Origin of the sequence: Massilia sp. 9I, from assembly GCF_902506415.1 — a bacterium.
Classification (GTDB): Bacteria; Pseudomonadota; Gammaproteobacteria; order Burkholderiales; family Burkholderiaceae_D; genus Telluria.
Genome location: NZ_LR733275.1, coordinates 5241090 through 5292378, shown reverse-complemented (window position 1 = coordinate 5292378; position 51289 = coordinate 5241090). Strand labels below are relative to the sequence as shown.

Below are 51289 nucleotides of genomic sequence, written 5' to 3'. Positions count from 1 at the left end.
CCCGCCACCACCGCCACCTCCGCCGCCGCCGCCGGCGCGTGCACCCGCGGCGCCCGGAGGCCCGCCGGCGCCCGGGCCGCCTGCGGGCCGGTGCGTCAGGTACCAGGCCAGCGCGGCCAGGCCGATCATCGCCAGCACGGCGACGACGGTGCCGATCAGGCGCTTGCGGCGCCGTGCCTGCTGTGCCGGAGGCGGGCTGGTAAGGGCGGACTTCGGGGACGGGTTCGAATCCATGTTCAACCTTATTCTTTTGGCCAGGATGTTATTCAGATAACTCTGCCGAAAAGCTTAGCATGGCCCCCTTCACCCATATGTTTCGTAACGTACATTGCGCGCAGCATGCTGTTACATGAGCGGGACAGCTTTAACGCCGATTTACACCGTTGGCCGCGAAATACGGCCCGTAAACGTAAAACGGGTGCGGAATCGCTTCCGCACCCGTCTTCCGGCTGTATCAGCCAGTTACAAAGTGGCTACAAATCTACGGTGTTCCGCACATGCAGTGGGTGACCGCGGCGAAGGGTTTGCGGCCGTCGGCCACGTCCTTGAGCCAGGCCATGTCCTGCGCTACCTGGGCCATCGGGCCGCTCGGAAGGGCTTCTTCCAGCAGGCCCAGCTTGACCTGGATGTTGACGGCCTGCGCGGTCGAGGCGCCCATCATGTTCAGGAAGCGCTCGATGCGGCTGACCGGACGCTCGACGTAGGCCACGCGGTAGTCATCGCCCAGCTTGGCGCGCTTGGCGGCCGAGGCCAGCGCGTCGCGGTAGCTGCCCAGGCGGTCGACCAGCCCGCGTTCCTTGGCCTGGGCCCCGGTCCAGACCCGGCCCTGCCCCACTTCGTCGATCTTGGCCACCGTGGTCTTGCGCGCCTGCGCCGCCTTGGCGGTGAACTCGCTGTAGACGTGGTTGATGCTGCTCTGGACCAGCTGCGAGAAGCGCGGGTCGATCGGACGCAGCGGGTTGTAGGCGTCGGCCAGCCAGGTGGTGGTGACGCCGGCCGTGTGGATGCCCAGCTTGTCGCTCACCTTCTCGGCGGTCGGCAGGATCGTGAATACGCCGATCGAGCCGGTGATGGTGGCCGGGTCGGCGATCACCTCGTCGGCCGCCATCGAGATCCAGTAGCCGCCGGAAGCCGCGACGCTGCCCATCGAGACCACCACCGGCTTGCCGGCGGCGCGGGTCAGTTCCAGCTCGCGCCGGATCAGTTCCGAGCCATAGGCGCTGCCGCCGGGCGAATCGACGCGCAGCACGACCGCCTTGATCTGGTCGTCCTCGCGCGCCTGGCGGATCAGGTTGGCGGTGGTGATGCCGCCGACCGTGTTCGGGCCGCTGGTGCCTTCGGTGATGTTGCCGGCCGCGGTGATCACGCCGATGGCGTCGCCGAAGGGCTTCTGCGGATGGCGGCCCAGGTAGTCGTGGTAGCCGACCTGGCGGAAGGACTTGATCCGGTCCTCATAGACGCCGCGCTTGACCAGCATGGCGCGGATCTCGTCCTGGGTTTTCAGCCCGTCCACCAGCTTGGCCTGGAGGGCCACCTTGGCCGCGCTGCCGCCTGCCGCTTCCATTTCCTGCGGCAGGTTCTCGATCCACTTGGCGATGGTACCGGCCGGGAGCTTGCGGTTCTTCTCGACCTGGCCCGTGTAGTCCTGCCACAGGGCGTTGTACAGGAAGCTGTCGGCTTCCTGGGCCGCTTCGGACGGGCCGTTGGCGATATACGGTTCGGCGAAGCTCTTGTAGGTGCCGACCTTGATCAGGTTGACCGTCACGCCCAGCTTGTCGAGGGCGTCGCGGTAGTAGTTGCGGCGCCCGCCGAAGCCTTCGATCATGACCATGCCCATCGGGTGCACATAGATTTCATCGGCGTGCGAGGCCAGCAGGTAGCGTTTCTGGTCATAGGCGCCGCCCCAGGCGACCACTTTCTTGCCGGAGGCCTTGACGCGCTCGATGCCGGCGCCGATCTCGCGCAGCATGGCCATGCCGCCGCCATCCATCTGGTCCAGCAGCAGCACCACCGTGCCGAGGTTCTTGTCCTTGGCCGCCGCATCGAGCACGGTCATGAGGTCGCGCAGGCGCACGCTGCGCTTGCTGTCGCCGCCGACGCTGTCGAGCACGGTGTCCTGGAAGCTCGACTGGTACTGCTCGACCAGGTCGCCCTTCAGTTCCAGCACCAGCGCCGTCTTCTCGCCGATCGGCTTGACGCCGCCCGAGGACAGGATCATCAGGACGATGATCACGAACAGCAGGAACAGCAGGTTCATGAAGGTGCGGCGCGAGACGTCGACCGCGCGCCACACCATGCCGAGACCGCGACGCAGCGCGCTGAAGGGTTTGAAAGCCATCGAAACTCCGTTGATTGATAAGTGCCGGCTCAGGCCGTAACCGTAGCCGCTCCCGCTTTCTCCTTGTGGGAGATCGCGAACAGCCCGGCGTACACGAGTATGCCATTTACCATGAGCAATTCCAGCCCAAGGCGGTAGGAACCGAGCAAGTGTTCCTGATTGTACTCAAGGAGTGCGCAAAGAATCGGTGCGCCGATCGTAATGTACGGCACCAGGCGGTCGGTCAGGGTCCGGCGCGTCAGCATGCCGAAGGCGAACAGGCCCAGCAGCGGACCATAGGTATAGGCCGCCAGCTTCAGGATCACCCCGATCATGCTCGGGTTGTCGGCCGCCTTGAAGCCCAGCACCAGGATCAGGAACAGCACGGCGAAGCCGAGGTGCACGCTGCGGCGCAAGCTTTCCTTGCGCGCTTCGGTCAGGTCGGTACGGCGCTTGATGCCCAGCAGGTCGATGCAGGTCGACGAGGTCAGCGCCGTGATGGCGCCGTCGGCGCTGGGGAACAGGGCCGAGATCAGTGCGATCAGGAACACGATCTGCAGCGCCGCCGGCAGGTGGCCCATCACCACGGCCGGGAAGATCTTGTCGCCGCTTGCCGTGACGCCGGCGATCGGCGCATACAGGTACAGCAGGCCGCCCAGGAACAAGAAGGAAAGCAGCACCACGACCAGCACCGCCGTCAGGGTCAGCATGTTCTTTTGCGAGTCCTTCAGGGTCTTCACCGAGATGGTCTTCTGCATCATTTCCTGATCCATGCCGGTCATCGTGATCGTGATCAGGGCGCCGGCGATGATCTGCTTGAGCCAGAAATTGGGGCTGTCCGGATCGTGCGTGAAGATCCTGGCCAGGCCTTGCGACTGCATCTGGTTCAGGCTTTCCGGCACCGACATGTTCAGTTCGCCCAGCAGGATCCAGACGCAGGCGAACAGGCCGAACAGCATGGCGCTGGTCTGCAGGGTGTCGGTCCAGACGATGGTCTTCACGCCGCCCTTGTAGGTATACAGCAGGATCATGCCCAGCACGACGAGGGTGCTGAGCCAGAACGGAATGCCGAGGCTGTCGAGGATGATCGCCTGCAGGATGTTCACCACCAGGTACAGGCGCGCGGTGGCGCCGAGCAGGCGCGAGATGATGAAGAAGCCCGCTCCGCTCTGGTAAGCGCGGCGGCCGAGGCGCACATCGAGGTAGTGGTAGATCGAGGTCAGCTGCAGGCGGTAGTACAGCGGCAGCAGCAGGTAGGCCACGGCGATGTAGCCGATCACGTAGCCGATCAGGATCTGGGCATAGCCGAAGCCGTCGACGCCTACCGCGCCCGGCACGCTCACGAAGGTCACGCCGGACAGCGTGGTGCCGACCATGCCGAAGGCGACCAGCATCCAGTTGCTGCTCTTGTTACCGATGAAGAAGCTGTCGTTGTTGGCGTTGCGGGAGGTGACCCAGGCAACGCCGAGCAGGAGCGCGAAGTAGCCGATGAGGATAGCGAAGAGGAGTGCCGGGGACATGAGATTCCAGTGCGGTTGTCGTTTCGCCCAGCAATATACACCGAAGTATTGTCACCGGGAACGCCGCAAACCACAGGCCTTCATCACTCCGGGTTATGCCTTCCGCCTCACGCCTCCTCGCCCTGCACCCGCTCGAAGGGTCCGATGCAGGTTTCCATGCTCTCGTCCGCGCACATCAGGAAGATCGCGTTGGAGGGGTGGAAGCGGATGAAATTGGTGGCGGTGGTGCCCGGCTTCATGATGGCGCCGGCGCAATCCTTCTTGCCGTTGTCCTTGGTGATGCGGTCTTCCAGGCGGTAGTAGCCCCTGGCGCTGGGCTTGGCGGGAATGCGGTATTCGCTCTCGGATATCTCCTGGGCGCTGGTGACCAGGGTGGTGCCGTCGGGGCGGAAGCGGTAGGTTTCGGAACAGCCGAGGTCGGGCAGGCTCAGCTTCCAGATGCCGACGATCGGGTGGTGGTCCGGCGGCGCGACCTGTGCGCCGGTCAGCGGGGACATCAGCAAGGCCCCAGTCAACACTGCGGCAGGCACACGCATGGCAGGCTCCTTCGCACGTCGCGACAGCCGGGCGGACGCCACGGCAGGCCCGCGCACGCGGACGGTGCCATTATTGCATCGGCGGCGCGCGCATGGCGCACACGCCGATGCTGTTTCACCTCAGCCGTTTTCCGGGGTGGTCTTCGGCTTGGCCGGACGGCGGCTGCGCGGTGCGGCCTTGCGCGCCGGCGCCTTGTGGGCCGGGCGGGCGGACTTCTTGCGCGCCGGCTTGCCGTCGGCGTCCGCTTCCTCGCCTGCCGCTTCGCTGTCCGCCGTGGCGGCGGCACTGTCGAGGGCAACGGCCGGTGACGGCGCTTCGGCTGCCGCCTCGGGCGTCGCTTCGATAGAAGTCGAAGCGTCGGCCGCGGCCGCTTTCTTGGCCGCCGGCTTGCGCGGTGCGCGGCGGCGTTCCTTGGCCGGGGCCGGCGCCGGTTCGGCGGCGACTTCCTCGGCTACCGGTGCTTCGGCCACAGGCTCCAGTTCCGCCGGCGCTGGCGCCGCCGCTTCCTCGGCAATGGCCAGGTCGGCGTCCGCGGCGCTCAGCTCGGACACGGCGGGCGCCGCATCGCGGCCCCTGCCGCCACGACCGCCACGGCCACGGCGGCGCGATTCCGGCTTGGCTTCCTGGGCTGCGGCTTCCTCGCCCGGCTGCTCGGCGCTACCGGTTTCCTCGTTCGCGGCTTCCGGCGCCACGACCAGCTCCGGCGCCGGCATCGCCACCGGGGCGCCGGCGCTGCGGTAGACATAGGTACCGGATTTTTCGTCGCGGCCGAATTCGAACAGGCCGCGGGTCTGCGCTTCTTCCAGCAGGTTGCCGAAGGTGCGGAAGCCGTAATAGGTCTCGGAGAAGTCCGGACGGCGGCGTTTCAGGGTGTCCTTCAGCAGCGAAGCCCAGATCTTGCCGGTGTCGCCGCGCTCGGAGACCAGGGCATCGAAGGTCTCGACCACCATTTCCAGCGCCTGCACCTTGCGCGCTTCCAGTTCTTCCTTGCGCTTGTCGTCGCTCGGGCGGCGCGAGGACGGCTGGCCACGGCGCGCATCGAGTTCTTCCTTGCGCTTGGCGGCGGCGCGGTTCTTCTCGCGCACCAGGTCGTCGTAGAAGATGAATTCGTCGCAGTTCGCCACCAGGAGGTCCGAGGTGGACTGCTTGACGCCCACGCCGATCACCTTCTTGGCGTTCTCGCGCAGCTTCGAGACCAGCGGCGAGAAGTCGGAGTCGCCCGAGATGATCACGAAGGTGTCGACGTGGGCCTTGGTGTAGCAGAGGTCGAGCGCGTCGACGACCATGCGGATGTCGGCCGAGTTCTTGCCGGACTGGCGCACGTGCGGGATTTCGATCAGCTCGAAGTTAGCCTCGTGCATCGGCGCCTTGAAGGCCTTGTAGCGGTCCCAGTCGCAATAGGCTTTCTTGACCACGATGCTGCCCTTGAGCAGCAGGCGCTCCAGCACCGGCTTGATGTCGAATTTTTCGTAATTGGCGTCGCGCACGCCGAGCGCGACGTTTTCGAAGTCGCAGAACACCGCCATGCTGATGTTGTCGGAGGAAGCCATGAATTATTGCTTTCAATTAATAGAAGGACAAACTGACGGGGATTATACGCAACCCGCTCCGCGACTGCGTCGCGCATGGCGCACGATTCGCCCGGAAATGTGCCATTCGCGAGATTTAGATTTTATAATTGCCCTTTTCCCAATGCTGACCCGGAACTGACCCATGCTCTCCCCTGCCGTCTTTGAGTCAGCATTCAACAGTTCGCCGATCGGCAAGTACCTGCTGTCTCCGACGCCGGAGGCCACCATCCTCGCCGTTAATGAAGCCTTCCTGAAAGCCTCGTCGCGCAGGCGCGGAGACCTGGTCGGGGTCAGCCTGTTCGTCGCCTTCCCCGCCGACCCGAACGACCCCGCCGGCACCAACGAAGAGGAATTGCGCGCCTCGCTGGCCCGGGTGCGCGCCAGCGGGCAGCCGGACACCCTGCCGGTGCAGCGCTATCCGATCCCGGTCGTCGGCGCGAACGGCGCCATCACCTTCGAGGAACGCTTCTGGAGCGCCCACAGCGCGCCGGTGTTCGGCCCCGACGGCGCGCTGCTCTGCATCTCGCACACCACCAAGGACGTGACCGAGCAGATCCGTTACGAGCGCGCCCTGCGCGAGAGCGAGAACCGGTTCCGGGCCCTGACCACGGCCGGCCAGGTGGTGTACCGGATGAATGCCGACTGGACCGAGATGCAGGAGCTGGACGGACGCGGCTTCCTGAAGGACAGCACGGCGCCGGAGCGTTCCTGGCTGGCCGGCTACATCCCGACGGACGAACAGGCGCGCGTAACCGCCGCGGTCGACCAGGCGATTCGCAGCGGGACCGTGTTCGAGTTGGAGCACCGGGTGCAGCGCATCGACGGCAGCGACGGCTGGGCCCTGTCGCGCGCGGTGCCGATCCGCGATGCGGGAGGACGGGTGATCGAGTGGATCGGCGCGGCCAGCGACATCACCGAACGCAAGGCGGCCGAGGAAAAGCTGCGCGAGTCGGACCGCCGCAAGGACGAGTTCCTGGCCATGCTGGCGCACGAACTGCGCAACCCGATCGCCCCGATCAGCGCAGCGGCCGCCCTGCTGCAGCGCGTGAAGCCCGACGAAGCCCTGGTGCGCCGCACCAGCGAGATCATCGCGCGCCAGGTCGGCCACATGACCGGGCTGATCGACGACCTGCTCGACGTCTCGCGCGTCACCCGCGGGCTCGTGGAACTCGAGCGCGCGCCGCTCGACCTGCGCGAGGTGCTGCAGGACGCCGTGGAACAGGTGATGCCGCAGGTGCAGGCGCGCGGGCATGTCCTGTCGCAGGCCGCACCGGCGGGTCCTGTCCTGGTCCTGGGCGACAAGAAGCGGCTGGTGCAGGTGGTGGCCAACCTGCTGGGCAACGCCGCCAAGTACACTCCGGAAGGCGGCCGGCTGGAAGTACGCGGCCATGCCGTGGACGGACATGTCTGCATCGAGGTCGAGGACAACGGCATCGGCATGGCGGCGCAACTGACGGGCCGCGTGTTCGACCTGTTCGCCCAGGCCGAGCGCAGCGCCGACCGGGCCTTGGGCGGCCTGGGTCTGGGACTGGCGCTGGTCAAGAGCCTGGTCGAGCTGCATGGCGGCTCGGTCGCCTGCACCAGCCCCGGCCTGGGCCAGGGCAGTACCTTCTCGGTCTGCCTGCCCTGCCTGGCGGCGGAAGCCGCGTCCGCCATGCAGGCCGGAAGCGATGCCGTTGCAGGCACGGACGCCGGCGCACCGCTCTGCGTGCTGGTGGTGGACGACAACGTCGACGCCGCCGTGATGCTGTCGATGGTGCTGGAAGCGGCCGGCCACCAGACCCTGGTCGAACACGACGCTCGCGCCGCCCTCGCGCGTGCACGCCAGTCGCCGCCCCAGGTCTGTCTGCTCGACATCGGCCTGCCCGAGATGGACGGCAAGGAACTGGCGCGGCGCCTGCGCGCCGACCCGGCCACGGCCGGCGCCGTGCTGGTGGCGGTGACGGGCTACGGCCAGGACAGCGACCGCCAGCAGATCATGGCGGCCGGCTTCGACCATCACCTGGTCAAACCGGTCGACATGGATCGGCTGGGCGCCATCCTGTCGACCGCCTGACTTACTTTTCGCCGCTGGCGGGCAGCGCAATCCGCCCATGGCCCAGGCGCGCCGCCAGCGCGCCGGCCTGGGCCTGCCTGGCGCCCAGCGCACTCACCGTCGGCGTGCCGAGTTCACGGATGGTGATCTGCTCGAACACCTGCGTGGCACGTCCAGCCGAATCGCGCACCCGCACGATCACCACGAAGTCGCCTTCGCGGGTGTAGGTGTGGGTGCCGCGCACCTCGCCCTTACCCCGGTATTCGCGCAGGCTGACCGGCTGCGGGCCGCCACCGTCGCCCCAGTCGACCGTCGCGCTGTGGCTGTCGCCCGGATTGCGGTCGCGGAAGGACAGCGTGATCGGGAAGGGCTGGTTCAGCCGCGCGCTGTCGTGCACGATCGGCCCCAGCACCGGCGCGTCCGTCCCGCCGCCGTTGGCGCGCAAGACCACGACCCCGACGTTGGCGTCCGCCAGGATGTCGCCGTTGTTCGAGATCGCAATCGCCGAACGCACCACCAGGCCCTCGGGCGGGTTAAGCAGGCGCGTGTTCAGGTCGACGGGACCGCCGGCGCGGGTCCAGCGGTAGGCGGTGTTCAATCCCAGCACGCGCTGGCCCAGGCCGACCACCACGCCATAGTCGTTGACGTCATTGGCCTCGGAGGCGACCAGACCGCGCGGATGCAGGTCGACCAGTCCGCTCGTGCGCGAATACAGGAAGGCGCGCGGGATGTCGCCAGTGGGGCCATAGTTGCGCCCGACCACCTGGCCGATTTCATTGAGCTGGTGGGTGACGGTGCGGGTGCCGATGCGCACCGGCCCTCTTCCCGGCGTCCACAGGAAGGCGCTGATGGTGCTCGGGCTCAGGGTATCGAGCATGCCGGCGATCTCGCCGCGGTTGTTGTTGTATGACGCGAACGCGACACTGGTGCCGAAGCCCCCCAGGTTGGTGGGGCGGGCAGCCGCATCCCAGCGCAGCACGCTCGACGAGCCGCTGGTCTGGTCGCCGGAACCGACCGTGACGTTGTTGTCGTTGATGTCGCTGGCGAAGGTCTGGACAATGCCCGTGGGAGCAGGCAGCGATATCAGGCGGTTGGTCGCCGTCCAGCGCACGGCCCGGTAGGCGCCGTTCTCGTTGGTGAGGGCGGAGCGTCCCACGATTTCCGAGCGGTTGTTGATGGCCGTGACGAAGGTCGGGCCCTCGGCGCCCAGATAGGCCAGCGGCGTCAGGCCGCGCGCCGCCGACCAGCGGTAGGGACGGAAGGGCGTGCCCCCGCCCGCCGGCAAGGCAATGCTCGACGCGAAGCCGACCTCGCCCTTGTCGTTCAGGTCGCCGAGCAGCGAGGTCTGGTTGCCCGGCGGCGAGATGTCGACCGTGCGTTCGCCATTGAAGTAGCCGACGTGCACCTCGCCATCCGTGCCGAAGTACTCGAACGCGGCCTGCCCGCGCGCATTGATGTCGCCGATGAAGGCGAAGGAGCCGCCTTCTAGGTTGACGATGCCGTAGATGTCCCTGCCGGCGTAGCTGCCCGCCGTGTGCTGTTCCAGCTCGCCGGGCGTGGCCTGGCCGGCGCCGATGGCGGTGGCCGCCGCAGTGGCTAGCACCAGCAAGCCTGTTGCCGTGGAAATCGGTTTGGTCCTGAAAGTTCGCATGTTCGCCTCCGGTAGTATGCCCATGCACCTGCATGAGGCAGGACCACTGTAGAGCGCTCGCGCGGCGCTGAGGACGAACTAACGCAAGCGCGCACGCGGCGGCGGCTGCGAAATCGGCGTTTGAAGACAAAAGGGCTTGCGCGTCGAACAGACCTTTCCGTCAAGCGATGCCTGGCATTAAAACCGGTTCAGAGCCGCGCCAGCGTGGCCTCGTCCGCTTCGCCATCGAAGTACTTGTCGATGCAGGCCTGGAACACCGCTTCGTCCGGCGCGACGTCGGCGAACAGGGTCATCGAGGATCGGAACTTGAGATCGTCCGGGTGGCCGAATACCTCGTTTGCCGAATCGGTGTCGAGGGCCGCGACGATGCTCGCGCATTCGCGCAGCCTTGCCCCGAGCAGCGGATGCGCCAGATACGCCGCGGCTTCGTCGCTGTCGGCGATCGCATAGCGCTGCGCCATCTCGCTGTGGCCCAGGCCGGCCAGTTGGGGAAAGATGAACCACATCCAGTGGCTCTGCTTGTGCCCGGCGCGCAGTTCACGCACGACGGTGGCGTACACCGGCGCCTGCGCCCGGACGAAACGTTCCAGGTCGAAATCATTGTCCATGTCTGTCCTCCCCTCGGACCGATGCTACAACTTTGAGATTGTTTGCTAAAGTGCGTTCCATAGGACGCGCCAATGAACACCGACCATCTTTCTCTATTGCTCGTACGCGACATGCCGTACGGTAAATACAAGGGCCGCAAGATCGCGGACCTGCCCGGCCACTACCTCGGCTGGTTCGCGCGCGAGGGTTTCCCGCACGGCGAGCTGGGCCAGCTATTGGCCCTGATGTACGAACTCGACCACAATAACCTGCGCGCCCTGCTCGACCCGCTCCGGACCCGCTGAACCGTGCGGGCGGTCCGGGATCGCGCCCTGCAATGGTGCTTGTCGGCTATACTGAAGACGGCGCCATTCTTTCGTATCCGATGGAAAACCAACACGCTTCCACTCCGCTGGTGCTGGTCGTCGAGGACGACGAGCACATCGCCCAGGTCCTGCGCTTCATGCTGGAGCGCCAGGGCTACCGGGTCGTCCACCTGGCCGACGGCCGCGCCGCCAGCGAACACATCGCCCGGGCCACGGACAAGCCCGATCTGGTCCTGCTCGACGTCATGCTGCCCTATGTCGACGGTTTCGAGTTGGTGGGGCTGGCGCGGGCGCGCGCCGACTGGGCCGGCGTGCCGATCCTGATGCTTACCGCGAAGAACACCGAACGCGACACCGTGCGCGCGCTCGACGCCGGCGCCAACGACTTCGTCATCAAGCCCTTCCAGCCCAACGAACTGCTGGCGCGCGTCCGCCGTTTCCTGAAAACGGGACCATGAACCCGAGCGCCCTCCACGCCGGCGCCAGCAGCAGTTTCGTTACCGTCGCGGTCTGGACCGGGACCATCGCGCTGGTCCTGACCCTGCTGTTGGCCGCGCAGATCGTCCTGCTGCGCATGGCCCTGCGCCGGCGCGAGCGGCGCGCCGCGGCCGCCCTGGCGCGCTGGCGCCCGCTGCTGAACCAGGCCATCGTCGGCGAAGAGCCGGCGCTGCCCGCCCTGGGGCCGCGCGAACGCCTGCCGTTTCTCCACCTGTGGGCCCACCTGCAAGGCTCGCTGCGCGGCGACGCCAGCGAGGCCCTCAACGCCATGGCGCGCCGTCTCGGCGTGGACGAACTGGCGCGCGCCATGCTGGCGCGCGGCGCCCGCGACGAGCGCCTGCTGGCCACCCTGGTGCTGGGGCACCTGCGCGACCGCGCCGCCTGGCCGCAGCTGCTGCCGCTGGCGCGCGCGGCCGACAGCGCGCTCTCGCTGACCGCGCTGTGGGCCTTGGTGCGGGTCGATCCGGAAGCTGCCGCCGAGTACCTGACGCCGCTCTTCGTCGAACGCGAAGACTGGGCCCTGTCGCACGTGGCGGGCATCCTGCAGCAGGCCAGCGCCCCGGTGGCGCAGGTACTGGCGCGCATCCTGCCCCAGCTGGGCGAGGAACGCCTGCCGCGCGCGCTGCGCATCGCCGAATCGCTGCGCGTGATGCTGCCGGCCGGGGTGCTGGCGCAAGCCTTGAACAGCAGGTCAAGCGCGGTGGTGATCGCCGCACTGCGCAGCGTGCTGACGCCCGAGACCCTGCTTGAAGTACGCGCCCTGCTCGGTCACGAAGACTGGCAGGTGCGGGTGCAGGCGGCGCGTGCGCTCGGCCGTGTCGGCGAACGCAGCGACGCGGCCCGTCTGACGGCGCTGCTGGGCGACCCGCAGTGGTGGGTGCGCTACCGTGCGGCGCAGGCCCTGCGCGAACTGCCGCTGCTGTCGCGCGCCGACCTGGAAGCGGTGCGCGCCTCGCTCACCGACCGCTTTGCGCTCGACATGCTGGACCAGGTGCTGGCCGAGGAGGGAGCCTGATGCTAACCGACTTCATCACCTGGTTCGTGTTTTGTTATTTCATCGCCTTGAATGGCGGCTACCTGATGCTGAACGCGATCGCCCTGCGTTCGCTGCGCATCAAGGGCCAGGAACTGTTCATGGCCGACCTGCCGCGCGCCTATTCGGGCCTGGAGCCGCCGGTCAGCATCCTGGTGCCGGCCTATAACGAGGAGGCCACCATCGCCGCCTCGGTGCGCTCGATGCTGCAGCTGTCCTACGCGGAATTCGAGATCATCGTCGTCAACGACGGCTCGAAGGACGGCACCCTGGACGTGCTGCAGCGCGAGTTCGCCCTGCTGCCCTTCCCCGAAGCCTACCGCCGCCAGATTCCCACCGCCGAGGTGCGCGGCGTTTACCGTTCCACGCGCTACCCGAACGTGCGCGTGATCGACAAAGTCAATGGCGGCAAGGCGGACTCGCTGAACGCCGCCATGAATGTCTCGCGCTACCCGCTGGTGTGCGGCGTCGACGCCGACTCGATCCTGCAGCGCGATAGCCTGGCCAAGGTCACCGAACCCTTCCTGCGCGACCCCACCGTGGTGGCGGCCGGCGGCACGGTGCGCGTGGCCAACGGCTGCACCGTGAGCGGCGGCTTCCTCACCAGCGTCGGCCTGCCGAAGAACATCTGGGCCCTGTTCCAGGTGGTCGAGTACCTGCGCGCCTTCCTGTTCGGCCGCCTCGGCTGGTCGGCCCTGAACGGCATGCTGATCATCTCCGGCGCCTTTGGCGTGTTCCGCAAGGATGCAGTGGTGGCCGTGGGCGGCTACCGCCGCGACACCATCGGCGAGGACATGGAACTGGTGGTGCGCATGCACCGCCTGCTGCGCGAACAGCGCCAGCCTTACCGCATCGAATTCGTCCCTGACCCCGTGTGCTGGACCGAAGCGCCGGAGGACTACCGGACGCTGAAGAACCAGCGCATCCGCTGGCAACGCGGCCTGGCCGAGAGCCTGAACGCCAACTGGGGCCTGCCCTTTTCGCGCAATGGCGGCGTGCCGGGCTGGATCGCTTTCCCCTTCATGCTGCTGTTCGAGTGGCTGGGTCCCCTGGTGGAACTGGGCGGCTACGCCTTCATGCTGTGGGCCTTCTTCACTGGGATGATCTCCTGGGAGGCCTTTGGCGCCTTCCTGTTCGTCGCCATCGGGCTCGGCATCCTGCTGTCCGCCTCGGGCCTGCTGCTGGAAGAGATGTCCTTCCACATCTACCCGCGCGGCAAGCAGCTCCTGATGCTGGGACTGGTGGTGGTGCTCGAGAACTTCGGCTACCGCCAGCTCAATGCGGTCTGGCGCCTAACCGGCCTGTATCGCTGGGCCATGCAGAAGGAATCCAGCTGGGGCACGATGCGGCGCAAGGGCACTTGGCAGAGCGGGACCGGCCAATGAACGCGACCGTGCTTGCCGCCTTCCTCCACCTGTGCCCCGCAACGGCCGCGCCGGCTGGCATTCCCTCGGCTCCGGCCGCGGGCCCAGATGGCACGGAACTACGTTTCCTCGTCTCGGACAAGCCGGCGTTGCCCGGCTGCCGCTCGCTTGCGCTCGGGAAGGCCCAGGTCGAAGCGCTGCAGGTACTTAGCCGCGGTGCGAAGCCGGCCACCACCATCCTGCTGCAGGGCGGCGACAAGGAGGGCCGCTTCGCGGTCAGCGAGCAGACCCTGGTGCCGGACGGCGGCGACGCCAAACCGGCGGGTCCGGAACCCATGCCGCTGCGGATCAACCTGCTGCCGAACATGCAGGTGCGCAGCTACGGCGTCGAGGAGCGGGTTCTGGCCCGACTGGAAGGCGGTCGCCTGCACATCACATGCCGCCCCGGCAGCCGCCCGGCCGGCGTCCTGCTCACCGGCCCCTGGACCATGCCGCGCCTGCGCGCCTCGCTGCGAGCCACGTTTGCCGGCAAGGGGCGGTTCGCCTGGCAGGCCGCGGACGCGGCGCATGCAGCGCGCGAAGCGGCCCTCGACATGGGGCAGCTGACGGCCAGCGGGGCTGGGGGTGGCGCCCGCCTGGCGCTGCCCGCGCAGCTGGACCGCGCCAGCTGGCGCCAGTTCGTCATCGCCTGTCCGGACGCCGGCGGCACGCTCACGCTCGACGCGCTCGCGCTGGAACCCGACACGCCCGGCGCCGCGCCGCCCCGCTCCACCTGGATCTGGGACCGCAGCGCATGGCTGGAGCGCGGCGACGATCTGCTGGCCTGGGCCGAACGCGAACGCATCGGCGCGCTGTTCATCGTGGTGACGCTCGAAGAAGGCCGCGTCCAGCAGCCGGAGGCGCTCGCCGCTTTCATTCGCCGGGCCGGGGAGCGCGGTGTTCAGGTCAGCGCCGTCGAAGGCGACCCGCACATGGTGCTGCCGTCCCAGCGCGCCGCCACCGCTGCCCGCGCGCGCGCCTATGCCGCCTACAACGCCGCCGCCGAACCGGCGGCGCGCTTGAGAAGCATCCAGTTCGACATCGAACCCTACCTGCTGCCCAAGCACGTGCTGCCGGCCGCACGCCTGGACCAGGAATACGTCGCCACCCTGGCCGCGCTGCGCGAGGCAGCGGGCGCGACACCGCTGGAATTCGTCGTGCCCTTCTGGTGGGACGAGCGCGAGACGGTGCTGACGGGCCTGGCGCGCTACGCCGACGCGCTCACGGTGATGGATTACCGCACCGATCCCGGCCAGATCGAGCGCTTCGCCCTGCCTTTCCTGGACTGGGCGGCGGCGCACGGCAAGCGTGTGCGCATCGCGCTGGAGGCGGGTCCCCTGCCCTCCGAGACACAACGCCGCTACCGCCGCGCGCCAAAGGGCGGCGCCGGCGACATGCTGCTGTTCACGGTGGACGGACAGCAGGTGCTGGTGCTGCTGCGCCAGCCGCTCGCGCATTCCGCCGCCCAGCCCTACGTGCTGACCGGCAGCCGGGTCATCGACGGCTCGGCCACCACCTTCCACGCCAACAAGGACGCGCTGCGCGCCCTGCTGCCGCAGCTCGAAGCCGATTTCGGCGCCTGGCCGGGCTTCGACGGCATTGCCCTGCACGAGCTGCGCTGATTGATCGCTGCGGGCTAGCTTTTTGCATGTATCCGGCACTATCATGGCTGATCGCAACCATCAGGCTGGATTCCATGTCGACCAAGCTTCACCTCGCCCTCCTTGCGCTTTGCCTTGCCTCTTCCTCCGTCCTCGCGCAGCAGATAGCCGCGACGCCCGCGCCGGTCGTCGCCAATGCCAGCAGCTTCACCACCAGCGACGGCGTACCGCTTGCCTACACGGTGGCCGGGACGGGCATCCCCGCCCTGTTCGTGCATGGCGGGCCCGGTTCAGGCAGCGAAGCGGTCGAGAAGCTGGCCGGCGCCACGCTGGAGAAGCACTTCCGCATGGTCTACCTGGACCAGCGCGGCAGCGGGCGTTCCGGCAGCGATCCGAAGAAGAACTATGCGCTCGAGCGCGTCATCCAGGACATGGATGAACTGCGCGCCAGCCTGAAGATCGGGAAGTGGGTCTTGATGTCGCACTCCTTCGGGGGCATCATCGCCACCGCCTACGCGCGCAAGTACCCGGAGCGCGTCAGCGGCATGGTCCTGATGAACAGCATCCTGTCCCTGCCGGCCTCGATGGAGAGCACGGCGACGCACGGCTACGCGCTGCTGCCTGCGAACGCGCGCCCACCGATGGACCCGGCCGCGCCCCTGCCCCAGCGCTTCGGCATGGTGATGGGCATGCTGGGCCAGGCCAGGCTGATGGGAAAGCTGATGTACGCCGACGATGCGACGGAAGCCCGGATTGGCGCCGCGATGAAGGGCCGCCCCGCCAACCGCGACTTTGCCTCCACCCTGTTCACCAGCGGCGCCATCGCGAACTACCTCGAAGACATGGCGCCCGCCACCGCGAGCCTGAGCATGCCGGTGCTGGTCATCAGCGGCAAGGAAGACCACGTGACCGGGGCCGAGCACTACAAGAGCTTCCGCTTCCCGCGCCAGCAGACCGTACAGGTGCCGGGCCGGCACTTCTCGATGCTGGAGCAGCCGCTGGAAGTGGGCCAGGCGCTGGAGCGCTACGCGGCGACGCTGGGCAGCGCTGCACGCTGAGCGCCATTACTTCGATGTTTATCGAAATGGGGGAATGATGTACAGGTGTCCGCATTGTGGCGACTTGTCGATCTCGGCCGCTTCGCAGTTCTCGCCGCCCTTCAATGGGCGGGTCAAGTGCCCGACCTGCGGCAGCGAGCTGAAGGTCCGGCAAAAGCTGACCAACTTCATCCTGCCGATCTACCTGCTCGGCCGCGTCGCGCTGTCCCAGCTGTTCGGCCTGCGCTTCGATGCCGGCATGTTCTGGGAGATGCTGATCCTGCTCGCGCTGGGCTTCGTGCAAATCCGCTTCATCGCGTACAAGGAAGTCAAGCGGCCGGAGGCTAGCCTGCAGCCGCGACCTTGACCACCGGCCGCGAAGGCGGCGCCGTGCCGCCGCTGCCCTTCACGACGGCCACCGGCCCGTCGAACTGGAAGCCGCCGGCTTCCTGCACCTCCCAGGCGCCCTCGCCCATCAGGCGCAGCACGTGGGTGTGGTGGCGCAGTACCGCGGCGCGGTGGGCGATGCTGATCAGGGTGGCGCCGCTGTCGCGCAGGCGCGCATAGAGCGACGCTTCGTTGCCGCTGTCGAGCGCACTGGTCGCTTCGTCCAGGATCACGATGCTGGGGCCGTGCACCAGCACGCGGGCGAAAGCCAGGCGCTGCTGTTCGCCGACCGACAGCAGCTTTTCCCAATCGTGCACGGCGTCCAGGCCGCCGACGCGTTCGGCCAGGCGCGGCAGGTGCACCTGCTCCAGGATCTCCAGCAGCTGCGGGTCGCTCAGCTCCGTGTGCCCGCTCGGGTAGATCAGCTGGCTGCGCAGCGTCCCCGCCTGCAGGTAGGGCTGCTGGGGCAGGAAGAAGAACTTGTCGAGCGATGGTCGCTGGATGGTGCCGCTGCCCCGGTTCCACAGGCCCGCGATCGCGCGCAGCAGCGAGCTCTTGCCGCAGCCGCTTTCGCCGGTGATGAGCAGCGCGTCGCCGGGCTTCAGGACCAGGTTCAGCTCCTTGATGAGCACCCGCTCGGATTGCGGCGGATGCAGGGTCAGCGATTCCAGCGCCAGGTGCTCGCCCGCACGGGTCTGGATGCGCGGCTCGGGCTTGGCGGCGGCGGTTTTCTTGCGCGCTTCCGGCAGCACCAGCCGCGACAGTGCCTGCAGGCGGTCGATGCCCGCGACGAAGCGGCTCAGGCTCTCGAAGTTGTCGACGATGACGCCGACCGCGCTCAGGACCGCCGTGAAGGCGCCGGCCGCCTGCACCGCGCGCCCCACTTCCAGCTCGCCCGACAGCACGCCGCCGGCCAGGATCATGAAGGGCAGCACCAGGGTCAGCTGGCTGAAGGTGCGTTGGAAGAGGTTGAGCGAACACTGCTTGCGGATCAGCTTGGCAAAGTTGCGGAACACCTTGTCGAAGCGGCTTTCGATGTGGGCGCGCTCCTGCGCTTCACCGCGATAGAAGGCGATCGATTCGGCGTTTTCGCGCAGGCGCATCAGGCTGAAACGGAAGTCCGCCTCGCGCCGCAGCTGCCAGAAGTTCAGGTGGATCAGCGGATTGCCGAACACGCCGAGCGCGACCACCGTGCCGGTGAGTGCGTACACGGCCAGCACGCCGACCAGCACGTGGGAAATCGACCACAACACGGCGCTGAAGGCCACCAGCTGCATGATCGAACCGAGGAAGATCAGGAGGAAGTGGATCGAGCGGCCGGTAAAGGTGTTGATGTCTTCGCTGATGCGCTGGTCCGGGTTGTCGATCTCGCTGTCGGCGCCCAGTTCGTAGTACTTGCGTCCGTTGAGGTAGCCGTCGAGGAAGCGCCCCGTGAGCCAGCGCCGCCAGTGGTTGCCGAACAGGTCGCGCATGTAATAGTAGAAGGCGTAGGTCGGCACCGCGAAAGCGAGGACCAGCAGGCAGGCCCGCACCGAGGTCCAGAAGCGGTCGCCATCCCTGGCCGCCAGCGCCGAGGTGATCTCGCCGGTCTGGTTGTTCAGCATGACCGCCAGCTTGGTCTCGACCAGCATCAGCACGATCAGGAACAGCAGCAGGCTCCAGGCTTTCGTCTTTTCGTTCCCCAGCCAATAGGGTTTGGCTACGCTGATAAATTGCTTCCAGGCAGCTAACGACAAGCCGGCGGCGCGGCGTTTCTTTTCCTTTGGCTCAGGCGCCGCGTTGGACGTGGCGCCGGTTCCGGCTGAAGTTGGCGTATTCATGATTGCTCGATTGCAGTAATCGGCGACATGGCATCGCCGGTACCTTCAGCATACGGCTGGGCACGACGTCGTTCCGTGCGAAAACGGACATAGGACGCGGGTCGATATGGTCAAGCACGGGACAGGCGCCGCCGTCCCTTACAGCGCGCAGGTACGGAAACCGGCGAAGATGTCGTCGCGCTGGGGCGTGTAGAAATTGCGGAAGTGGGGCGAGCGCAGGCGCGCCGGGGTGGCGAAGGAGGCGCCGCGCAATACCTGGCGCGTGACGAACCAGGGTGCGGAATATTCCAGGTAGCGATCCGGCTGAAAACCCGCATAAGGCAGGAAACGCGAAGCGGTCCATTCCCACAGCTGGCCCCAGTCGAAATCCGGATGGCCCGCGCTCGCCGCGCGCTCCCATTCGTCCTCGCGCGGCAGGCGCCGTCCGGCCCAGGTGCAGTAAGCCTCGGCTTCGTGCAGGCAGACGTGGCGCAGCGGCTCGGCCGGCTCCAGCGCAAGGCTCTGTCCGAAACGCCGGACGCGCCACCCGGCCCCGTCGCGTTCCCAGTAGCGCGGCGCCAAACGCCCCGTTTCCTGCAGCCACGCCCGGCCCGCCTCGCTCCAGAAGCGCGGCTGACGGTATCCGCCATCTTCCACAAAGGGGAGATAGTCGCCGTTGCTCACCAGCGCCGCATCGATCGTGAACGGGCCGGTCGGCCGCGTTGACGGTATGCGCTCGTTGTCGAAGACGAAGCCCTGCGACTGGTCGCCACCTGGCAGGAAGGCGGCCGCGCCGAAGTCGATGCCGGAACGGTCGCCGTGACGGAGCGGCGCTTCCGCCATCCCGGGTGGCGGCGCGGCGCCGAGCGTCTGCAGGGTGTAGAGCATGGCTTCGCCGTGCATGTCCTCGTGGGCCAGCGCCAGGCGATAGGGATACAGGCTGGCGTCGTCGTCCGTTTCCTGCGCCAGCCGCGCGCGCATGCGGTCCAGCACCTCGCCGCCGTAGCGTACCAGCGCCTCCGGCGCCGGCAAGTCGAGCATCCAGCGGCTGGCGTGGGCCACCAGGTTCGAGTCGAACCACGCGTCGCCCTGCGCCAGCAGCGAGTCGCCCACGGCGTCGCCGGGCCGGCTGCTGCGCGCCGCGCGCAGGACGAACCACTCGGCGAACCAGATCGTGTGTCCCAGCTCCCACAGGGGCGGATTCAAGATGGGAAGGCGCGGCACGCTTGCGGGCTGCCCATAGCCGGCGGCCGCCAGCGCCTCGAACAGGGTCAGCGTGCGCCGGCGCGCGTCCACCAGCGCGCCATCGAGCTCGCGCGCTCCCATCCGCCGGAATGATGCAGGGCCTGTCCTCATGCCGCGATTGTACGGCGGATCCTCAGCCAGGGTGCGCTGCCGGCAGCTCGACCACGAAGCGGGTGCCGCGCTCCGGCCCCGTGCTGAAGCTGATGCTGCCGCCGTGCTCCTCGATGATGGCCTTGCTGATCGCCAGGCCCAGCCCGGTGCCGCCACGCGTGCGCGAATCCGCCCCGTCGGCCTGGGCGAAGCGCTGGAACAGGCGCTTCTGGAACTCGGGCGCAATGCCTGGTCCTTCGTCGCGCACCGTCAGGCGAACCTTGCCCGGCGTCTGCGTCAGGCCCAGGGTCACGCTCCTGCCGCCTGGCGTGAACTTGATGCCGTTCGAGAGCAGGTTGGTCAGCACCTGCTCCATGCGGTCCGGATCGATGCTCGCCGCCAGCTGCGCCGCGCCCGCATCCCAGTCGCGCCGCAGCAGCACCCCGGCCTGGCGCGCATGTCCTTCCATCGCGGCCAACGCGCGCTCGGCCACCGGCAGCAAGGGCTGCGCCGTGTGCGTGAACTGCATGTGGCCCGCTTCGATCTTCTGGATGTCGAGCAGGTCGTTCACCATGCGCACCAGGCGCTCGCTGCTCTGGCTCGCGATCGTGATCAAGCGCGCGGCGTCCGGCGGCAGTTCGCCGGCCATGCCGTCGGCCAGCATCGCCAGCGAGGCCTGGATCGAGGTGAGCGGCGTGCGCAATTCGTGCGAGACGGTCGAGACGAACTCGTTCTTCATCTGCTCGACCCGCTTGCGTTCGGAGATATCGTGCAGGAACACGCTGAAGAAGGCGTCCTCGCCCTGCCCGGCCAGGTTCGCCGTCATCTCGATGGTGAATTCGCGGCCCTGGCGGTCGATGACCACGCGTTCCAGGCGCTGCTCCAGCATGGCCAGGTGGCCGGTCTGGCGGAAGGCGCGCAGCGCATGGTCCATGCTGGTGCGGTAGCGCTCCGGCAGTACCAGCTCGGACAAGGGCCAGCCCACCGCATCCTGGCGGCGCCAGCCGAACATGCGCTCGGCCGCACCGTTCCAGTCGAGGACCATGCCGCGCTGGTCGACCGCGATGTAGGCATCCTGAGCCGCTTCGACGATGGCGTTGATGCGCTGCTCGCTGGCCTGCACCGAGGCCAGGGCGCGCTCCAGTTCACGGGTGCGGTCCTCGACACGCTGTTCGAGCGTGGCGTTCAGGTCGCGCAGCTCGGTCTGCTTTCGCACCAGGTCGGTCACCAGATGGTTGAGGGTGCCGGACAGGGCCTGCACTTCAAAATAATCCTTCGGGTTCGGCACCAGCTGGACCGCTTCGCCGCGTCCCAGGCGCTCGGCCGACGCGGCCAGCGCCCCAAGCGGACGAGTGATGCGGCGCGCCACCAGCACCCCGGCCAGCGAGAACAGCACCGCCAGCGCGGCGCCGCTCCACAGCGCCTTCTCGCGCAGGCGGCGCACTGGGGCATAGGCATCCTCGACGTCCTGGCGCACCAGCACGGTCCAGCCCAGGCCCGGATACATGCCGCGGCCGACCGTGGCGCCATAGCCGACCAGGTAGGACACGCCATCCGGCCACTGCTCCACGCGGTAGCCGGTGCGCTTCTGCTGCGCCAGGCGCAGGCTCTCCATGTCGATCTTCTCGCCCTGCAGGCCGGGAGGTCCGAGCAGGACCACGCCGGCCTGGCTGACGATCAGGGCCTGCACCCGGCCGCGCGCCTGCACCGGCGCGATGATCGAGCGCTCGACGTCGCGCGCCCATTGCCAGGACAGGTGCACGCCCAGCACGCCCGCGGTCTTCCCAGGCAGGTCGGTATAGGGAAAGGCCACGTCGACGAAGCGGCGCGGTTCGCCGTTCTCCCCCGGCAGCAGCTTGGCCAGCTTGACCGCCTCGTGGACGTCGCCCACATGGACGCCCTGCAGCGCATTCTTGAACCAGGGTCGGGACGAGACGTCGGCGCCCTCCAGCAGGCCGCGCGCCTCGACTTCGACCCGGCCGTCCAGGCGTGCCAGGCCGATCCAGTCGTAATAGCCGTAGGTCTCGCGCATGTCGGCCAGGATCTGGCGCCGCTCGGCCAGCTTGACACCGGGGTCGCGCAGGTCGCGCCGGCGCGCCATCAGGCTCACCTCGCGGTAACGCTCGGCCATGCCGCGGTCGAGCTTATCGGCGGTCTGGCGCGCCAGTTCGGCCAGGCTGTGGCCGATGCTGTCCTTCACCTGCTCGGTCGAGGAGCGCTCGACCACCTGCACCAGCAGCAGGGTCAGGACCACGGTCAGCAGCGAAAAGGCCAGCGCCAGCCAGGCGCCGAGACCGCGCCGGCGCTGCCTGGGGGCGGCTGGGGGGAGTGTGTCCATGCTGTGTTTGCTCCGAAACAGTTACGCCAGCGTAACACACAGGGACGCGCCAGGGGGAGGCGCCGCACGGCCCTGTCGGATTTCCGGTAAACTACACGGTTACAGCAATACGCTTCATCGACGAGAAACGCCATGCCCAGCGCCACCCAAGCCACCACCGACCAGCTGGTCGATTACGTCACTTCCTGCGCCCTGCCGACCCCTTGGGCGCAGTTCACGCTGCACGCCTTTATCGAGCATTCGACGGGTAAGGAACATCTGGCGATGGTGCTCGGCGATATCGGCGACGGCGAGCCGGTGCTGGCGCGCGTGCACTCCGAATGCCTGACCGGCGACGTGCTGTTCTCGCAGCGCTGCGACTGCGGCGCCCAGCTGGAAGGCGCGCTGCAGCGCATCGCGGAAGAAGGCCGCGGTGTCCTGCTCTACCTGCGCCAGGAAGGGCGCGGCATTGGCCTGGTCAACAAGATCCGCGCCTACCGCCTGCAGGAAGCCGGCGCCGATACGGTCGAGGCCAACCTGCAGCTGGGCTTCCACGCGGATGCCCGCAACTACGAGCTGTGCAAGCCGATGCTGGCGCAGTTCGGCGTGCGCTCGCTGCGCCTGATGACCAACAACCCGCGCAAGATCGACGCCTTGAGCCGCCTCGGCATCGCCGTGGCCGAGCGCGTGCCGCTGCTGGTCAACCGCAATGCCTTCAACAACAGCTATCTGAACACCAAGCAGGCCAAGCTCGGGCACATGATGGGCCCAGTGGAAGCGCCTGCGGACGCTTCTTGATCTGACCTAGCGCGCGCGCGGGCCAGCGATCCGGTGGCAAGATAGTGCTTCCTCCTTGCCATGATCGGACTGCATGAAACGGACCGCCGCCGCCTTCCTGCTCTTCTGCCTTGCGGCCGGTGCTGCCTCGGCGCCGCCGCCGGAAGCGGCCAAGCGCCCTCCCAGTACGGGCGCCACCACCGTGCCGGCCCCGCCGCCGCACCTGCCGCCCACTGCGCCTCCGGGCGCCGCCACGCCCGCGCCCGCGCCGGGCGAGATCGACACCCAGGACGCCCTGCCGCCGCCCTCCTCGGCCGCGCAAGACCTGTACGCCTCGGCGCGCGGCGACCTGCTGCAAATCCGCATGCTGCTCAAGAACGGCCGCACCCAGTCCACCGTCGGTTCGGGCTTCCTGGTCGGCACCGGCAACCTGGTGGTCACCAACTACCACGTGGTGTCGCAGATGGCGCTCGACCCGGACGTGTATACCGCCGAATTCGTCGACACCGACGGCAATAGCGGCCCGGTCGAGCTGATGGCGGTCGATGTGCTGCACGACCTGGCGGTGCTGCGCGTGCACCGCGAAGGCAGCGGCTTCTTCAAGGTGCCCGAGCGTCCCGTGAAGCTGACCCAGGGCCAGCGCCTGTACTCGCTCGGCAACCCGCTCGACCTGGGCTTTGCGATCTCCGAAGGCGCCTACAACGGCGTGGTGACGCGCAGCTTCTACGACCAGCTGATGTTCGGGGGACCGATCAATTCCGGCATGAGCGGCGGCCCCAGCGTCACCAGCAACGGCACCGTGGCCGGCGTCAACGTGTCCAAGCGGCGCGACGGCGAATCGGTCAGTTTCCTGGTGCCGGTGAAGTACGTGCAGGAGCTGCTGCGGCGCGTGGCCAGCCAGCCGGCGCCGCCGAAGGACTTCAATCCGCTGATCGCGGCCCAGCTGCTCGAGCACCAGCGCGCCATGGTCGACCGCCTGCTGGAAGAGCCGCTGGCAATCAAGAGCATGGGGCCCTACCTGGTGCCGGTGCGCGAATCGGGCCAGCTGCGCTGCTGGGGACGCTCGAACGTGAAGGCGGAGACGGCCTACACGCTGGACGCCATGAGCTGCGCGATGGAGTCGGCCATCTACGTCTCGGCGACGCAGCAGACCGGCCACGTGGCGATGACCCACCAGTACATCCGCTCCGACAACCTGGCGCGCCTGCCCTTCGCGGCCCTGGCCAGCCGCCTGTTCCGCACCGACAAGCTGGGCAGCGCCTGGGACCGGCGCCTGACCAAGCCGGTGTGCACCGAAGCCTTCGTGCACACCCGCACCCTGCCCCTGCGCGCGGTGACCTGCGTGCGCGCCTACCGAAAGTTCGAAGGCCTGTACAACTTCACGCTGCTGACCGCCAGCACCAACGCGGCCGAATCGAGCCTGCAGAGCCGCCTGGACGTGTCCGGCGTCTCCTACGAGAACGGGATGCGCGTCACGCGCGCCTTCCTCGGCTCCTTCGGGCGCAACCTGCGCCGTCCTGCCGCGCCCGCACCGGCGCCGCCCGCGGCTGGAGGCAAGCGATGAGCGGCCCCTGGACCGTCGAGATCCTGGCCCGCAACGGCGAGGTGCTGCATAGGCAGCGTGCCTTGAGCCTGCCGATCCGCCTCGGCCGCGCCTACGACAACGACTTCATCCTCGACGACGAATACGCCGCCGCCCACCACGCCGTGATCGAGCAGGACGCGGACGGCAAGCTCCTGATGCGCGACCTCGGCACGCGCAATGGCCTGAACCACGGGCGCAAGCGCGTAGCGCGGCTGCTGCTCGACGGCGACACCGTGGTGCGCATGGGCCACACCTCGCTGCGGGTGCGCGCCGCGGATTTCCCAGTGCCGGCCGAACTGCTCGACCGCACCATGCACGGGTGGGAGGGCGTGCTGCCCGGCGTGCTCGGCGTGCTGCTGGCGGGCCTGGTGGCCCTGCTCGTGACCTGGCTGCTCGACGCCCAGCCCTTCGAGCTGCTGAACTACGTGCTGGCGCCGAGCGCCGGCATCGGCGCGGCCCTGCTGTGGAGCAGCATGTGGGCCTTCGTGAACCGCCTGTTCGGGCGCTACACGCGCCTGGGCCGGCACCTGTTCATCTTCGGCTGCGGCATGGCGGCGCTGGTGGGCTTCCGCCTGCTCGCCTCGATCCTGGCCTATGCGTACTCCTTCGAATGGCTCACGCGCTACGGCTCGCACGCGGTGGTGGCGACGATCGCCGGCATCATCTACTTCCACCTGGCGACCATCAAGCCGCCGCTGCGCCGGCGCCTGCGCGCGATCTGCGCCGGGGCGGCGGTGCTGGCCTCCTGCCTGGTCCTGATCGTCAACCAGCAGCGCCACGGCCGCCTCGCGGACGAACTGTACATGGCGGTGCTGCTGCCGCCGGAACTGCGCGCCAGCCCGGATGCGACGGTGGCCGACTACATGGGCCGGGTCGATGCCATGCGCAAGGAACTCGACGCCGAGCGGGCCGCGCCCTCGGCGGCAGGCGGCAACTGAGGCCATCCACGATGCTTTGACAAGGGCGGGCGGATATCGGAAGATCGGGCATCCCGCACCCCAGGCCCCCATGAACCCGACCCGCAGCAAAGCCGCCTTCGCCATCGCCTGGCTCCTGTTCTGGAGCCTGATGGTGCTGGTCGCCGTGGAAGACTACCGGCGCGACGGCGGCAGCGCCTGGTGGCAGCCGGTGCTGTGGGAGACTTCGTCGGCGCTGGTCTGCACCGCCCTGCTGCTCCTGCAGCGCCGCTTCAGCGCACGCTTCGACCACCTGATCACCGCGCCCTGGCGCTGGTTCGCGCTGCAGGCCAGCATGCTGCCCCTGTACTGGGTCGCTTTCATTCCGCTGGCTTTCGGCATTCGCCACGGCGTGTATGCGCTGCTCGGGGCCAGCTACGACCACGAGCCCTGGGGCGAGGTCTTCGTCTACGAAGCGATGAAGCTCACCGTCTTCGTCGGCCTGTTCACCGTCATCGGTTTCGGTTTGCTGTCCTACCGCGAGCTGCTCGGCGCGCGCCTGCGCGAGGAACGGGCCGGCGCCCTGCTGCGCGAGGCCCAGCTGCAGTCGCTGTCTCGCCAGATGCAACCGCATTTCCTGTTCAATGCGCTCAACACCATCTCCTCGCTGATGCACACCGACGTGGCGCGCGCCGACGCCACCCTGGTGCAGCTGGCCGACCTGCTGCGCGCGGCCCTCGCGCTGGGCGAGCGGGCCCAGGCCACGCTGGAGGAGGAACTGCGCCTGGCGCGCGCCTATGCGGGCGTGATGGAGCAGCGCTTCGACGGCCGCGCCACGGTCGACTGGCGCATCGAGGACGGTGTACAGGCCGCGCTGCTGCCGGCCATGAGCGTGCAGCCGCTGCTGGAGAACGTGTTCAAGCACACGGTCGAGCGCCAGCGGGCACCGGTCCGCATCACGGTCAGCACAGCGCGCGAGGGAATGGAGCTGGTGCTGCGCGTCGACGACGACAGCGGGACCTTGACCAAGCAGAGCGACGGCGCGGGGCCTGGCCTCGGCCTGGCCAATCTGCGCGCGCGCCTGGGAGCCCTGTATGGCGAACGCGCCAGCCTGACCCTGTCCCAGCTGGCGCCGGGCGGCGTGCGCACCGAACTGAGGCTGCCATGCGCATCCTGATCGTCGACGACGAACGCCCGGCGCGCGAGCGCCTACGCCGCATGCTGGCTTCGGCCCCAGGCATCGAGGCCATCGAGGAAGCCGCCGACGGTCACGAGGCGCTGCGCCTGCTGACGCAGTTCCAGCCGGACGCCCTGCTGCTCGACGTCGAGATGCCAGAGCTGTCCGGCATCGACCTGGCAGCCTCGCTGCCGCAGCCGGCGCCGCTGGTGGTTTTTGTTACCGCCTATGACGAATACGCACTGCGCGCGTTCGACGCGAACGCCATCGACTACCTGCTCAAGCCCTTTGACGCGGCGCGCCTGCGGCGGGCGCTGGAGCGGTTGCAGGAGCGAATCGATGCGCGCCATGCGGCGCGCACGGCGCAAGCGGCGACGGGACTGGCGCCGCGCCAGCTGCTGGTGACCGAGCGCGGGGCTACGCGCGTGGTGCAGGTGGCGGACATCGCCTGGCTCGAGACCGCCGACAACTACGTGGCGCTGCACACCGCGCAGGGCACGCCGCTGCTGCGCCAGACCTTATCAAGCCTGCTCGCACAGCTCGGCGGCGACTTCGTGCGCTGCCACCGGCGCGCGGCGGTGCGCCCCACCGAAGTCGAGCGCGTCGTCCCGCTCGACAAGGGCGACTGCGAACTGGTGCTGCGCAGCGGCGCGACCGTGCCCTGCAGCCGCCAGTACCGCGCCGCGCTCGTGGCCGCGCTCCACCTTCCGTAGGGCTCGCGGCGTCCGTTCCGCCCCGCCGCGGACCCGCTTCGCCCCATTCCGCTCGCTCTCCACGCGCCGGCCCGGCATGCTGGCGCCATTCCTACAACGAGAGCGCGCCATGAACCGTGATCATCCCGGGCTGAACGCCCGCCTGTACTTCCTCGACTGGGTACGCATCATCGCCTTCTTCATCCTGATCCTCTACCACGTCGGCATGTATTACGTGAGTTGGGACTGGCACGTGAAGAGCCCCTTCGCCGGCAGCGGCCCGGAACCCTTCATGATGCTGTCCTCGCCCTGGCGCCTGGGGCTGCTGTTCTTCATCGCGGGCGCAGCCGCCAGCCTCATGCTGCGCAAGGCCGGCACCGCGCCCTTCCTGCGCCGGCGCAGCGTGCGGCTGCTGGTGCCGCTGGTGTTCGGCATGCTGGTGGTGGTGCCGCCACAGCCCTACCTGGAGGTGGTCGAGAAGCTCGGCTACGCCGACGGCTACGGGGCCTTCATGCGCCTTTACCTGCAAGCCTACAAGGGTTTCTGCCGCGAGGATTGCCTGATCCTGCCGACCTGGAACCACCTGTGGTTCGTCGCCTATCTGTGGATCTACACGGTGCTGCTGGGCGCGCTCATCGCGGCGCTGGGTCCGCGTTTCGACCGCATCGCGGCATGGGTAGGTAGCTTGCTGCAGGGCTGGCGCATCGTCGCCCTGCCCGCCGCCGTGCTGGCGCTGGCGCGCGTGGCGCTGGTCGAGCACTTCCCGACCAACCACGCCGTCGTGGGCGACTGGTACAACCACGCGATGTCCTTCCTGCCCTTCCTGCTCGGCGCCCTGGTGGCGCGCGTGCCGGGCTTCTGGGCGCGCCTGCCGCCCCTGCGCTGGCCGGCGCTGGGCATCGCCGTGACCGGCTGGACGCTGCTGGTGATGTGGGATGCGGTGACCTACGACATCATCTCGCCGCCGGTGGTGGCGGTGCTGCGCCCCTTCATGTATTCGATGTATGCGCTGCTGGCCTGGAGCGCGATGCTTGCCGCCTGCGGTTTCGCCAAGCGCCACCTCGACCATGACGGCCCGGCACGGCGCTACCTGAACGAAGCGATCTTCCCGGTCTACATCCTGCACCAGACCCTGATCGTCACGATGGCGCACGCAATGAAGCCGCTGCGCATCGCGCCTGGCCTGGAAGCGCTGCTGCTGGTGGTGCTGACCTTGAGCCTGAGCTTCGGGATTTTTGAAGTGGTGCGGCGCGTCCGTGTCCTGCGGCCCTTGTTCGGCCTGGCGCCGCAAAGGCGGACGGGCGCACCGGCGGCAGCCGCTGCGCCCGTCGCGGGCGCCGCAGCCGCCGGCTGATCAATGCGTCGAGGCGCCTGACGGACGGTTGCCCTGGGCATTGGCCTGCTGCGCGCCCTGCCCCGGCTGGCCGCGGTGGACTTCACCGTTGCCATCCATCGAACGGCGCGCGTCGCCGTCCGGACGTGCGAACGGATCGGCGGCATTGCGCAGCGCTTCCTGCTGGGTGCGGATGTTGCGTTCGGTCTCCTCGGCGGTGGTGCGCGCCACTTCGTCGACCAGGGCGCGTGCGGTACGGGTGGTGTTCTGCACGTGCTGCTCGGTCACGCGCGCCATGTCGACCTGCGCTTCGGCCGCCAGGCGCGAGACGTGGTGCTGGTAGGCGCGCAGCTTCTCGCTGGTCGGCTGGGCGCGTGCCGAGGCTGCGCTGAGCAGCTCGGTCTGGCGGTCGGCGCTCAGCACCTGCTGGCTGGCCAGGGTGCTTTCTTCGACCAGGGTCTGGACCAGCTGGATGTTCAGGTCGCACATCTGCTGGAAGGAACGGAACATCGACTTGGACATGTCGTTCAGGAAGGCGGTCTGCGCGTCCATGTGGGAGCGCACGGCCGGGGTCTGAGAAAAGGGAAACATGCGTTGACCTCGTTCTATAGTTTCATTGAAAGGCACGCCACGGCGCACTGGCCGCGGCACGAGGCTAGAAGACTAAAGACGCTGGCCAGGCCGCGTTTGATCTGGGCCAAAGGTGCGCCCGCCGGGCGTCAGCGCCTGGCCTGCACCTTCGGCAGTTCGGCGCCGCAATCCTTGCAGAATGTTGCGCTCGCTTCGTGGCCGCCGTTGCCGCACACTTCGCAGTTGCGCGGCACGCGCGCCGGGCCGTGGCGGCGGTCGTTGCGGCGCGCCGTCATCTCTGCGGTGACGATGCCGGTCGGCACCGCCAGGATGCCCCAGCCGAGCAGCATCATGAAGGATGCGATCGCCTTGCCGAGCGTGGTGTGCGGGGTGATGTCGCCATAGCCCACCGTGGTCATGGTGACGATCGCCCAGTACATCGCGGTCGGGATGCTGGTATAGCCGTGCGCCGGCCCCTCGACCACGTACATTACGGTGCCCAGGATCAGCACCGCCATCAGCACCACCGACAGGAACACCATGATCTTGCGCCGGCTGGCGGCCAAGGCCTCGGCCAGGCGCGTGTATTCCTCGATGTAGAGGGTGAGCTTGAAGATGCGGAACAGCCGCAGCAGGCGCAGGATGCGGATGTCGAGCAGCGCTTCGCTGCCCGGCACCAGCAGCGACACGTAGGTCGGCAGCACCGACAGCAGGTCGACGATGCCGTAGAAGCTGGTGGCGTAACGCAGCGGCTGGCGCACGCACAGCAGGCGCGCCGCGTATTCGAAGGTGAACAGCAGCGTGAAGCTCCATTCCAGCACGCGCATCAGCCCGGTGTAGCGGGCGTGGATCAGCGGCACGCTGTCGAGCACCACCACCAGGATGCTGAGCAGGATCGCCCCCACCAGCGCGATGTCGAAACGTCGTCCCGCCTTGGAGTCGCTGCGGAAGATGATGTCGTACAGGCGGCCGCGCCAGCCGTCCGGGCGGCCGTAGCGGGCGGGCGTGTTGTTCCCTCGGGTGGAGGCGCCGGCCTTCATGTTGCGTAGGGCGGTCCCTTGAGCTCGACGGTGTTGCGCTCCGGGTCGAGCAGGTATATCGACGGCCCCTCGCCTTCAGCGCCATAGCGCGATTCAACCGGGCCGGCGGGCACGCCGTGGGCATCCAGGTGGCGCCGGATCGCGGCTTCGTCGAAGGGTTCGACACGCAGGCACAGGTGGTCGAGGTTGCGGCCACCTACCCCAGGGGCCGCGCCGCCCTCGCGGCCCAGCTTGCTGTCGACCGGCACAAGGTCGATCAGGGAATGGCCGGCGCGTAGCTGAATCAGTCCAAGCTCCTCCAGGCGCCGCTCGACGCGGCAGCCCAGCACCTCGCCGTAGAAGGCGATCATGGCGTCGAGGTCGGCGACGCGCAGGACGATGTGGTCGAGCCCGCGCACCGCGATCGGGTGCTCACTTGGCATGGCGCTCGATCCAGGCGGCAAAGCTGTCGATGAAGGTCTGGAAGAAGGCGCGGCTTCCATCGTCGATCAGGCGATCGCCCTCGTACTTGCCGGCCACCATGCCGACATAGGCTTCCGGCGCCGGCATGCAGGGCATGTTCAGGAAAGGCAGCATCTGGCGCAGGTGGTGGTTGGCGCCGAAGCCGCCCAGCGCGCCCGGCGAGACACTGACCACCGCGCAGGGCTTGTCGGCGTAAGCCGCCTTGCCGTAGGGGCGCGAGCCGACGTCGATCGCGTTCTTCAGAGCGCCCGGGACCGAGCGGTTGTATTCCGGCGTACAGAACAGGATGCCGTCGGCCTGCCTGATGCGCTCGCGGAATGCAGTGAACGCGGCCGGCGGATTGTCGGTCTCGTCGTCCTGGTTGTACAGCGGCAGGTCGCGGATCTCGACGATCTCCATGTGGAGGCTGGCGGGCGCCAGTTCGATCATCGATCGCGCCACCTTGCGGGTGAACGAGTCCTTGCGCAGGCTGCCGACGATGACGGCGATGTTCCGTGTGGCCATGGTGTTCCTTTCGGGTTCGGTCGCAAAACCTGATGTTAACCATTTTTGCACGCTCGCGCTGCCCGCCCCTGTTAGCGGGCGGAACAGGACGTGACAAACCACGCATTTCCGCACGGCAGGCGCGTTGTATTGTGGGCGCTCCGCATCCCATGAGTCCCCTGCCATGCGCTTCACCTCGATCTTCCTTGCCGCCCTCCTGGCAGGCGTGTCCGGCGCAGCCCTTGCCGCAGATGCTGAACCCAAACTGCCGACCAGCCCCAAGCAATGGCGCGCCGCCGCCCTGCGCGACGTCGAAGCAGGCTACCGCGTCACGCTCGCCAACCATGCCGGCGCCCATGATCCGCACAATCCCGCCTTCCTGACCAACCTGCGCGCCGCCAAGGCCCACGGCGCCGCGCTGGCGGCGCAAGTGAGCGACGGCAGCGGCTACATCGCGGCCCTGCTGGGCTTCTCGAACCGCATCCACGACGGTCATGCGGGCGTCTATCCAAGCTTCGATGCCGCCGCCGTCAGGCCGGCCCAGTGGCCCGGCTTCGTTGCCGCCTGGCGCGGCGACCTGTTCGTCTATGCCAGCGAGGACGGCGCCGCGCGCGAAGGCGAACGCATCGTGTCCTGCGACGGCAAGCCGGCGCGCACGCTGCTGGAGCAGAACGTGTTCGCCTTCCTGGGACGCATCAAGGAAGACGGCCAGTGGTGGAGCCAGACGCGCAACCTGTTCATCGACACGGGCAACCCGTTCGTGGCACGGCCAAAACGCTGCGTGTTCGAGCTTGATGGCCGCCAGGTCGAACGCAGCCTGGCCTGGCGCGAGGCGCCCAAGTCGCTCGCGCCCCTGCTGCGCGAAAGCGTCGCCGGCGATGCCCTGCCGGTCGGCCTGAGCGAACCGCGCAAGAATTTGTTCTGGGTGGCGATGCCGACCTTCCAGCCATCCGACGAGGAACGCGCGGCCTACCGCGCCATCTACGAGCAGGTGCGCAGCCAGCGCGCGCGCTTCCTCGGCGCGGACGCGGTCGTGGTCGACCTGCGCCGCAACCAGGGCGGCAGCTCGGACTGGAGCCAGCAATTCGCGAAGGCCCTGTGGGGCGACGCGGAGCTGAAGCGCCGCGACGATGCGCGCAATGCCGGCGTCGAAGTCTGGTACCGCGCCTCGCCGGGCAACATCGCCTATTACCAGCGCACCAGGGAAGACGACTTGGCCAGGGGCGAAACCGCGTCCGCGCAGTGGTGGGCCGAACGCGAAGCGGCGATGCGCAAGGCGCTGGCGGCCAAGTCACCTTATGCCATCCGCAAGGACGAGGAGGAGGCGACCGAAGCGGCGCCGCAGCCGGCGCCCGCGCCCTTCACCCGTCCGGTCTACGTGATCGTCCCGGGTAACTGCGCGAGCGCCTGCCTGGACGCCATCGATTACTTCAAACTGTTCCCGAACACGAAGCTGGTCGGGGCGCCGAGTTCCGCCGATTCGACTTATATGGAAGTGAGGATCGAGCCGCTGCCGGGAGGACTGGGAAGAGTCGTCGTGCCGACGAAACTGTACGTCAACCGGCCGCGCGGCAACGGCGAGTTCTACCGCCCGGATATCCCGGTCACCAGCCTGCGCTGGACCACGGCCACCTTCCTCGAGGTGGTGGAACGCGACCTCGCGGGCAAATGAGCAGGACCACCCGGCGCGACGCGCTGCTGTGCGGGCTCGGCATGCTGCTGATCGGGCTTGTGGCGCTCGCCTTCACCTCCGGACTCGTCGAAGGTGTGCCGAGCCGGCGGCGGTGGCGCGTGCCGGAATTCCCTCCTCCGCGCTGGCTCGCCATTTGCGCCAGCCTGGTCTTCGTCTTCGGCGGCCTGGCCGTGCTGTGGACGCACTACAAGCCGCGGCGGGCCGGCCCCGTGTTCGGCGCACTGGCGACCCTGATGCTCCTCACCGTCCTGGGATGGTTCGTCTTCATGAAACTGACGCACTACTGAGCTCAGAGCCGCAGCCGCTTGCGCTCGCCCAGGAAGCGGGTCAGCGCCGCCTTGCTCATGACGACCACCGGGTCGCCGTGCCAAGCGTACAGATAAGGGGCGCCGCCGAGGCGGTCGGTCAGCTTGGCGGACAGCAGGAAGCGCGTGCCGACCGGATAGCGCTCCGGATCGGACAACGCGCGCGAACACTGCACGCGCAGCGAGGTCGCGTAGGCCTGGCCCGACACCGGCCGGATGATGACCCGCCCGCTGCGCGGATCCAGCGCCGACTCGACGGCGAGCTCGCGATAGGCCCAGGCTTCGCGCGCCATCCGCTCAGCCCTTCGCCCCAGCCAGCGCCGCCGGGCGCGCCACCTTGGCCTCGCGGATCGGCAGGTTGATCAGGGCCGCCGCGACCGCCAGCAGGATGTCGGCGTACCACATCCACGTATAGTCGCCGAAGCGGACAAAGGACAGGCCGCCGAGCCAGGCGCCGAAGAAGCCGCCGATCTGGTGCGACAGCAGGGTCATGCCGAACAGGGTCGCCAGGTAGCGCATGCCGAACAGCTTGCCCACCAGCCCGGCCGTGGGCGGCACCGTAGCCAGCCAGGTGAAGCCGAGTGCGCCGGCGAACAGGTAGAAGGTCAGCGCGGCCTTTGGCGCCAGCAGGTAGGCCACGATGATCAGGGCGCGAGCGCCGTAGATGAAGGCCAGCAGCGACTTCATGCGGTAGCGGTTGGCCAGTGCGCCGGCGGCCAGGCTGCCGGCGATGTTGAACAGGCCGATCAGGGCCAACGCGGTGGCGGAGACGCCCGCCGACAGGCCGCACAGCGCGACTTCCTGTGGCAGGTGGGTGACCAGGAAGGCGATGTGGAAGCCGCAGGTGAAGAAGCCCAGGTGCAGGCACAGGTAGCTGCGGTCGCGCATGGCCTGGCGCAGCTGTTCGGTCAGGCTCATGCCGGCTGCGACCGGCGTCGCCGTGGCGGCCGAAGCCGGCGCTGCGATGGGCACGGCCGGCTTCTTGCGCATGCCCAGCGCCAAGGGGATGGTCAGCAAGGTCGTGGCCGCCATGGTCAGCATCGCGATGACCCAGCCGGCGGAGGCGATAATTGCCTGCATCAGCGGCGCGAACACGAACTGGCCGAAGGAGCCGCCGGCGTTGATGAAGCCGGAGGCGAAGGCGCGCCGCTCGGCGGGCAGGCGCTGGGCGGTGGCGCCGATCAGGATCGAGAAGCTCCCTGCCCCCGCGCCGGCAGCGGACAGGAGGCCCATGCTGAGCAGCAGGCCCCACTCGGAATCCATGAAGGGCGTGAGGGCGGTGCCCATGGCGAGCATGAGGCCGCCGATCACGATGACCCGCGCCGGGCCATACTTGTCGGCGATGGCGCCGAAGATCGGTTGCGAGGCGCCCCACATGAGCTGGGCCACCGCCATCGCGAAGCTGATGGTGGCGATGCCGAGGCCGGTGGAGGTATTGATCGGCGACAGGAACAGGCCCGTGGTCAGGCGGGCGCCCATCGTGATCATCAGGATCGTGCTTGCGGCCAGGATCAGCATCCAGGCCGCGCGCGGCGTCATTGTTTCTTGTTCATGTGCGTGCGTCATGTGCGCCTCCTCGAACGGGCGGAATGCCCATTCGACGAATTATAGTGCATATGCACGCACATGTCAGACAAGCATCAATCAGCCTGCTTCGGGTGCGCGGATCAGCATCGCGACCGCCTCAGCCGCCATGCCCTCTTCGCGCCCGAGGAAGCCGAGCTTTTCGTTGGTCTTGGCCTTGACGTTGACCTGCTGCGGCGACACGCCCAGGTCTTCGGCGATACGCGAGACCATTTGCGGGATGTGCGGCGCCATCTTCGGCTGCTGAGCGATGATGGTTGCGTCGATGTTGCCGATGGTGTAACCGGTCGCCACCACGCGGTGCGCCACCTCGCGCAGCAAGGTGCGCGAATCGGCGCCGGCGAACATCGGGTCGGTGTCCGGGAAATGCTTGCCGATGTCGCCCAGGGCTGCGGCGCCCAGCAGCGCATCGATGACCGCGTGCAGCAACACGTCGGCGTCCGAGTGGCCGAGCAGGCCCAGCCGGTGCGGGATGGTCACGCCGCCGACGATGAGCTTGCGCCCCTCGACCAGCGCGTGGCAGTCGTAGCCGGTTCCGATGCGGAATGGCGGAGTGGGATTGAAGGATGCTTGTGCCATGGTCATTCAGCTCGCTTGCGGTTCGATTGGTTGATCAGCAAAGGCTGCCAGGTACATCTCGGCGATCCGGATGTCGGCAGGCAGCGTGACTTTCAGGTTGCGGGGATGCCCTTCCACCAACTTGGGGGCCAGTCCCAGCGCTTCAACCGCGCTGGCGTCATCGGTAATCGCGGCCGGGTCCGTCGCGGCGTCGAGTGCGCGGCATAATAACTGGTAGCGGAACATCTGCGGCGTCTGCGCCAGCCACAGGCCGTCGCGCGCCACCGTTGCCACCTCCCCCGCCACGCTGCGTTTGACGGTATCGACCACCGGCAGCGCCAGCAAACCGCCGGCCGGGTGCTCACCCGTTTCGACGATCAGGCGGGCGATCAGTTCCGCGTCCAGCCCTGGACGGGCGGCGTCGTGCACCAAGATCCAGTCGTCCAAGGCCACGCTGTCGTGCAGCATGCGCAGGCCATTGCGGATCGATTCCATGCGCGTGGCGCCGCCGCAGCGCAGCACGGTGACGCCGCCTGGCGGCACGATGGCGTCGATGTAGGGGTCGTCCGCGCTCACCACCACATAGGTGTGCGCGATGTACGGACTGGAGCGGAAGGCGTCGATGGTGTGGCGCAGCATCGGCTTGCCGGCGATGGGCAGGTATTGCTTGGGGCTGCCGGCGGCCATGCGGGCGCCGACGCCGGCGGCGGGAATCAGCGCGAAATAGCGCTGCGAAAGCTCGTTGGTTGCGGGTACGGCTGTGTCAATCGTCATGTCTTGCGTTTTCGTACAGGTCGAATCAGCGACTGTACCTCACCTCCGCAAACCTTGCCGAGGCGGGCATATTCCTGGGGCGAGTCGATCGCCGCCTGCAAGGCCTCGACCTTCGCCATCTCGCTTTTAATATAGGGCATCCAGCCGCGGTCGATTTCGCGCTGGAGCAGGCTTTGTGCCTGGCCGATGCGCGCATACAGGGGCTTGTCCTCGAAACGGCGCTCGAGCGCCTGGCGCACCCGGCTTTCCGCCTTGGGCAGGTAGTCGAGGTAGGTGTTCAGGTGACGCATCTCGTGCGCCAGCACTTCCTCGTAGGCGCAGGAACCGGGCCGGAACTCGCGGCTGACGTAGACCACGATCGGCGGATAGTAAAGCTTGATCTCGATGTGCGGCGCGATGCATTCGTAGCCGCTGGCCGGATCGGTGAGCAGGCGCCCGCCGACGTTGATGCTGACGATCGACTCGGTGCGGGTCAGGCCCAGCACCACCTGACCGGGACGCGCCTTTCCCTTCATCACGGTCAAGGAACGGAAACCGACGGTGTTGTCGATCCGAAAACCATTCTGCGTGCCTGTCAGCACGGAGAGCGTCTCGCCGATGGTGTCCTCGCAGCGCGCCTGGAACGCGGTCCGTGGCGCGGCCGTGGCTGCCAGCGCCCAGCACCACAGGACAAGCGCCAGCCACGATTTCATCGCACTACGCCAGGTTCCAGCTGCCGGACAGGATCTTCTCGAGCCAGAAGGTGCCGATGATGGTCTTCACGTCGGTGATCTCGCCGCGCTGGACCATGCCCAGCAGCTCCGGCAGCGTGACACTGAAGATTTCCAGGAATTCGCCCTCGTCCAGCTTCTGCTCGCCGGCTTGCAGGTCTTCGGCCAGGAACAGCTCGAGGTGCTCGTCCGAATAGGCGATGGCATTGTGAATGGTGCAGACGAAGCGCCACTTGCCGGCGGTGTAGCCGGTCTCTTCTTCCAGCTCGCGCTCGGCGCAGGCCAGGTGATCCTCGCCCGGATCGATCTTCCCGGCGGGGAACTCGATGAACACCTGGGAATTCGGATAGCGGAACTGGCGTTCCAGCAGGATGCGGCCATCGGGCAGCAGCGGCAGGATGACCACGGCGCCGGGGTGGCGGAAGAATTCACGGTGGGAGGTGGAACCGTCGGGCAGCCGGATCTTGTCGCGCTCGACTTTGAGGAAATGGCCGTCATAGACCACACCGCCGTCGATGCGGGTCTCGCGTAAATCTGAAACCATGCGGTCTCCAGTCTTGTACTGCGTTACGGGAATCAGGCGCGGCGTTTGCGCAGGTAACGGAGGATGAAACCGGGGAACGCCAGCACCAGGAACAGGCAACCGGTGATCGCATAGAACTCCCAGTTCTGCCCGAACACGGCGCCGATCCGGGATTCCAGGGCGCGAGCCAGGAAGCCGACGACAAAGTATAAAACAATTAACTCTAACAGGCGCAGCGGGAACGGCTTCGTGCGCTGGGTGCCGTCACCGGCAGTGCTGGCCTTGAGAGGAACAAGGCCGAACACACGCTCGGTGAGGAAAGGCAGGTTGGCGGCCGCGAGTGCAATCGCGACCACCAGCCAGGAGGCCAGGGAGGAATCCAAGGCCGATTACTTCGCGAGGGTTGCCTGCATGGTGCTGTAGCACACCGCCAGCAGCCAGCCCGGGACGATACCCAGCAGGACCACGGCCACGCCGTTGAGCGACATCACGACGCGCATGTCGGCCGGGGTGTGGATCGCAGCGGTATCGGCAGCGTCGTCGAACCAGATGGTCTTGACGATGCGCAGGTAGTAGAAGGCGCCCATCAGCGAGAACAGCACGGCGACCACGGCCAGCCACACCATGCCGGCGTTGGCGACAGCCTGCAGCACGGCCCACTTGGCCATGAAGCCGACCATCGGCGGCACGCCCGCCAGCGAGAACATCAGGATGGTCATGACGATCGCGAACCATGGCGAACGCTTGCCCAGGCCCTTGAAGTCGGCGATGGTCTCGGCCTCGTGGCCGGCGCGCGCCAGCATCATGATCAGGCCGAAGCTGCCGACCGTGGTCAGGACGTAGGTGATGGTGTAGTACATCGCGGCGCTGTACGACGCGGCGGCATTGCTGCTGTCGCCGTTGACCACGCCGGTCATCATGCCCAGCACCACGAAGCCCATCTGCGCAATGGTCGAGTACGCCAGCATACGCTTGATGTTGGTCTGCGCGATCGCGGTGATGTTACCCACGGCCAGCGACAGCACGGCCAGCACCAGCAGCATCTGCTGCCAGTCGAAGGCCATGGCCGGCAGGCCTTCCACCAGCAGGCGGATCACCATGGCGAAGGTCGCCAGCTTCGGCGCGCCGCCCAGCAGCAGGGTGACGGCGGTCGGGGCGCCCTGCACCACGTCCGGGACCCACATGTGGAACGGGACCACGCCCAGCTTGAAGGCCAGACCGGCGACGATGAACACCAGGCCGAACACCAGGATGGTCGAGTTCGCGCCGGCGGCCGAGCTCACCTGGTTGATGGCGTCGATATTCAGCGAACCGGTGGCGCCGTAGATCATCGACATGCCGTACAGCAGGAAGCCCGAGGACAGCGCGCCCAGGATGAAGTACTTCATCGCGGCTTCGGTCGAGATCGCGTGGTCGCGGCGCAGCGCCACCAGGGCGTACAGCGACAGCGACATCAGTTCCACGCCCAGGTAGATCGAGAGCATGCTCGAACCCGAGATCATGATCATCTGGCCCAGCATCGAGAACAGCGCGAGCACGTAGAACTCGCCGCCCAGGTTACCGGACATCATGGCGCGGTCGCCCGCGTACTGGCGCGAATACACCAGGGTCATGGCGGTGGCCACGTAGGTCACCAGCTTGAGCAGGTTGGACATCGGGTCCGACACGTACATGCCGTTGAAGGTCATGACGGTGGCGCCGGTGCCCATGTCGGCGAAGGTCAGCACGCCGCAGCCGGCGATGGCGATCAGGCTCAGCGCGTAAGTCAGGTTGCGCTTGCCCTCCTTCAGGAACATGTCGATCAGCAGGATCGCGGAAGCCGCGATCAGCAGGAAGATTTCGGCATAGACCGGCGCCAGGTTGGTGTCGGTCGCCGCATGCAAGGTTGAGGTCATTTCATTCATGGCAGTTTATTGAGGCACTTTGCTGACTGCGACGTGTTGCAGGAGGTCGGTCACCGACACCTGCAGGGTCTCGGCGATCGGCGCCGGGTACAGGCCCATCCACAGGGTGGCGATGGCCAGCACGCCCAGGATGGCGAACTCGCGGCCGTTCAGGTCGGTCAGCTCGGCGACGTGCTTGTTGCCGATCGGGCCGAACACGACGCGCTTGACCATCCACAGCGAGTAAGCCGCGCCCAGGATCAGGGCGGTGCCAGCCAGCAGGCCGGTCCAGAAGTTGAATTGCACGGCGCCCAGGATCACCATGAATTCGCCGATGAAGCCCGAGGTGGCCGGCAGGCCGGCGTTGGCCATCGAGAACAGCACGGCGAAGGCGGCGAACTTCGGCATGGTGTTGACCACGCCGCCGTAGTCGGCGATTTCACGCGAGTGGACGCGGTCGTACAGCACGCCGATGCACAGGAACATCGCGCCCGACACAAAGCCGTGCGAGATCGACTGCATCAGGCCGCCCTGCACGCCCAGGTCGTTGAACATGAAGAAGCCCAGGGTGACGAAGCCCATGTGGGCGATCGACGAGTACGCGACCAGTTTCTTCATGTCCTTCTGGACCATGGCGACCAGGCCGATGTAGATCACGGCGATCAGGGACAGCACGATGACCACCGGGGCCAGGTAGTGCGAAGCGTCCGGCGCGATCGGCAGCGAGAATCGCAGGAAGCCGTACGCGCCCAGCTTCAGCATGATCGCGGCCAGCACCACGGAACCGCCGGTCGGCGCTTCCACGTGGGCGTCCGGCAGCCAGGTGTGCACCGGCCACATCGGAACCTTCACGGCGAAGGCCATGAAGAAGGCGATGAAGATCAGGATCTGCTCGTTCATCGTGAGCGGCAGCTTGTGCCATTCCAGGATGTCGAAGGAGCCGGCCTGGTTGTACAGGTAGATGATCGCGACCAGGGTCAGCAGCGAGCCGAAGAACGTGTACAGGAAGAACTTGAATGCCGCGTACACGCGGTTCGGGCCGCCGAACACACCGATGATGATGTACATCGGGATCAGGGTGGCTTCGAAGAAGAAGTAGAACAGCAGGCCGTCCAGCGAGGCGAACACGCCGATCATCAGGCCCGACAAGATCAGGAAGGAACCCATGTACTGGCCGATGCGCTCGTCGATCACCTGCCACGCCGCCAGCACCACGATGATGGTGATGAAGGCGGTCAGCGGGATGAACCACAGCGACAGGCCGTCGACGCCCAGTTTGTAGAACACATTGAAGCGTTCGATCCAGGCGGCGGCTTCATAGAACTGCATGCCGTGCGCGGCGCTGTCGAAGTTCATGATCAGCGGCAGGGTCGGCAGGAAGCTGACCACGGCACCGACCAGCGACAGCATGCGGGTGAAGCCCGCGTTCTTGTCGCGGCCGACGGCCAGCACGATCATGCCGAACAGGATCGGGAGCCAGATCGACAGGCTCAGGTAAGGAGGAAATGTAGAGATTGACTGCATCATTTTTCGCTTTTCTTATCTTTGCCCGATTAACCGCGCCAGAACGGGAAGAACCACAGCAGGGTCGCCAGCACGCCGACGATCATCACGAACGCGTAGTGGTAGATGTAACCCGTCTGGAAAGTACGGGTGACGGTCGAGAACCAGCCCACCAGCTTGGCCGAACCGTTGACCAGCAGGCCGTCGATCAGGCCGCGGTCGCCCACTTTCCACAGGCCGCTACCGATGGCGCGTGCGCCGCCGGCGAACACGACATCGTTGAACTTGTCCATGTAGTACTTGTTGTCCAGCAGGGTATGCAGGAACTTGAACTTGGCATAGAACCAGGCCGGGACGCGCGGGTTGACCATGTAGCAGTAGTACGCGGTCACCACGCCTGCCAGTGCCAGCCAGAACGGTGCGGTCTGCAGGCCGTGCAGGGCCATGGCGCCGGCGCTATGGAACTCTTCGCGCAGGGTTTCCATCGCGGTGTGGTTCTCGCCGACGAAGATCACGTTCTTGAAGAAGTCGCCGTGCAGCATCGGTTCGATGGTGAAGTAGCCGATGAAGATCGACGGGATTGCCAGCAGGATCAGCGGCAGGGTAACGACCCATGGCGACTCGTGCGGCTTCTGGCCCGGGGCCAGGCCGTGGTGGCCGTGGTCGTCATGTTCCTCTTCGTGGTGCGCATCCGAATCGTGCAGCGCGTGCGGATCGTGACCGGCAGCGGCAGCTTTCTGGTCGTGGGCGTCATGCGCATGGCTGTCGTGGCCATGGGCGGTATGCCAGCGCTCCGGGCCGTGGAAGACCAGGAAGTACATGCGGAACGAGTAGAAGGCGGTCACGAAGACGCCTGCCAGCACCGCGAAGTTGGCGAAGCCGGCGCCCGGCAGGTTGGTCGCGTGCACTGCCTCGATGATCGAATCCTTCGAGTAGAAGCCCGAGAACAGCGGGGTACCGATCAGGGCCAGCGAGCCGGCCAGCGAGGTCAGCCAGGTGATCGGCATGTACTTGCGCAGGCCGCCCATGTTGCGCATGTCCTGGTCGTGGTGCATGCCGATGATGACCGAACCCGCGCCGAGGAACAGCAGCGCCTTGAAGAAGGCGTGGGTCATCAGGTGGAACACGGCCACCGAGTAGGCCGAGGCGCCCAGCGCCACGGTCATGTAGCCCAGCTGCGACAGGGTCGAGTAAGCGACCACGCGCTTGATGTCGTTCTGGATGATGCCCAGGAAGCCCATGAACAGCGCGGTGATCGAGCCGATCACGATGATGAACGAGAGTGCGCCGTCCGACAGTTCGAACAGCGGCGACATGCGCGACACCATGAAGATGCCGGCGGTAACCATGGTTGCCGCGTGGATCAGCGCCGAGATCGGGGTCGGGCCTTCCATCGAGTCCGGCAGCCAGACGTGCAGCGGGAACTGCGCCGATTTACCCATCGCGCCGATGAACAGGCAGATGCAGGCGGCGGTCAGCAGTGGCCAGCCGATGCCCGGCACGGTCATGCCGGCCAGCTTGTCGGCCTGGGCGAACACGTCGGTGTACTGCATCGAGCCGGAAGCGGCCAGCAGCAGGCCGATGCCCAGGATGAAGCCGAAGTCGCCGACGCGGTTGACCAGGAAGGCCTTCATGTTCGCGAAGATCGCGGTCGGACGGGTGTACCAGAAGCCGATCAGCAGATACGAGACCAGGCCCACCGCTTCCCAGCCGAAGAACAGCTGCAGGAAGTTGTTGGACATGACCAGCATCAGCATCGAGAAGGTGAACAGCGAAATGTACGAGAAGAAGCGGTTGTAGCCTTCGTCCTCGGCCATGTAGCCGATCGTGTAGATGTGAACCATCAGGGAGACGGACGTCACCACGCACATCATCATTGCCGACAGCGCATCGATCTGGAAGCCGACGGCCAGCTTGAGCGTGCCCACGGTCATCCAGGTGTAGATGTCCTGGTTGAAGCTGGCGCCGTCGAGCACCGCCATCAGGGTCTGGACCGAGATGATCAGCGCGATCAGCACGCCCAGGATGGTCGCCGTATGCGATACCTTGCGGCCGACGACGTTACCGAAGAACTTGGTACCGAGCAGGCCGGCAATCGCCGAGCCTGCGAGCGGCGCCAGAGGCACCGCCAGTAACATTGAGGAAGAGAGTTGCCCCGCCATTGTTGAACCTTAGTCGTTATTGTTAGCCGAGACCATCAGCCCTTCAGGCTGTCGAGGTCTTCCACATTGATCGTGTCCAGGTTACGGAACAGGACCACCAGGATCGCCAGGCCGATCGCCGATTCGGCGGCCGCGACGGTCAGAATGAAGAACACGAAGATCTGCCCCGCCGCGTCACCGAGGTAGTGCGAGAACGCGACGAAGTTCAGGTTCACCGCCAGCAGCATCAGTTCGACGGCCATCAGCAGGATGATGATGTTCTTCCGGTTCAGGAAGATACCGATCACCGAGATCGCGAACAGGATCGCGCCCAGGATCAGGTAGTGTGCGAGCGACAAAGTCATGGTGCCTCCTTCGGTGCAGCTGCGGCCGCCTCAGCCGCTGCCTTTTGGGCAGCCGCTTCGTCGATGGCGCGCTGGTTGACCGCGTCCATCTTGACGATGCGCAGGCGGTCGTTACGCTTGACGCGGACGGCGAGGCCCGGGTCGATTGCTTTGGTGTCCTTGCGCTTACGCAGGGTCAGGGCGACTGCGGCGATGATCGCCACCAGCAGGATCACGGCCGCGATCTCGAAGCCGTAGATGTACTTGGTATAGATCAGCAGGCCCAGTTCCTTGGTGCCGCCGATGTTCAGGGCAGCGGCCTCGGCCGACAGGTCGGTCTGGTTGTACGCGCGGTACAGCACGGCAGCCATCTCGAGCACGATCAGGGCGCCGACGGCCGACGCCACCGGCAGGTAGCCCCAGAAACCTTCGCGCATGCGGTCGATATTAATGTCGAGCATCATGACGACGAACAGGAACAGCACCATCACGGCGCCGACATAGACCAGCACCAGCACGATGGCCAGGAACTCGGCCTTCAGCAGCATCCAGATGCCGGCCGCGTTGAAGAACGCGAGCACCAGGAAAAGCGCGGCGTGGACCGGGTTCTTTGCGGTGATGACGCGCAGCGAGGCCAGCACCATGATGGCCGCGAACACGTAGAACAGGACAGATGTAAATTCCATGACTTTGACAGCCTCTTCTTATCGGTACTTCGCGTCCGCTTCGCGGGCGGCGGCGATGTCGTTTTCGTAGCGGTCACCGACGGCCAGCAGCATCTCTTTGGTGTAGTAGAGGTCGCCGCGTTTCTCGCCGTGGTATTCCAGCACGTGGGTTTCGACGATCGAGTCGACCGGGCAGGATTCTTCGCAGAAGCCGCAGAAGATGCACTTGGTCAGGTCGATGTCGTAGCGCGTGGTGCGGCGGGTGCCGTCCTCGCGCTGCGCCGACTCGATCGTGATCGCCATTGCCGGGCACACGGCTTCGCACAGCTTGCAGGCGATGCAGCGCTCTTCCCCGTTGGGGTAGCGACGCAGGGCGTGCAGGCCGCGGAAGCGGTTCGACATCGGCGTCTTCTCTTCCGGGTACTGGACCGTGATCTTGCGCGACAGCGCGTACTTGCCGGTCAGGGCCAGGCCCTTGAAGAGTTCGGACAGCATCAGGCTGCCGACGATTTCTTTAATCCGATTCATGTTGGTTTTGCTCTCTTACTTCCAGATGTTCCACGGCGTCTGCATCCAGGCAGCGACCACCACCAGCCAGATCAGGGTCAGCGGGATGAACACTTTCCAGCCCAGGCGCATGATCTGGTCATAGCGGTAGCGCGGGAAGGTGCCGCGGACCCAGATCATCAGGGAAACCAGCAGGAACATCTTCAGGAACAGCCAGAAGAAGCCGCCGATCGCGCCGAATTCCAGGAAGCCGAACGGTGCCGACCAGCCGCCCAGGAACATGATGGCTGCCAGGGTCGAAATCAGGATCATGTTGGCGTATTCGGCCAGCATGAACATCGCGTAGGACATGCCCGAGTACTCGACCATGTGGCCGGCGACGATCTCGGACTCGCCCTCCACCACGTCGAACGGGTGGCGGTTGCACTCGGCCAGGCCGGAGACGAAATAGATCACGAACAGCGGCAGCAGCGGCAGCCAGTTCCAGGACAGGAAGTTCATTCCCATGTCGGCGAAGCGGCCCAGCTGCTGGCTGGCGACGATGTCCGACATGTTCAGGCTGCCGGTCACCATCAGCACCACCACCAGGGCGAAGCCGATCGGGATTTCATACGAAATCATCTGTGCCGAGGCGCGCATCGCGCCCATGAACGAGTACTTCGAGTTCGAAGCCCAGCCGGCGATGATGATGCCGTAGACTTCCATCGAGGTGATCGCCATCAGGAACAGCAGGCCGGCGTTGACGTTGGCCAGCGCGGCTTGCGGGCCGAACGGAACCACCGCCCAGGCGGCCAGCGCAGGCATGATGGTCATGATCGGGCCGATCACGAACAGGCTGCGGTTGGCCTTGGCCGGGATCACGATTTCCTTCAGCAGCAGCTTGAGCGCGTCGGCGATCGGCTGCAGCAGGCCACCCGGACCCACGCGGTTCGGGCCCACGCGGATCTGGATCCAGCCGATCAGCTTGCGCTCCCACAGGGTCAGGTAGGCGACCAGGCCCATCAGCGGCAGCAGGACCACCAGGATCTTGATCACAGTCCAGATCAGCGGCCAGGCCGGTGCGATCGGGCTGGCAGCGCCCATCTCGTAGAAACTATCGATAAAACCGGGCGTTGCCATTATTTGCCGCCTCCTACCTGTTCAACTGCTTTTTCAACATTGATCTCACCGAACATCGCACCGAGGGTCGCGACAGCCGGGTGGCCGGCGGCGACACGCACCGCGTTCGACGGCAGGCGTGCGTCCACGGTCGCAGCCAGCACGGCACTGCCCGAACCCTGGGTCACGCGGACCAGGTCGCCCGACTGCACGCCGATCTGCTCGGCGACTGCCTTCGACAGGGTCACCAGCGGCGCATTCGCGTCGGCGGTGCGCTGCAGCGGCTCGGAACGGCGCGACAGGGCGTCGGTGAAGTAGATCGGCAGGTCGGCGACGCGCTCGAGCTGGCCGGCCGGTGCGTAGGAACCAGCGGTCGGCGCCAGGCGCGCGACGTTGTTCAGCTTGGCCGACAGGTCCGTATTGCCCTTGCCGATGGCTTCGTCGCGGATCGATTCCGAGGTCTCGTAATCGAAGCCCGACAGGCCCAGCAGGTTGCCCAGCACGCGCAGCACTTTCCACGCCGGACGGGTTTCGCCCAGCGGTTTCACGGTGCCGTTGAAGCTCTGTGCGCGGCCTTCGCAGTTGACGAAGGTGCCGGCGGTCTCGCTGAACGGCGAAATCGGCAGCAGCACGTCGGCGAAGTCCATGCCGTGCTTGAAGGCGGACATGGCGACAACCATTTCGGCGCTATCCAGCGCGGCGCGGGCTTGCTGCGGGTTGGCAGCGTCCAGTTCCGGTTCCGCGTTCAGCAGCACGTAGGCCTTCTTCGGCGATGCGAACACAGCCTCGCCTTTGCCGGTGGCGCCGACGATGTAGCCGCCGACGGTGTTAGCGGCGTCGACCAGGTAGCCGAAGGAGCAGCCGGTCTGCTCGGCGATCCACTGCGCAGCGGCGTGGATTTTAGAAGCTTGCGGGTGGTACGAAGCGGCGTTACCGATCAGGACAGCGCCCAGGGTCTCTTGACCGACCAGGGTCGCGGCGATGGCCTTGGCGGCCTCCCCTGCTTCCACGTTGTCGAAACCGCTCGGTGCGCTCACGCCCTTGGCGCCGGCGACAGCCGACACGACTTCCGACAGCGCGGCCAGCCAGTCGCTTGGCGCAGCGATCAGCTTATTGGCGATCGGCATCAGCAGATCGTCGTCGCTTGAGCCCAGCAGCGACAGCTTGGCGCCGCCCTTGGTGGCGGTACGCAGGCGGGTCGCGACCAGCGGGTGGTCCTTGCGCAGGTTGGAGCCGATGACGAAGGCGCGCTTCAGTTGCGAGAAGTTCGCGATCGGCATGCCCAGCCACGGGGTGACCTGGCCGTCCAGGGCGAAGTCGCTCTGGCGCAGGCGGAATTCGATGTTGTCCGAGCCAATGCCGCGGGTCATCTTGTTGAGCAGGTACAGCTCTTCGAGCGTCGAGTGCGGGGTCGCGACGGCAGCGATGCTGTCGGCGCCGTGCTCGTGGCGGATGTTACGCAGGCCGTGGGCCACGTATTCCAGCGCGGTCTGCCAGTCGGTTTCCTGCCACACGCCACCCTGCTTGATCATCGGCTGGGTCAGACGGTCGGCATTGTCCAGCGCTTCGTACGAGAAGCGGTCCTTGTCCGAGATCCAGCATTCGTTGATGGCTTCGTTTTCCAGCGGCAGCACGCGCATGACCTTGCCGCCCTTGACCTGGACGATCAGGTTCGAGCCCAGCGAGTCGTGCGGCGCGATCGACTTGCGGCGCTGCAGTTCCCACGGACGTGCCGAATAGCGGAACGGCTTCGAGGTCAGTGCGCCGACTGGGCACAGGTCGATCATGTTGCCCGACACTTCCGAATCGACGGTCTTGCCGACGAAGGTGGTGATCTCCGAGTGCTCGCCGCGGCCGACCATGCCGAATTCCATCACGCCGGCCACTTCCTGGCCGAAACGCACGCAGCGGGTGCACTGGATGCAGCGCGCCATCTCTTCCATCGAGATCAGCGGGCCGGCCTCTTTCGGGGCCACCACGCGCTTTTCTTCCTCGTAGCGCGAGTTGCTCTTGCCGTAGCCGACGGCCAGATCCTGCAGCTGGCATTCGCCGCCCTGGTCGCAGATCGGGCAATCCAGCGGGTGGTTAATGAGGAGGAACTCCATCACCGACTTCTGCGCCTGCACGGCCTTGTCGCTGTGGGTGCGCACGATCATGCCCGGCGAAACCGGGGTGGCGCAGGCCGGCAGCGGCTTCGGTGCCTTTTCGACTTCGACCAGGCACATGCGGCAGTTCGCTGCGATCGACAATTTCTTGTGATAGCAGAAGTGCGGGATATAGGTCCCGAGTTTGTTTGCGGCGTCCATCACCATGGAACCTGGTGCGACTTCGACTTTTTTGCCGTCTAATTCAATTTCAACCATTTGATCGTTACCTGACCTGGTTTAAAGGTATGCGGGCACGAGGCAGTGCTTGTGCTCGATGTGATATTCGAATTCCTCGCGGAAGTTCTTGATCATCGCTTCCACCGGCATCGCCGCTGCGTCACCCAGGGCGCAAATGGTGCGGCCCTTGATGTTGAAGGCGATGTTGTTCAGCAGGTCCATGTCTTCCGGACGGCCCTTGCCGTGCTCGATGCGGTGGACCATGCGGTACATCCAGCCGGTGCCTTCACGGCACGGGGTGCACTGGCCGCAGGATTCTTCGTAGTAGAAGTACGAGAGGCGCAGCAGCGACTTGACCATGCAGCGGGTCTCGTCCATGACGATCACGGCGCCCGAACCGAGCATCGAACCGGCCTTGGCGATCGAATCGTAGTCGAGGTCGGTGTCCATCATGACCTCGCCGCGGATCACCGGCGCCGACGAACCGCCCGGGATGACAGCCTTGATCTTCTTGCCGCCGCGCATACCGCCGGCCAGCTCCATCAGCTTGGCGAACGGGGTGCCCAGCGGGACTTCGTAGTTGCCCGGACGCTCGACGTCGCCCGAGATCGAGAAGATCTTGGTGCCGCCGTTGTTCGGCTTGCCGAGCGCCATGTAGTTTTCCGGGCCCATGTTGAGCAGGAACGGAACCGCAGCGAAGGTCTCGGTGTTGTTGATGGTGGTCGGCTTGCCGTACAGGCCGAACGAGGCCGGGAACGGCGGCTTGAAGCGCGGCTGGCCCTTCTTGCCTTCGAGCGACTCCAGCAGTGCGGTTTCTTCGCCGCAGATGTAGGCGCCGTAGCCGTGATGGGCATGCAGCTGGAACGAGAAGTTCGAGCCCATGATGTTATCGCCCAGGAAGCCGGCGGCGCGCGCCTCTTCCAGCGCTTCTTCGAAGCGCAGGTATTCCTGGAAGATCTCGCCGTGGATGTAGTTGTAGCCCACGGTGATGCCCATCGCGTAGGCGCCGATGGCCATGCCTTCGATCAGCGCGTGCGGGTTGTAGCGGATGATGTCGCGGTCCTTGAAGGTACCCGGCTCGCCTTCGTCGGTGTTGCAGACGAGGTATTTCTGGCCCGGGAACTGGCGCGGCATGAAGCTCCACTTCAGGCCGGTCGGGAAACCGGCGCCGCCGCGGCCGCGCAGGCCCGAGGCCTTCAGGTCGGCAATGACCTGTTCCTGGGTGACGCCGCCTTCAAGGATCTTGCGCAGGGCCGAGTAGCCGCCGCGCTTGACGTAGTCTTCCAGATGCCAGTTTTCGCCGTTCAGATCCTTCAGGATCAGCGGATTGATGTGACGGTCGTGCAGGCTGGTCATTTGTTCAGTTCCTCAAGCAGGGCGTCGATCTTCTCGTCGCTCATGAACGAGCACATGCGGTGGTTATTCACCAGCATCACCGGTGCGTCGCCGCAGGCGCCCATGCACTCGCCTTCCAGCAGGGTGAACTTGCCGTCGGCGGTGGTTTCGCGGTAGTCGATGCCCAGCGCATCCTTGATACGCTGGCCGGCGCGCTCGCCGCCCGACAGGGCGCACGGCAGGTTGGTGCAGACCGTGATCTTGGCCTTGCCGACCGGCTTCAGGTTGTACATGTTGTAGAAGGTCGCGACTTCCTGCACGGCGATGGCCGGCATGCGGATGTAGTCGGCGATTTCCTGCATGGTTTCCGGCGACAGCCAGCCCAGTTCGACCTGGGCGTGGGCCAGCGAAGCCATCACGGCCGACTGGCGTTGATCGGCTGGGTATTTGGCCAGCTCGCGATCGATCTTTTTATAGCATTCCTGCGATAACATTTTGGTTGTCCTTCTTACCTATCGATACTGCCGAACACGATGTCCTGGGTGCCGATGATCGCTACCGCGTCGGCGATCATGTGGCCGCGCGACATTTCGTCGAGGCTCTGCAGGTGGACATAGTCCGGGGTACGGATCTTCAGGCGGTACGGCTTGTTGGCGCCGTCCGACACGATGTAGATGCCGAACTCGCCCTTCGGGTGCTCGATCGCCGCATAGGCTTCGCCTTCCGGCACGTGGAAGCCTTCGGTGAACAGCTTGAAGTGGTGGATCAGCGATTCCATGTTGGACTTCATGTCCATGCGGTTCGGCGGCACGATCTTGTGGTTGTCGATCATGACCGGACCCTGGTTCACGCGCAGCCAGGCGATGCACTGCTTGATGATGCGGTTCGACTGGCGCATTTCTTCCACGCGCACCAGGTAGCGGTCGTAGGAGTCGCCGTTGGTGCCGACCGGGATGTCGAAGTCGAGGTTCGCATAGGCCGCATAAGGCTGGGTCTTGCGCAGGTCCCAGGCGATGCCCGAGCCACGCAGCATCGGGCCGGTGAAGCCCATTGCCTTCGCGTCTTCCGGCGAGACCACGCCGATGCCGACGGTACGCTGTTTCCAGATACGGTTGTCGGTCAGCAGGGTTTCGTATTCGTCGACGTAGCCATCGAAACGTTTCGTGAACGCGTCGATGAAGTCCAGCACCGAACCCTGGCGGTCGCGGTTCAGGTCGTCGATCGCCTTCTTCGAGCGGATGGGCGACTCGCGGTGCTGCGGCATGCGGTCCGGCAGGTCGCGGTACACGCCGCCCGGGCGGTAGTAGGCCGCGTGCATGCGCGCGCCCGACACGGCTTCGTAGACGTCGAACAGGTCTTCGCGGTCACGGAAGGCGTACAGGAAGGGACCCATGGCGCCGATGTCGAGCGCGTGCGCGCCTAGCCACATCAGGTGGTTCAGGATACGGGTGATCTCGTCGAACATCGTGCGGATGTACTGCGCGCGGATCGGCGCTTCGATGCCCAGCAGCTTTTCGACTGCCAGCACGTAGCCGTGCTCGTTGCACATCATCGACACGTAGTCGAGGCGGTCCATGTACGGGACCGACTGCAGGTAGGTGCGGGTCTCGGCCAGCTTCTCGGTGCCGCGGTGCAGCAGGCCGATGTGCGGGTCTGCGCGCTGGATCACTTCGCCGTCCAGCTCCAGCACGAGACGCAGCACGCCGTGCGCTGCCGGGTGCTGCGGACCAAAGTTCAGGGTGTAATTCTTAAGCTCAGCCATTATTTCGATGTCCCGTAGGTTTCTTCACGGATCACGCGCGGGATGTTCTCGCGCGGTTCGATCGTCACCGGTTGGTAGATCACGCGTTTCTGTTCAGGGTCGTAACGCATCTCGACGTAGCCCGTGATCGGGAAGTCCTTGCGGAACGGGTGGCCGATGAAGCCGTAGTCGGTCAGGATGCGGCGCAGGTCGCCGTGGCCGTCGAACAGGATGCCGAACAGGTCGAAGGCTTCGCGCTCGAACCAGTTGGCGGCGCGCCAGATAGGGGTGATCGATTCGACCAGCGGCATGTCGTCGTCCGGGCAGAACACGCGCACACGCACGCGCCAGTTATTGGCCAGCGACAGCAGGTGCACGACCACCGCGAAGCGCGGACCTTCCCAGGTGCCTTCACCGTATTGGGAATAGTCGACGCCGCACAGGTCGATCATTTGTTCGAAGGCAAGCTGCGGATTGTCGCGCAGCGTCTGCATCGAGCGGATGTAGTCGGCGGCCTTGACCACCACGGTCACTTCGCCCAGCGCGGAGCTGATGCTTGCGCCCTCGCCCAGTGCATTTTTCAGGGCGAGTTCAAGGGTTTCGAGTTTCGTCGTCATGGTGTTTCGCTGTT

General features: G+C 66.6%; 48 protein-coding genes and 1 pseudogene. 16 read left to right on the top strand and 33 right to left on the bottom strand.

Going from position 1 to position 51289, the window contains the following annotated elements:
• The 5 genes and pseudogenes from GV068_RS23745 to GV068_RS23725 all read right to left on the bottom strand — a co-directional run.
• Positions 1 to 234 (bottom strand): annotated as a pseudogene (locus GV068_RS23745) (efflux transporter periplasmic adaptor subunit); the annotation flags it as partial.
• 247 nt (positions 235 to 481) lie between these two features.
• Positions 482 to 2338 (bottom strand): signal peptide peptidase SppA, encoded by a 1857-nt coding sequence (gene sppA, locus GV068_RS23740; RefSeq protein WP_159703874.1) that lies wholly within the window; start codon positions 2336 to 2338, stop codon positions 482 to 484.
• A gap of 29 nt (positions 2339 to 2367) precedes the next feature.
• On the bottom strand, positions 2368 to 3837 hold the full coding sequence (locus GV068_RS23735; RefSeq protein WP_159703871.1) for a sodium:solute symporter: 1470 nt from the start codon (positions 3835 to 3837) through the stop codon (positions 2368 to 2370).
• Positions 3838 to 3944: 107 nt separating this feature from the next.
• Complete coding sequence (locus GV068_RS23730; RefSeq protein WP_229464447.1) at positions 3945 to 4334, bottom strand: hypothetical protein; 390 nt, start codon at positions 4332 to 4334, stop codon at positions 3945 to 3947.
• A gap of 159 nt (positions 4335 to 4493) precedes the next feature.
• Positions 4494 to 5924, bottom strand: coding sequence for an NYN domain-containing protein (locus GV068_RS23725; protein ID WP_159703865.1), 1431 nt, complete (start codon positions 5922 to 5924; stop codon positions 4494 to 4496).
• Between the two features lie 163 nt (positions 5925 to 6087).
• Here GV068_RS23725 and GV068_RS23720 point away from each other — a divergent pair, with 163 nt between their 5' ends.
• On the top strand, positions 6088 to 8001 hold the full coding sequence (locus tag GV068_RS23720) for an ATP-binding protein (protein WP_159703862.1): 1914 nt from the start codon (positions 6088 to 6090) through the stop codon (positions 7999 to 8001).
• Position 8002: 1 nt separating this feature from the next.
• Here GV068_RS23720 and GV068_RS23715 read toward each other — a convergent pair whose 3' ends face one another.
• Together GV068_RS23715 and GV068_RS23710 are read right to left on the bottom strand one after the other, a co-directional pair.
• On the bottom strand, positions 8003 to 9631 hold the full coding sequence (locus GV068_RS23715; RefSeq protein ID WP_159703859.1) for a PKD domain-containing protein: 1629 nt from the start codon (positions 9629 to 9631) through the stop codon (positions 8003 to 8005).
• Positions 9632 to 9819: 188 nt separating this feature from the next.
• Entirely contained in the window at positions 9820 to 10239 is a 420-nt protein-coding gene (locus tag GV068_RS23710; RefSeq protein WP_159703856.1) for a DUF1810 domain-containing protein, read from the bottom strand.
• A 72-nt stretch (positions 10240 to 10311) separates the two neighbouring features.
• Here GV068_RS23710 and GV068_RS23705 point away from each other — a divergent pair, with 72 nt between their 5' ends.
• From GV068_RS23705 to GV068_RS23675, 7 genes are all read left to right on the top strand, one after another.
• Complete coding sequence (locus GV068_RS23705; RefSeq protein WP_159703853.1) at positions 10312 to 10524, top strand: DUF3820 family protein; 213 nt, start codon at positions 10312 to 10314, stop codon at positions 10522 to 10524.
• An 80-nt stretch (positions 10525 to 10604) separates the two neighbouring features.
• Positions 10605 to 11003, top strand: a complete 399-nt coding sequence (locus tag GV068_RS23700) for a response regulator transcription factor (RefSeq protein WP_159703850.1) — start codon at positions 10605 to 10607, stop codon at positions 11001 to 11003.
• Positions 11000 to 12058 (top strand): HEAT repeat domain-containing protein, encoded by a 1059-nt coding sequence (locus GV068_RS23695; protein ID WP_159703847.1) that lies wholly within the window; start codon positions 11000 to 11002, stop codon positions 12056 to 12058. The genes GV068_RS23700 and GV068_RS23695 overlap by 4 nt, the downstream gene beginning before the upstream one ends.
• A complete protein-coding gene (locus GV068_RS23690) occupies positions 12058 to 13461 on the top strand; it encodes a glycosyltransferase family 2 protein (RefSeq protein ID WP_159703844.1) in 1404 nt (467 codons plus the stop codon). The genes GV068_RS23695 and GV068_RS23690 overlap by 1 nt, the downstream gene beginning before the upstream one ends.
• The gene (locus tag GV068_RS23685; protein ID WP_159703841.1) at positions 13458 to 15101 is read left to right on the top strand and encodes a hypothetical protein; all 1644 of its coding nucleotides are present in this window, start codon (positions 13458 to 13460) and stop codon (positions 15099 to 15101) included. The genes GV068_RS23690 and GV068_RS23685 overlap by 4 nt, the downstream gene beginning before the upstream one ends.
• A 74-nt stretch (positions 15102 to 15175) precedes the next feature.
• Positions 15176 to 16138 (top strand): alpha/beta fold hydrolase, encoded by a 963-nt coding sequence (locus tag GV068_RS23680; RefSeq protein ID WP_159703838.1) that lies wholly within the window; start codon positions 15176 to 15178, stop codon positions 16136 to 16138.
• A gap of 64 nt (positions 16139 to 16202) precedes the next feature.
• The gene (locus GV068_RS23675; protein WP_159703835.1) at positions 16203 to 16484 is read left to right on the top strand and encodes a hypothetical protein; all 282 of its coding nucleotides are present in this window, start codon (positions 16203 to 16205) and stop codon (positions 16482 to 16484) included.
• Here the strand turns inward: GV068_RS23675 and GV068_RS23670 are convergent.
• The 3 genes from GV068_RS23670 to GV068_RS23660 form a co-directional block, all read right to left on the bottom strand.
• On the bottom strand, positions 16462 to 18324 hold the full coding sequence (locus GV068_RS23670; RefSeq protein WP_159703832.1) for an ABC transporter ATP-binding protein/permease: 1863 nt from the start codon (positions 18322 to 18324) through the stop codon (positions 16462 to 16464). The genes GV068_RS23675 and GV068_RS23670 overlap by 23 nt on opposite strands.
• 138 nt (positions 18325 to 18462) lie before the next feature.
• Positions 18463 to 19659, bottom strand: a complete 1197-nt coding sequence (senA, locus tag GV068_RS23665) for a selenoneine synthase SenA (protein WP_159703829.1) — start codon at positions 19657 to 19659, stop codon at positions 18463 to 18465.
• A 22-nt stretch (positions 19660 to 19681) separates the two neighbouring features.
• Positions 19682 to 21976 carry an ATP-binding protein gene (locus GV068_RS23660; RefSeq protein ID WP_159703826.1) on the bottom strand — a complete coding sequence of 765 codons (2295 nt, stop codon included), beginning with the start codon at positions 21974 to 21976 and terminating at the stop codon, positions 19682 to 19684.
• 132 nt (positions 21977 to 22108) lie between these two features.
• Here GV068_RS23660 and ribA point away from each other — a divergent pair, with 132 nt between their 5' ends.
• From ribA to GV068_RS23630, 6 genes are all read left to right on the top strand, one after another.
• The gene (gene ribA / locus GV068_RS23655; protein WP_159703823.1) at positions 22109 to 22753 is read left to right on the top strand and encodes a GTP cyclohydrolase II; all 645 of its coding nucleotides are present in this window, start codon (positions 22109 to 22111) and stop codon (positions 22751 to 22753) included.
• 73 nt (positions 22754 to 22826) lie between these two features.
• Positions 22827 to 24296, top strand: a complete 1470-nt coding sequence (locus tag GV068_RS23650; RefSeq protein ID WP_159703820.1) for a serine protease — start codon at positions 22827 to 22829, stop codon at positions 24294 to 24296.
• Positions 24293 to 25255 (top strand): FHA domain-containing protein, encoded by a 963-nt coding sequence (locus GV068_RS23645; RefSeq protein WP_159703817.1) that lies wholly within the window; start codon positions 24293 to 24295, stop codon positions 25253 to 25255. Before GV068_RS23650 ends, GV068_RS23645 begins: the two co-directional genes overlap by 4 nt.
• Positions 25256 to 25325: 70 nt before the next feature.
• Positions 25326 to 26390, top strand: a complete 1065-nt coding sequence (locus GV068_RS23640) for a sensor histidine kinase (protein WP_159703814.1) — start codon at positions 25326 to 25328, stop codon at positions 26388 to 26390.
• Positions 26378 to 27103 carry a LytTR family DNA-binding domain-containing protein gene (locus GV068_RS23635; protein WP_159703811.1) on the top strand — a complete coding sequence of 242 codons (726 nt, stop codon included), beginning with the start codon at positions 26378 to 26380 and terminating at the stop codon, positions 27101 to 27103. Before GV068_RS23640 ends, GV068_RS23635 begins: the two co-directional genes overlap by 13 nt.
• A 109-nt stretch (positions 27104 to 27212) precedes the next feature.
• Positions 27213 to 28436 carry an acyltransferase family protein gene (locus tag GV068_RS23630; protein ID WP_159703808.1) on the top strand — a complete coding sequence of 408 codons (1224 nt, stop codon included), beginning with the start codon at positions 27213 to 27215 and terminating at the stop codon, positions 28434 to 28436.
• On the opposite strand, the gene GV068_RS23625 is transcribed toward GV068_RS23630, so the two are convergent.
• The 4 genes from GV068_RS23625 to GV068_RS23610 form a co-directional block, all read right to left on the bottom strand.
• Entirely contained in the window at positions 28437 to 29006 is a 570-nt protein-coding gene (locus GV068_RS23625) for a phasin family protein (RefSeq protein WP_159703805.1), read from the bottom strand.
• A gap of 128 nt (positions 29007 to 29134) precedes the next feature.
• Positions 29135 to 30025: an ion transporter gene (locus GV068_RS23620; protein WP_159703787.1), complete on the bottom strand. Its 891-nt coding sequence runs from the start codon at positions 30023 to 30025 to the stop codon at positions 29135 to 29137.
• Complete coding sequence (locus GV068_RS23615; RefSeq protein WP_159703784.1) at positions 30022 to 30447, bottom strand: VOC family protein; 426 nt, start codon at positions 30445 to 30447, stop codon at positions 30022 to 30024. The genes GV068_RS23620 and GV068_RS23615 overlap by 4 nt, the downstream gene beginning before the upstream one ends.
• Positions 30437 to 30991, bottom strand: coding sequence for an NADPH-dependent FMN reductase (locus GV068_RS23610; RefSeq protein ID WP_159703781.1), 555 nt, complete (start codon positions 30989 to 30991; stop codon positions 30437 to 30439). The genes GV068_RS23615 and GV068_RS23610 overlap by 11 nt, the downstream gene beginning before the upstream one ends.
• A 163-nt stretch (positions 30992 to 31154) precedes the next feature.
• Between GV068_RS23610 and GV068_RS23605 the strand changes: the two genes are divergently transcribed.
• Positions 31155 to 32642, top strand: coding sequence for a S41 family peptidase (locus GV068_RS23605; RefSeq protein WP_159703778.1), 1488 nt, complete (start codon positions 31155 to 31157; stop codon positions 32640 to 32642).
• Complete coding sequence (locus GV068_RS23600; protein WP_159703775.1) at positions 32639 to 32950, top strand: hypothetical protein; 312 nt, start codon at positions 32639 to 32641, stop codon at positions 32948 to 32950. Before GV068_RS23605 ends, GV068_RS23600 begins: the two co-directional genes overlap by 4 nt.
• Positions 32951 to 32952: 2 nt before the next feature.
• On the opposite strand, the gene GV068_RS23595 is transcribed toward GV068_RS23600, so the two are convergent.
• From GV068_RS23595 to GV068_RS23505, 19 genes are all read right to left on the bottom strand, one after another.
• A complete protein-coding gene (locus GV068_RS23595) occupies positions 32953 to 33261 on the bottom strand; it encodes a hypothetical protein (RefSeq protein WP_159703772.1) in 309 nt (102 codons plus the stop codon).
• 4 nt (positions 33262 to 33265) lie between these two features.
• The gene (locus tag GV068_RS23590; RefSeq protein WP_201303341.1) at positions 33266 to 34534 is read right to left on the bottom strand and encodes an MFS transporter; all 1269 of its coding nucleotides are present in this window, start codon (positions 34532 to 34534) and stop codon (positions 33266 to 33268) included.
• A gap of 78 nt (positions 34535 to 34612) precedes the next feature.
• Positions 34613 to 35131, bottom strand: a complete 519-nt coding sequence (ispF, locus tag GV068_RS23585; RefSeq protein WP_159703769.1) for a 2-C-methyl-D-erythritol 2,4-cyclodiphosphate synthase — start codon at positions 35129 to 35131, stop codon at positions 34613 to 34615.
• Positions 35132 to 35137: 6 nt separating this feature from the next.
• On the bottom strand, positions 35138 to 35884 hold the full coding sequence (ispD, locus tag GV068_RS23580; RefSeq protein ID WP_159703766.1) for a 2-C-methyl-D-erythritol 4-phosphate cytidylyltransferase: 747 nt from the start codon (positions 35882 to 35884) through the stop codon (positions 35138 to 35140).
• Positions 35881 to 36576 carry a hypothetical protein gene (locus GV068_RS23575; protein WP_159703763.1) on the bottom strand — a complete coding sequence of 232 codons (696 nt, stop codon included), beginning with the start codon at positions 36574 to 36576 and terminating at the stop codon, positions 35881 to 35883. The genes ispD and GV068_RS23575 overlap by 4 nt, the downstream gene beginning before the upstream one ends.
• Before the next feature lie 4 nt (positions 36577 to 36580).
• Positions 36581 to 37138: an NUDIX domain-containing protein gene (locus GV068_RS23570; protein WP_159703760.1), complete on the bottom strand. Its 558-nt coding sequence runs from the start codon at positions 37136 to 37138 to the stop codon at positions 36581 to 36583.
• 32 nt (positions 37139 to 37170) lie between these two features.
• Complete coding sequence (locus tag GV068_RS23565; protein ID WP_159703757.1) at positions 37171 to 37500, bottom strand: DUF2818 family protein; 330 nt, start codon at positions 37498 to 37500, stop codon at positions 37171 to 37173.
• Positions 37501 to 37506: 6 nt separating this feature from the next.
• Positions 37507 to 39012, bottom strand: a complete 1506-nt coding sequence (gene nuoN, locus GV068_RS23560) for an NADH-quinone oxidoreductase subunit NuoN (protein ID WP_159703754.1) — start codon at positions 39010 to 39012, stop codon at positions 37507 to 37509.
• A gap of 15 nt (positions 39013 to 39027) precedes the next feature.
• The gene (locus tag GV068_RS23555; RefSeq protein WP_159703751.1) at positions 39028 to 40527 is read right to left on the bottom strand and encodes an NADH-quinone oxidoreductase subunit M; all 1500 of its coding nucleotides are present in this window, start codon (positions 40525 to 40527) and stop codon (positions 39028 to 39030) included.
• Between the two features lie 26 nt (positions 40528 to 40553).
• Complete coding sequence (gene nuoL, locus GV068_RS23550; RefSeq protein WP_159703748.1) at positions 40554 to 42665, bottom strand: NADH-quinone oxidoreductase subunit L; 2112 nt, start codon at positions 42663 to 42665, stop codon at positions 40554 to 40556.
• Positions 42666 to 42700: 35 nt separating this feature from the next.
• Positions 42701 to 43009 (bottom strand): NADH-quinone oxidoreductase subunit NuoK, encoded by a 309-nt coding sequence (nuoK, locus tag GV068_RS23545; RefSeq protein ID WP_027863874.1) that lies wholly within the window; start codon positions 43007 to 43009, stop codon positions 42701 to 42703.
• Entirely contained in the window at positions 43006 to 43674 is a 669-nt protein-coding gene (locus GV068_RS23540) for an NADH-quinone oxidoreductase subunit J (protein WP_159703745.1), read from the bottom strand. Before GV068_RS23540 ends, nuoK begins: the two co-directional genes overlap by 4 nt.
• An 18-nt stretch (positions 43675 to 43692) precedes the next feature.
• Positions 43693 to 44181, bottom strand: a complete 489-nt coding sequence (gene nuoI / locus GV068_RS23535) for an NADH-quinone oxidoreductase subunit NuoI (RefSeq protein ID WP_027863876.1) — start codon at positions 44179 to 44181, stop codon at positions 43693 to 43695.
• 15 nt (positions 44182 to 44196) lie between these two features.
• On the bottom strand, positions 44197 to 45279 hold the full coding sequence (nuoH, locus tag GV068_RS23530) for an NADH-quinone oxidoreductase subunit NuoH (RefSeq protein WP_159703742.1): 1083 nt from the start codon (positions 45277 to 45279) through the stop codon (positions 44197 to 44199).
• On the bottom strand, positions 45279 to 47621 hold the full coding sequence (nuoG, locus tag GV068_RS23525) for an NADH-quinone oxidoreductase subunit NuoG (RefSeq protein ID WP_159703739.1): 2343 nt from the start codon (positions 47619 to 47621) through the stop codon (positions 45279 to 45281). Before nuoG ends, nuoH begins: the two co-directional genes overlap by 1 nt.
• 21 nt (positions 47622 to 47642) lie before the next feature.
• Positions 47643 to 48938 carry an NADH-quinone oxidoreductase subunit NuoF gene (gene nuoF, locus GV068_RS23520; RefSeq protein ID WP_159703737.1) on the bottom strand — a complete coding sequence of 432 codons (1296 nt, stop codon included), beginning with the start codon at positions 48936 to 48938 and terminating at the stop codon, positions 47643 to 47645.
• Positions 48935 to 49411, bottom strand: a complete 477-nt coding sequence (gene nuoE, locus GV068_RS23515; protein ID WP_159703735.1) for an NADH-quinone oxidoreductase subunit NuoE — start codon at positions 49409 to 49411, stop codon at positions 48935 to 48937. Before nuoE ends, nuoF begins: the two co-directional genes overlap by 4 nt.
• Positions 49412 to 49425: 14 nt before the next feature.
• Positions 49426 to 50679, bottom strand: a complete 1254-nt coding sequence (locus GV068_RS23510) for an NADH-quinone oxidoreductase subunit D (RefSeq protein WP_159703733.1) — start codon at positions 50677 to 50679, stop codon at positions 49426 to 49428.
• Positions 50679 to 51275: an NADH-quinone oxidoreductase subunit C gene (locus GV068_RS23505; RefSeq protein WP_159703731.1), complete on the bottom strand. Its 597-nt coding sequence runs from the start codon at positions 51273 to 51275 to the stop codon at positions 50679 to 50681. Before GV068_RS23505 ends, GV068_RS23510 begins: the two co-directional genes overlap by 1 nt.
• Positions 51276 to 51289 lie beyond the last annotated feature (14 nt).

Excerpts from the sequence above, each read along its gene's own strand:
- nuoK (WP_027863874.1), bottom strand. The coding sequence starts at position 43,009 with ATGACTTTGTCGCTCGCACACTACCTGATCCTGGGCGCGATCCTGTTC.
- GV068_RS23620 (WP_159703787.1), bottom strand. The coding sequence starts at position 30,025 with ATGAAGGCCGGCGCCTCCACCCGAGGGAACAACACGCCCGCCCGCTAC.
- ispF (WP_159703769.1), bottom strand. The coding sequence starts at position 35,131 with ATGGCACAAGCATCCTTCAATCCCACTCCGCCATTCCGCATCGGAACC.
- nuoN (WP_159703754.1), bottom strand. The coding sequence starts at position 39,012 with ATGACCTCAACCTTGCATGCGGCGACCGACACCAACCTGGCGCCGGTC.
- GV068_RS23720 (WP_159703862.1), top strand. The coding sequence starts at position 6,088 with ATGCTCTCCCCTGCCGTCTTTGAGTCAGCATTCAACAGTTCGCCGATC.
- nuoF (WP_159703737.1), bottom strand. The coding sequence starts at position 48,938 with ATGACCAGCCTGCACGACCGTCACATCAATCCGCTGATCCTGAAGGAT.
- GV068_RS23575 (WP_159703763.1), bottom strand. The coding sequence starts at position 36,576 with ATGAAATCGTGGCTGGCGCTTGTCCTGTGGTGCTGGGCGCTGGCAGCC.
- nuoI (WP_027863876.1), bottom strand. The coding sequence starts at position 44,181 with ATGAATCGGATTAAAGAAATCGTCGGCAGCCTGATGCTGTCCGAACTC.
- GV068_RS23635 (WP_159703811.1), top strand. The coding sequence starts at position 26,378 with ATGCGCATCCTGATCGTCGACGACGAACGCCCGGCGCGCGAGCGCCTA.
- GV068_RS23630 (WP_159703808.1), top strand. The coding sequence starts at position 27,213 with ATGAACCGTGATCATCCCGGGCTGAACGCCCGCCTGTACTTCCTCGAC.
- nuoE (WP_159703735.1), bottom strand. The coding sequence starts at position 49,411 with ATGTTATCGCAGGAATGCTATAAAAAGATCGATCGCGAGCTGGCCAAA.
- GV068_RS23570 (WP_159703760.1), bottom strand. The coding sequence starts at position 37,138 with ATGGTTTCAGATTTACGCGAGACCCGCATCGACGGCGGTGTGGTCTAT.
- GV068_RS23680 (WP_159703838.1), top strand. The coding sequence starts at position 15,176 with ATGTCGACCAAGCTTCACCTCGCCCTCCTTGCGCTTTGCCTTGCCTCT.
- GV068_RS23715 (WP_159703859.1), bottom strand. The coding sequence starts at position 9,631 with ATGCGAACTTTCAGGACCAAACCGATTTCCACGGCAACAGGCTTGCTG.
- GV068_RS23690 (WP_159703844.1), top strand. The coding sequence starts at position 12,058 with ATGCTAACCGACTTCATCACCTGGTTCGTGTTTTGTTATTTCATCGCC.
- GV068_RS23505 (WP_159703731.1), bottom strand. The coding sequence starts at position 51,275 with ATGACGACGAAACTCGAAACCCTTGAACTCGCCCTGAAAAATGCACTG.
- GV068_RS23640 (WP_159703814.1), top strand. The coding sequence starts at position 25,326 with ATGAACCCGACCCGCAGCAAAGCCGCCTTCGCCATCGCCTGGCTCCTG.
- GV068_RS23695 (WP_159703847.1), top strand. The coding sequence starts at position 11,000 with ATGAACCCGAGCGCCCTCCACGCCGGCGCCAGCAGCAGTTTCGTTACC.
- GV068_RS23540 (WP_159703745.1), bottom strand. The coding sequence starts at position 43,674 with ATGGAATTTACATCTGTCCTGTTCTACGTGTTCGCGGCCATCATGGTG.
- nuoL (WP_159703748.1), bottom strand. The coding sequence starts at position 42,665 with ATGGCGGGGCAACTCTCTTCCTCAATGTTACTGGCGGTGCCTCTGGCG.
- GV068_RS23735 (WP_159703871.1), bottom strand. The coding sequence starts at position 3,837 with ATGTCCCCGGCACTCCTCTTCGCTATCCTCATCGGCTACTTCGCGCTC.
- GV068_RS23650 (WP_159703820.1), top strand. The coding sequence starts at position 22,827 with ATGAAACGGACCGCCGCCGCCTTCCTGCTCTTCTGCCTTGCGGCCGGT.
- GV068_RS23615 (WP_159703784.1), bottom strand. The coding sequence starts at position 30,447 with ATGCCAAGTGAGCACCCGATCGCGGTGCGCGGGCTCGACCACATCGTC.
- senA (WP_159703829.1), bottom strand. The coding sequence starts at position 19,659 with ATGAGGACAGGCCCTGCATCATTCCGGCGGATGGGAGCGCGCGAGCTC.
- GV068_RS23600 (WP_159703775.1), top strand. The coding sequence starts at position 32,639 with ATGAGCAGGACCACCCGGCGCGACGCGCTGCTGTGCGGGCTCGGCATG.
- GV068_RS23555 (WP_159703751.1), bottom strand. The coding sequence starts at position 40,527 with ATGATGCAGTCAATCTCTACATTTCCTCCTTACCTGAGCCTGTCGATC.
- GV068_RS23645 (WP_159703817.1), top strand. The coding sequence starts at position 24,293 with ATGAGCGGCCCCTGGACCGTCGAGATCCTGGCCCGCAACGGCGAGGTG.
- GV068_RS23510 (WP_159703733.1), bottom strand. The coding sequence starts at position 50,679 with ATGGCTGAGCTTAAGAATTACACCCTGAACTTTGGTCCGCAGCACCCG.
- GV068_RS23590 (WP_201303341.1), bottom strand. The coding sequence starts at position 34,534 with ATGACGCACGCACATGAACAAGAAACAATGACGCCGCGCGCGGCCTGG.
- GV068_RS23730 (WP_229464447.1), bottom strand. The coding sequence starts at position 4,334 with ATGTCCCCGCTGACCGGCGCACAGGTCGCGCCGCCGGACCACCACCCG.
- GV068_RS23595 (WP_159703772.1), bottom strand. The coding sequence starts at position 33,261 with ATGGCGCGCGAAGCCTGGGCCTATCGCGAGCTCGCCGTCGAGTCGGCG.
- GV068_RS23610 (WP_159703781.1), bottom strand. The coding sequence starts at position 30,991 with ATGGCCACACGGAACATCGCCGTCATCGTCGGCAGCCTGCGCAAGGAC.
- ribA (WP_159703823.1), top strand. The coding sequence starts at position 22,109 with ATGCCCAGCGCCACCCAAGCCACCACCGACCAGCTGGTCGATTACGTC.
- GV068_RS23705 (WP_159703853.1), top strand. The coding sequence starts at position 10,312 with ATGAACACCGACCATCTTTCTCTATTGCTCGTACGCGACATGCCGTAC.
- GV068_RS23625 (WP_159703805.1), bottom strand. The coding sequence starts at position 29,006 with ATGTTTCCCTTTTCTCAGACCCCGGCCGTGCGCTCCCACATGGACGCG.
- GV068_RS23660 (WP_159703826.1), bottom strand. The coding sequence starts at position 21,976 with ATGGACACACTCCCCCCAGCCGCCCCCAGGCAGCGCCGGCGCGGTCTC.
- nuoG (WP_159703739.1), bottom strand. The coding sequence starts at position 47,621 with ATGGTTGAAATTGAATTAGACGGCAAAAAAGTCGAAGTCGCACCAGGT.
- ispD (WP_159703766.1), bottom strand. The coding sequence starts at position 35,884 with ATGACGATTGACACAGCCGTACCCGCAACCAACGAGCTTTCGCAGCGC.
- GV068_RS23710 (WP_159703856.1), bottom strand. The coding sequence starts at position 10,239 with ATGGACAATGATTTCGACCTGGAACGTTTCGTCCGGGCGCAGGCGCCG.
- GV068_RS23725 (WP_159703865.1), bottom strand. The coding sequence starts at position 5,924 with ATGGCTTCCTCCGACAACATCAGCATGGCGGTGTTCTGCGACTTCGAA.
- GV068_RS23670 (WP_159703832.1), bottom strand. The coding sequence starts at position 18,324 with ATGAATACGCCAACTTCAGCCGGAACCGGCGCCACGTCCAACGCGGCG.
- sppA (WP_159703874.1), bottom strand. The coding sequence starts at position 2,338 with ATGGCTTTCAAACCCTTCAGCGCGCTGCGTCGCGGTCTCGGCATGGTG.
- GV068_RS23605 (WP_159703778.1), top strand. The coding sequence starts at position 31,155 with ATGCGCTTCACCTCGATCTTCCTTGCCGCCCTCCTGGCAGGCGTGTCC.
- GV068_RS23685 (WP_159703841.1), top strand. The coding sequence starts at position 13,458 with ATGAACGCGACCGTGCTTGCCGCCTTCCTCCACCTGTGCCCCGCAACG.
- nuoH (WP_159703742.1), bottom strand. The coding sequence starts at position 45,279 with ATGGCAACGCCCGGTTTTATCGATAGTTTCTACGAGATGGGCGCTGCC.
- GV068_RS23700 (WP_159703850.1), top strand. The coding sequence starts at position 10,605 with ATGGAAAACCAACACGCTTCCACTCCGCTGGTGCTGGTCGTCGAGGAC.